This window comes from Shewanella sp. T24-MNA-CIBAN-0130 (assembly GCF_040310185.1).
Taxonomy (GTDB): Bacteria; Pseudomonadota; Gammaproteobacteria; order Enterobacterales; family Shewanellaceae; genus Shewanella; species Shewanella psychromarinicola.
The window spans coordinates 1-41,770 of sequence record NZ_JBEOPP010000044.1 but is presented as its reverse complement, the minus strand read 5'-3'; the positions used below and the strand labels follow the sequence as shown (position 1 = coordinate 41,770).

The window sequence follows — 41,770 nt, the reverse complement described above, 5'->3', positions numbered from 1 at the left end:
AAGCTTAGTTTATCGATTCATCCCCGCGACTTTCGCTACGCTCGGATCACGGGGTTTTCTCGACAGATTAGATAAATATATGTCTGGGTCAAAGGCTATTCCTAGGCCCCAATGACATACAGGACAGGACAACGTGAATATTATCTGAATGCTAGGGTAAATTAACAATCCCATTCAAACCTGTGAAGATTTAAATGGGATCCGTTAGGCTGTAGTGTTAATTTTTACTGCGCCAAAAAGTGTTTGTTAACGGCTTCTGCCATTAATTGTGGTGGGATCAAACCTTGTTTTAATACGAAATTATTAAACGCTAAACGATCAAATTTATCTCCTAAGGCAATTTCTACTCCGGCCCTAATCTCTAGTAGTCTTGATAAACCATAAAAGTAGCTACCAGCCTGACCAGGCATTCTCATGGTGTATCGATCAACTTCTTGTTTCACCGCCGCTTCTGAAAAAACAACGTCATTACGCAATAGTGTATAGGCGTGCTCTTTTGTCGTCAGGCCTAAGTTCAGCATTGGATCTAACATAGCGCGAGCGTTACGTAGTAATCGGTGCTGAAGTGCAATCAGCTGTGCTTCAATGGGAAGATACGGCAACATTTCTGCTTCAGCATAAAGGGCCCACCCCTCTACATTAACACTGTTAAATGCATAATAGACTCTTGCTAGTGAAACGCCTTGTTCTAACATGACCGAGAATTGTAATTCATGACCAGGTCGGCCTTCATGGGCACTTAATGTATAAGCAACCGCGTTAAAATTAAAATCATCATAAGCCGCATCACCGCTTAATGCAGGGTTACCCGTGGTAAGAATAAATTGGCCCTGTTCACCGGTATTGCCAATGAATGGTGGTGGAACCATATGAGGAGCGGGACTACCCGCGGCTTCTGCTTCGGTGGCAAGTCGCATAAGCATATCGCGTTTAGGTAAATCAACCACATGATGCTCAGTGATCATCTGCTCAAGTTTTTGATTAATGTCACGATAATAATCTTCAATTTTATCGTTGGCCAAAGACTGGTTTTTAAGTGCTTTAATAACATCGCGATAATCATCTGATGGAAAATCGAACTTTTTAGCCACCAAAGGTGCAAGAGCCTGCATATTGGCTTTGGTTATCATGTAACTTGTTTTTGCTTGCTCAATTAATAACTGCGGTTCGATGTCTATGCCCACGGTTTTGAGTTTTAAAGCATAAATTTCAGCGGGTAATCGAAAGTCGTCCCGTGAATGTGGAATAACGGTTTGTTCAGCCCATTGACGATAATCTTCAATTTGTTGTGTTAACAGCACCATATTGTCATTGGCTGTGGTGAAGTTATTTTTATCAAATAACTGCTGTAAACCTGTTATTAAGGTATCGAATCTTGCGAGCGCTTGGTTAACCTCCACTTTAGTGGGGCCCATTAAGCTTTTATTGGTTAAGGCTGTTTCAAATAACGTTTTGGCTTGTTCTGTGAGTGCCGGTTGTCCGGTTTTACCGACATAACAAGCAAGGCGCGACATGGCGGCCTGTTTACGGGCATCAGGCATTTGCTCATCTAATAATGCCGATACGCCACGAAATATAATCAAGGGGACATCAACCCAAGGTAACATGTATTTGTCGTCTAACTTACCCGTCGCTATGGTCTGATCGATATTGCCGATAATAATGTTAAGGTCTTGACGAACTGGCAATAATTTTTCAGTTTCAAGTGCCTGTTGCAAGCTTTTTTTGCTGCTTTCAAGGGTAAGAATAAACTTATCGTTTTGTGCCTTGGTAATATTGCTGCATTGACTATCGACTGCAGTTATTCCAATTGAGCTCGCTAATTCAGGTTGAAACTGACTGACAATTTTTATTTGTTTATTAGTGTATTGATTACTGATATCAACCCACGAACTTGCTGATGAAGTGAACGGAAGTAAAACAAGTAGTGGAATCACTGACGTGAATATTTTGCCTGGCATCGGCTTAATCCTTTTTTTATTTTTATAGAATGGCTATAAAATGACGATGAAGTAATCAGTATACCCGAATTTTACGGCCAAGCGACACGCCCTAAATCAAGCAGTTTGCTAACCAAGCGTTAGGATATAAATTTATATTAAACAGCAGCTTGCAGCGCCAATTGTCACATCAATGTCTATCGTATTATTGTCTCGTTACAAATAAAAAAGCCGCAACGCATAAGGTTACGGCTTTTAGACTCTGATTATAGGCCATCGACTTAAAAGACTTAGTCACTTTTGCAAGCCATCAACGGCTAAGCTAATGTAGACTCAATCCTAAAATCTAGCACTAATTTAAAAAGCAAAATCTTCGCTGCTTAATGCCATCATTGAATCGACACCGTTTTGAATACAGGCTGCGTGGCCTTTTGCTCTTGGTAACATACGTTGGATATAAAACTGGGCAGTTTTTATTTTCGCTTCATAAAACGCCGTTTCTGTTGTGCCGGCGGCAAGCTTATCTTGAGCAACCTTTGCCATTTTGGCCCAGAAAAACGCTAACGTAACGTAGCCCGCATACATTAAATAATCAACTGAAGCGCCACCGATTTCATCAGGGTTCTTCATCGCTTTAGCACCAATGGTGACGGTAAGTTCATGCCACTCTTTTGCATAAGCCATAATAGGTTGAATAAACTCTGCCATCGCAGGGTTATCCATATTTTGTTGGCAGAATACAGTGACATCTTTAGAGAATGGCTTTAACACTTCGCCCTGGGTACCAATAATTTTACGCGCCAGTAAATCTAATGCTTGAATACCGGTTGTGCCTTCATATAAACAGCTAATTTTGGTATCGCGCATTAACTGTTCCATGCCCCACTCTTTGATAAAGCCATGGCCACCAAGGATCTGCACTCCGTGGCTGGTACACTCAAAGCCTAATTCTGAAAGAAAAGCTTTTGCAATCGGTGTTAATAACGCGAGCTTTGTTTCGGCATCGGCTTTTACTGCTTCATCTTTTTCAGCATGACCGATATCAACCAGCTGGGCCAAATATGAAATTAACGCACGTCCACCTTCAGCGATAGACTTCTGAGTTAATAACATTCTGCGCACATCTGGGTGAACAATAATCGGATCAGCAGGACCATTAGGGTTTTTAACGCCACTGATAGAACGCATCTGTAGGCGGTCTTTTGCGTAAGCTAATGCACCTTGAAATGATGCTTCAGCAGCGGCAACGCCTTCACTGGCAACACCGATCCGAGCCGCATTCATAAAGGTGAACATGCATTTAAGGCCACGATTGGGTTCACCAATCAAATGTCCTTTAGCGCCATCAAAATTAATCACACAGGTGGCATTACCATTGATACCCATTTTGTGTTCAATTGAACCACAACTTACCCCATTTCTATCTGAAATAGTGCCGTCATCATTGACATTGAATTTAGGTACGATAAATAACGATATGCCTTTATTGCCTTCAGGCGCACCTGGTACACGGGCAATTACGATATGAACGATATTGTCAGACAGATCGTGCTCACCGGCTGAAATAAAGATTTTAGTCCCCGTTAACGAATAGCTGCCATCGTCATTGGGTTCTGCTTTTGTGCTTAACATGCCTAAATCTGTACCACAATGTGGTTCAGTTAAGCACATTGTTCCAGTCCATTTGCCTTCAACAAGCTTTGGCATAAATTGTTGTTTTTGCGATTCTGTGCCGTGAGCTTCAATTGTCGCTAATGCGCCATGACTTAATCCTGGATACATGGCAAAACTATGGTTGGCACTGGAAAATAGCTCAGCAATACTAATATTTAATGAATGAGGTAAACCTTGACCACCAAATTCTTCAGACTGAGATAACGTCGGCCAGCCACCTTCAACATACTTAGCGTACGCTTCTTTAAATCCGTCGGGTGTCGTCACTACACCATCATTCCACGTACACCCTTGTTGATCGCCGATTTGATTTAAAGGCGCAACGACCTGTTCTGTCAATTTTGCAGCTTCAGCGATTATCGCATCAACCATATCAAGGCTGGCATCTTGGTAACCCAAATGTTGATAGTGGGTCTCACATTCTAGTAGCTCTTGCATAACAAATTTAACATCACGAATAGGGGCTTTGTAATCAGGCATTGTGGCTCTCCAAAAAAATTTCTAAGAGTAAAAAAGGTTAACAGTCTATTTGTTGTATTTGTTCAAACACACAATATTTACTAGCTACAATGTTATGTGAACTGAAAGTATTATCCAAATGCATAATAATTATATGTATACATTCGTTTGAATCATACACTCGTTTGAATGGTTATTTATAAAGCATTATTAACCCGATGTCGATGCTTACCTTTTACATTAGCCAAGCCTAATGCGAAAAAGATAAATAAGGGAATGTGGTTATGACGCTAAAACAGTAATTATCACTGCATTATTCTTTATATGAATAGTTGCTTATTAAAACAATTGATTGGTTTAATTTTAAAACACCCCCTAGCATGATTTGGCGGTTAATTGTTCACTATAAGTGGTCGTTTTTATTTTCAGGAAAGATTTTCAAGATTGAAAATTAAATACTGATGATCCCCCTTGCTGTTATTGAATCACGCTGATTTTACAAAACTGTCAATTTACAGGTTAACAATAACAATGCTTAAGCATCATACATATTTAATGTAAATCAATGTATTGGCTAGATTATTTGATAACAATTAGTATTTATCTGGGGAAATAAATGAATAATAATAACTCAAAAATATTTAAACATTCTTTACTCGCATTTGCCGTTATGGGCGTGCTGGGTTCAACTGCTTACGCTGAAGAAGAAAAATCAACTAACGAAACATATGATGGCAGTATTGAAAGAATCGTTGTAACCGCGTCTAAACGCGCAAAAGGATTACAGGAATCTCCTGTGGCCATTACTGTGGTGAGTAGTAAAGCGATAGAACAAGCCAAAGTAATGGATATCACTGATTTACAAACTCTTGTACCTACTTTACGTGTGACACCGCTACAACGTTCTACTAACACTAACTTTGCTATCCGTGGTTTTGGTAATGGCACCAACAATACCGGTATTGAACCTTCCGTTGGCGTATTTATCGACGGAGTTTATCGCTCCCGCGCGGCATCTCAGATAGGTGATTTACCAAGACTGCAACAAATTGAAGTATTAAGTGGTCCACAAAGTACCTTGTTCGGTAAAAATGCTTCCGCAGGGGTTATCAGTGTCACGACCAGAGAGCCTTCATATGAGCAAGAAGGTAAGATTGAAGTCGGTGTTGGAAATTATAATCAACAAGAGATAAAAGGTTATTACACCAATGGCATAACCGATAATTTAGCGTTCAGTTTTTCTGGCGGAGTTAACACCCGAGATGGCTATACCGAAAGTGTGGTTGGATTAAATGACGTCAATGATCGTGACCGTTGGAATGTTCGAGGCCAAGCACTGTATCAACCAACAGAAGACATTAAATTTCGCTTTATTGCCGACTATAGCAAAATTCAAGAAGCGTGTTGTTCTGTAGAAGACGCCATAAACGGGCCTACAACTGCCGCGGTTCGTGCCTTAGGTGGGATTGTTATTGATGAAAATGATTCATTTTCTTATCAATCGGCACTCAACTCTGATCCAGATAATAATGTTAAAGATGGCGGCGTATCCTTGCAAATAGACATTGATTTTGATGGATACTCATTCACTTCTATCAGTGCGCTGCGTAAAAATGATTCTGATTTTATCAATGACGTAGATTACACCTCTTTAGATATTTTAAATGAAGGTGGTTATACAGATATTAAAACCATAACCCAAGAGTTTCGCTTAACGTCTACCGGTGAGCGTGATTTAGAATGGATGTTTGGCGCCTATGTTTTCAATGAAGAAGTCATCACGGGTGATACTTTATATTATGGAAATGATATTAGAAATTACTTCGATGTGCTTATGGCCGCGGGCGGCGCCCCCGGGTTATTAGGAGGTGTAGAAGGTGTTTATGGTCTTGAACCCGGTACCTTTTTCTCCAATGATTCAGCAGTAAGCTCAGAATTTGATCAACAAAATGATGCTTACTCGCTTTTTGCTAGCTTTGATTATCATATTACTGACGACTTCACTGCGATTTTTGGTGTCAGTTATACTAACGATAAGAAAGACGTCACCATTTCACAAAACCATACCGATGTGCTTTCTGCCCTTGATTTAGATACGGTACCCACATTATTTGGCGTGCCTATTGGTAGCATTCCACAGCTTGCCCCCGCAGTACCTGTTATCAAGAGCTTGCAGTTTTTACCGCCAATGCTGGGGTTGCCTAATGCGGTAGAGAACCATGAATCAGATGATAGCAAAACAACCTGGTCACTGCGCTTAGCCTACGAAATTAATGACAATATCAATGTATTTGCCACAGCAGCAACGGGGTTTAAAGCAACATCTTGGAATTTATCGCGTTATTCAAGCCCTTTTGCCTCGGATAAAGAGGCATTAGAAAGTGCGGGCTTAGCATTGCCAAATCAGGTTTATGGTGGACGCTATGCATCACCCGAAGAAGCGATGGTGTATGAAATTGGTATTAAAACCCAATTTGAAAATGGATCATTTAGCGCCACCTTGTTTGATCAAACTATTGAAGGGTTTCAATCATCTATCTTCATTGGCACCGGTTATGTACTGGCCAATGCCGGTCAACAAAGTACCCAAGGTCTTGAGTTCGACTCTATCTACAATTTAACTCAAGATTGGTCGTTTACCTTAGCCGGTACCTTCCTTGATCCTGTTTATGATTCATTTGAAGGGGCATCTGGCCTTGATGGTCCTGTCGATTTATCGGGCGAGAAACCGGCCGGTATTCATGAAGTCAGCATCACCGCCGGTATTGTTTATAACTTTGAAGTATTTAACGGCGCAGATGGCTATGTTCGTACCGATTATATTTACGAAAGTGATGTCAAATTAGCCGAAAACACCCCAGAGTCATTAACGCGTGAAGTGAATAGCTTCAATGCGAGTGCAGGATTAGCATTTGATAATGGCGTCAATCTACAACTTTGGGTACGTAACTTAACCAATGATGAGTACCTACTGTCGGCTTTCCCACCACCGATCCAAGCAGGTAGTTTCAATGGTTATCCGAACCAACCGCGTACATTTGGTGCAAACATTTCGTACCAGTTTTAACTAACTAAAGAGTTTGTAGTGACGGTAACTAACCCTTATTTTCACTACAGACTGTCGCTAAAGGTTGTCGCTATAAACTTTATTTTCAGCAGCGTTTACAACCAATAACTGATTTATATTGCGATTGAAGATATAAATTTAATCTCAGAGCCGAATTCACATAATAAGAGTTTTCAATATGACTATAGAATCAATATTACAAAACCGTGCTTCAGTGCGAGCATTTCTTGATAAACCCGTACCAAACGAAACCTTAAAGCACATTTTCTCCAGTGCACAACTCTCCCCTTCAAATTGCAATGTACAACCTTGGCAAACTTGTGTGGTGTCTGGGGCAACCAAAGATAAATTGAAACTACAGTTCATGGAAACCCTCATGAGTGGCGCATCACCAAATCCAGATTTCAATTGGTTACCTCAATATCAAGGCGTTCATCGTGAGCGCCAATTTGGCTCAGCTAATGCGTTATACAGCGCAATAGGCGTGGCACGAGAAGACAAAAAAGCCCGACAAATGGCGATGATACGTAACTGGCAATTTTTTGATGCGCCACATGCGGTATTTTTCACTATGGATAAATACCTAGACATTATGGGCGCAGTCGATTTAGGCATTTATGCCCAAACACTGTCACTACTCATGGCAGAACATGGACTTTCAAATTGCATGCAAGGCGCACTTGGGCAATTCCCCGATCCAGTAAGACAAATATTAAACCTGCCAGATGGTCGCGGAATTTTATTTGGTATGTCGTTTGGTTATGCCGATGAAAACGAGGCAGTAAATAGCACCAAAACCGATCGTGAACCGATAGATAATGCCGTAGCATTTTTTGATTAATCGATCACTAGAAACATAAAATAATAAGATTGAATATGGCACTAGCGCATAAATATACCTTAGTGGATGACGTCAAAATTCATTATGTTGAATCTGCTTATAAATCAGATGAAAAATCACTATCGACCATCGTTTTTCTACATGGTTTCCCTGAGTATTGGGGCGCATGGCATAAGCAATTAGACTATTTCTCAACCCATTATCGTGTTGTTGCGCCTGACTTACCCGGATATAACTTAAGTGATAAACCGACTGAGATTAGCTTTTATGCTGTGCCCAATTTGATTGCGTTTATGGCTAAATTTATTGCTGCTATTAGCCCTTGCCAATCCGTCATCCTCGTTGCCCATGATTGGGGCGGCGCTATCGCTTGGCCATTAGCGGCTTTTCATCCGCAGTTAATCAGCAAACTGATTATTCTCAATGCGGCGCATCCAAGTACCTTTACTCGGGAGATGATTAATAACCCTATTCAACGTCAAAAAAGTGCTTATATTCATCAGTTAATTAGTGTTTCTGGAGAATCACTGTTATCAAACAATGACTATCGCTACCTGATTGAGAAGATCATGGTCAGTTCAAAAGCCGATGTATTTACCGATGAACGACGAGCACAATATCGTCAAGTGTGGCGTCAACAAGGTGCCATAAATGGCATGTTGCAATACTATCGTGCCATGCCGCAATTAGCGTCTAGTCATTCAGACAATGGCAGCCCACAAGCGTTCGATGATAAATACTTAGTCAAATCGAATCAGGTAAAGAATACCTCCGACATAAAAATACCCAACATTCGAATTAATCACCCCACACTGGTGTTATGGGGAGAACAAGACCTAGCGTTCGTCAATGAGAACCTCGATAACATTACCCATTACGTGCCCAATTGCAGCCTGATCCGTTTCCCAAACACTAGCCACTGGCTACAACATGAACGACCCGATGAAGTGAATAGCGCCATCGACGCATTTATTAATCAACCACTGCTCAGTAACCAATAACCAATGTTCAGTATCCAATAAAGAAACATTAATCAGTAATCAATCAAAAACAATAACTAAAAAGGTTCTTTATGACGACATCTCAGGCTCCGCTCAACCAAGCACTTGTATTTGAAGTCGCTAAAAATAATTTACACAAAACTCGGTTTGTGGCACTCAACATAGAGCAGCCACTGGCAGAAAATGAAGTATTACTTCGCGTCGATAAGTTTGCCCTAACGGCAAATAATATCAGCTATGGCATTACCGGAGAGTCACTTGGCTATTGGCTATTCTTCCCTTCTGACAATGATCCACATCAATGGGGACGACTCCCGGTTATGGGATATGCAGATGTAGTATCGTCAAATAACGAGCATATAAAAGTAGGAGAAAGAGTGTGGGGCTTTATGCCTATGGCTACCCACCTAAAAATAACGGCCGGTAACATCTCTAAAGCGGGATTTTCAGATGTCAGTCCTTGCCGTGAAGGTTTATCACCTGTTTATTGCAGATTTGATCGCGTTAGTGAAAATCCCTTTTACCAACAAAAAAATGAAGACTATGACATCTTGTTGCGAGGGTTATTTACTACCTCTTGGCTGGTTGACGACTTCATGTTTGATAATCAATACTTTGGGGCTCAGCAATACCTGATCACCAGCGCCTCAAGTAAAACCAGTATCGCCCTCGCCTTTACGATTAAGCAACGAGGTGAGCGTCCTGCCATTGGTATAACGTCAACCGCTAACCGACACTTCGTCGAGTCCTTAGGCTGTTATACCAAGGTGATTAGTTACGAGGAAATAACCACCCTAGACCCCAATGTTAGTTCGATTTTGGTTGATATGGCTGGAGGTAAAACAACCTTATCAAGTATTCATCATCATTTTGCCAAGCAACTGTGTTACTCCTGCCGAATTGGCGCGACGCAACATGGCGATATTGATGTTAATGACACCATGAGTATCAACAACTTACCCGGTGCAACCCCGACGTTCTTTTTTGCCCCGACACAATTGAAAAAACGCAGTCTAGATTGGGGCGCAGGCGAAACAATGAAGCAAATGAGCGTGTCATTACTCCACTATATCGAGTTTTGTCGTTCAAGCATCACTATTGCCCATACCCATGATATTGACCACCTTAACGAGATTTACCAAGATGTATTGGCGGGGACTGCTGACGCGTCAGTGGGCCAAATCATCTCGTTGAACAAGTAGGCTCTACTGACCCTTGGAGATGAATTTTCCTCCAAAAGATAAACAGCCCCTTGATCCGCAATGGACTAAAAATGGACTTTATTGACCCAATAAACGGTCTTCTCTACATGAGGTTATTATGGATAATATTGAATTAGTGACATTTGTAAATACACAAGTCATCCCGGTGTGCATCTTTTTAATTATGATGGGCATGGGGTTATCGCTAGTCGTTGATGATTTTAAGCGCATTGTAAAATACCCAAAAGCCGTTGCGATTGGCTTAACCAATCAATTATTGCTATTGCCCATTATTGGGTTTGTATTGGCCAATATAATGCCATTAGAACCTGAATATGCTGTCGGGGTGATGTTGTTGGTACTGTGCCCTGGCGGCACGACGTCCAACATGTTTTCTCATTTGGCAAAAGCGGATGTTGCGCTTTCGGTCACCATGACCGCTGTGGCCAGTTTAATCACAGTATTTAGCATACCGATTGTGCTTAATTACTCCTTGGTTCACTTTATGGGACAAGGCAGTGAATTTCAGTTACCGATAATTCCAACCATGATAAGCCTAATGAAGTTAACCATAGTGCCTATCGCTATTGGTATGTTAATTAGACGATTTGCGCCTAAAATAGCGAAAAGCACCCAAGTTCATGTGTCACGATTTGGGATATTATTTCTAACCTTATTAATAATATTTTTGACTTATATTCAACAAGATATTGTTATTCCCGCCCTTATTGCCGCTGGGCCAGTTTCAGTAATATTAAATATTTCGACCATGTTACTTGGCTATTACTCAAGTAAATGGTTTGGATTAAACTTCGCTCAAAGAACATCGATTACCATTGAGGTAGGGCTGCAAAATAGTACCTTATCGATGTTTATGGCATTAACGCTACTCGCTAATTATAAGATGTCTTTTACGCCGGCTATTTACACCTTAACCATGTTGTTTACCGCAGGTATTTTAGTTGCTATGTTGAACTCAAAATATGTAAAAACGAGACGCTCAAAAGCGAATAATAACAACGAAACAATAACGAATTCTTAGGTGGAAAATGCAATTAATCAAGGTAGAAATTGAAAATAACATCCATGTTATTAGCTTAAATAATGGCAAGGTAAACGCGATATCACCTGAGGTCATTGTGCAAATCAATACCGCCCTAGACCTCGCTGAGCAACAAGGCGCTGTGGTGATATTAACCGGTCAAGCTGGAATATTCTCTGGTGGTTTTGATCTAAAAACCATGAAGCAAAGCTCTGAAGCGGCTATTGCACTTGTTACCGCAGGCTCAACATTAGCCCGCAGAATGCTGGCATTCCCAACGCCCATTATTGGCGCATGTACAGGCCATGCCATTGCAAAAGGCGCGTTTTTATTACTGAGTTGTGATTATCGTATTGGTTGTGCAGGTGACTTTAAAATCGGCTTAAATGAAGTCGCTATTGGCATGACAATGCACCAAGCTGGGATTGAGATTGCCCGTAATCGTATCCCGCAACATTACTTAACACGGGCAGTAATTAATGCCGAACTATTCAGCCCTGAATCAGCAGTCCTTGGCGGTTTTCTTGATCAGGTCGTTGAACCAGAACAACTGATGAGTACAGCACAAGCCGTGGCTGAACACATGCAAACTCTCAATATGAAAGCTCATCATGGCACCAAGCTAAAAGAGCGCGATTCAATACTCGCATTACTCGATGCCGCCATAAAACGTGATACACAAATTACGCTGAATTTATAAGGATATAACCATGACATCGCAAAAAAGCTATAAAACATTTACCGTCGAGATTACCAATAAAGTAGCCCATATTATTTTTAACCGACCCGATGCATTGAATTCAATGAATGTCGATTTTTGGCATGAGTTTCCAAGTGTAATTCACGATATTAATAATCAATCAGCTGCGCGTGCCATTGTTATCTCATCAAGGGGTAAACATTTTTGCTCGGGGATGGACTTAGCCGTGTTCAGTGAAAACAAGTCTGATACGAATATTGAGTTAGGCCGTAAACAAGACCAACTACGTCGCTTAGTATTGAAGTTACAAGACTGTTTTACCGTACTAGAAACCGCTCGAATGCCAGTTTTAATGGCGATTCAAGGTGGCTGTATTGGTGGCGCGGTGGATATGGTCAGCGCTGCCGATTGTCGATATTGCACTAGCGATGCTTTTTTTAGTATTGAAGAAACCAAACTCGGCATGACTGCAGACGTGGGTACGTTACAGCGTTTACCAAAATTAATTTCTATGGGGTTAGTCAAAGAGTTAGCCTACACAGGCCGAAGAATGCCCGCAGCAGAAGCTAAACAAGCGGGTTTAGTTAATCATGTGTATGACGATCAACAATCTATGATCACCGCAGTATTAGCCATTGCGGCAGAAATTGCTGCGCGGTCACCATTAGCCGTTACTGGTTGTAAAGAGATGATCAACTATGCACGCGATCATAGCGTATCTGATAGCTTAAATTATATGTCAGTCTGGCAAAGCGGCATGTTCCAGCCACAAAACGATATGATGGAAATATTCAAAGCTAAAGCGCAAAATCGTGCACCAGAATTTGAAGAATTAACCCAAATAGATACCACAAAAATATTCTAATCATTCTGGATTTATAGGGTTATTTGTTATTAATGCTTATTTGATTGAATTTATTTGAATCAACTTATGTTAACAAATAGCCCTAAAACCATTTAGAGACATTATGACAAAACCTTTGATTAACCTCGTCCATGCCAACGGTTTTCCCGCCGGAAGCTATCGGACATTTTTAGCTGAATTTGCTCCAAACTACAACACTATCGCACTTGATCAGTTCGGTCATAATGACATGTACCCGATACACAGCAACTGGCAGCACTTAGTCACTGAGTTAGTAGAATTCATTAAGAAACAAGATGATAAAGTAATATGTGTTGGCCATTCTTTTGGGGGGATTATTTCATTTATTGCTGCTTGCCAACATCCAGAACTCTTTCGGGGCTTAGTGATGCTAGACCCGCCAGTGGTCACAGGTGCGTTCTCACATTTACTCAGTTTTATTAAACGCACACCCTACATAGATAAACTATCACCCGCGGGTAAAGCCAAAACTCGCCAGCAACAATGGCCAGAAAAAACCAACTTGGTTGATTATTTTTCACAGAAGACTTTGTTCAAAAATTTCGATCCGCGCTGCTTGCAAGATTATGCTCACTCTGGGTTTATTCATCGCAACCAACGTGTCGAGTTAACCTTCTCTCCTACGGTTGAAGCTGATATTTTTAGGCACTTACCTACCAATTTAGCTCAATATAAAAACAAGCTTAAGGTGCCCGCTAAACTGATTTATGGTCAAAATACTAACATCTTCCCCATTAAACATTTTATCCGCTTTGCCAAATTAAACGACATCGACATAATGATGATGCCAAAAGGCGGTCACATGTTCCCACTAGAACAGCCAGAAAATACCGCTGCTATGGTGAAGGATCTAATTAAAGATTGGTAAGCTTACATTTAGGACGCTGCGCGACTATATGCTAGGAACTCGCAAGCTCGCCAGAGGGCGGGCTTCGATCCTTCTAGGTGCAAGGTTTTAGGATCTAGGTTTTAGGATCTAGGTTTTAGTCCTAGGATCTAGAAGCGTAGCGTCCTCGAAGACCGCAGGTCGTCCCAGCAGCCGCAGGCGCTTGTTCCTAGACCCTAGCAGGAGCCTTAGCAGCAAAGCGACTAGACAGCTCTATCCGTGAGCCCAGCGTTCGCTTGTTATCGTTTCTGAAGCTGTCCATAGGCGCCCGATTGTTACCCCCTTGGACTCTACTTCTCGACATGTTAGATCCTGCATGTCGAGAGCGTTTGGGTATACATGGCGATGGTTGTTGAGACTATGATAAAAAGTACTAATATATACGCTACTACGTAAACAATGCTAATCAAAAGAGGCCCTATTCATGATTAAGCCAATTGCTTTGTTATCTCTCCTAACCTTGGGGTTCGGTGTCTCTTATCCGTCATTGGCATTACCTTTAGATAAAATTGAATTACCGCAAGGTTTTACTATTGATGTATATGCCGAAAACATTGAGAATGCCCGCCAGATGGCCCTTGGTGACAATGGAACTGTATTTGTCGGCAGTCGTAAAGCGGGTAATGTTTATGCCCTTATTGACAGCAATAATGATTTTAAAGCGGACAAAAAAATCATTGTTGCGACCGATCTATTTATGCCATCAGGACTGGCATACCATCAAGGCAGTTTATATGTCGCTGATGTTGATAAAATCTGGCGTTACCCTAATATTGAAAAGTCTTTGCCTACTATCCCTAAACCAGAATTGGTGTACAACAAGCTTCCCAATAAAGCCCATCATGGTTGGAAATTCATCACCTTTGGGCCTGATGGAAAACTGTATATCCCAGTAGGAGCCCCTTGCAATGTCTGTTAAAGTGAACTGCCTTTTGCCAGCATTCTCAAATTAGACCTAGACACTAAACAAACCACCATAGTTGCTAAAGGCGTACGTAATAGCGTTGGATTTGATTTTCATCCGCAAACCGGTGAATTGTGGTTTACCGATAATGGCCGCGACATGATGGGTGATGACTTACCTGATGATGAGCTTAATCGTGTGAGCCAAACGGGCCAACACTTTGGTTTTCCTTATATACACAATAGCAAGATTGCAGACCCTGATTTTACTGATCCACAAATAGCTAAACTCAATACCCCTCCAGTATTAACCCTTGGCGCTCATGTTGCCGCACTAGGGATGGAGTTCTATCAAGGGAATCAATTTCCAGCAGCGTTTCACCATTCCATCTTAATTGCCCAGCATGGGTCTTGGAATCGAAGCAGTAAAGTGGGTTACCGTATCATGCAAGTTGAACTTCAAGATAACACGGTTATCGGCTATAAGCCTTTTGCAACAGGGTGGCTTGATGGCGAACAAAGCTGGGGACGTCCAGTAGATGTCATGACATTAGCCGATGGCTCACTACTGGTCTCTGACGATTTTGCTAACGCTATATATCGTATCAGTTACACAAAACCGTAAAATTTTAATTTAAAGTTTAATCCATAAAGTAAGCCAGTCTGATATGGGTTAGGCTTTAATTAAATCTAACTTAGCAGATGAATTAATAGTCAAGTCATGAATATTTGAGAGAATACCGTCCATGGCCGCTTGCTGGTGTCTGACCCATAGGGCTTTGGGAAATGTCATTATCATGTATGATACATCACTGTCTTTACCGCCACTGAATGAGTGAATTCTTATATATATTAGAGTGATGCTCGAGCCCTCATGGACGAGTTTACTGCGTGTCAATGAGTAAATGGCGATGAGGCTTGAAACGATTTATAGAGAACGACAGGGCCTCACATCAATCCTGCTGTATGCTTTATAACTTCCCCGCTTAACGGTACTACTTTCTTAACTGAATTTGCTCAGCAATAAGCTTGGCCCATGCAGTATAAATCTGTGGGCCTGGGTGGAAACCATCTGTGGCCATCACTTGACGCATAAAATCGACCATACTGCTGTCTTGCTGTGGGTTTTCTAATGGTAAATTAATCAATGTAAAACGAGTTTGTGCTTTGGATTGCTTATCGATTTGTTGCTGATCAAGTGCTTGTTGATCAAGCATAAGCAACAGTTGCTGCAATTTATGATTAAAGTGCTTGGCTCGTTGGCCTAGGCTCCAGCGCAGTGGATTTGGCAAAGCCGGAAATGACCCGAGTGGCGGTATGGCAGTCACCAAGATGAGTTTTGGGGTATATCGCTCAGTGATAAGTGTCAATAACTGGGCTTGTTGCTGCAGCCACTTATCGCAGCTCAGGGATGAAGTGATATCGTTGACCCCAAGTGAGGTAATGATGATATCAAAATGCCCTTGACCTAGTATGGGATGTGAACAATTGATGTGATCATTTAACGACTCAAGCGTAGTCGAAGTGGTCGCGCCAGTTTTGGCAAAAAGACCGTATTTTAGATGACCATGTGGACGTAAATAATGGACCACCTGCCCCAGCAACGCCTGATCCTGATTAGCGACCCCCACACCTGCTGCGGCTGAATCTCCTAATATAAGCACACTCAACTCAGGATTGGTGCCTGTTTGCCCTAAGCGTTCGCCCTCAGGCTCAGCAAGTTTTGGGGTGGTGCGACGAACGTTTAGCCCTTGCAGCAGTAAAACGGGGGCCAGCATGATAGATATTCCCTGATGTAGCATGTGAACTCCCTGTGACTCTGGGTCCGCGACTAATAGCCTAGTTAACCTAAAAAAGTTAATACCAAAGCCATAAAGCAAACCAATACCCATTAATAATGATCTTTTTAGTTTTAGTATGGAGCAACTGAAACCGCGGAAACTTAACGATTATCTGCAATAAATTGAACCACGACTTCAGCTAGCGCTTCGCCTTTGTCTTCTTGTAAAAAGTGACCGGCACTGACAATAGTGGTGTGTTTTTGCCCTTTTGTGCCTGGTATCAGTTTTTGCATTAGTTTGTCTCCGCCTGCAGTGATCGGATCTGAATCACTGAACGCAGTCAAAAAGGGCTTTTGCCATTGCGACAAGACCTTCCATGCTGAACGATTTTTTTCGGCGGCAGGATCATCCGGTGTGGTTGGCACTAACAACGGAAACTGACGCGCGCCCTCTTTATATTTTTCTTGTGGAAATGGTGCATCGTAAGCGGCAATGACATCAGCTGACAACGTCGACACACAAGCACTATTAATCAAGTTGCCAGTTGGAAAAAGTTCAACATCTTGTGAGAACGTTTGCCATTGTTTAAAAGCTTCACCTGGCTCATGGTCACCTGTTGGTAACATGGTATTGGCTGCAACAATGCCTCTATAACGCTGGGTATCTTCTGCGGCTAAACGTAAACCAATTAACCCACCCCAGTCTTGGCACACCAGCATTATGTTGGTTAGTTTGAGTTGTAACACCAATGACGTCATCCAATCAACATGGCGTTGATAAGTATAGTCGCTTCGTTTGCTGGGTTTATCTGAACGTCCGAAGCCAACAAGATCGGGCGCAATAACGCGATGACCGGCTTGCACAAGAATGGGGATCATCTTACGGTACAAAAAGCTCCATGTTGGCTCACCGTGTAGTAATAATATCGGTTCTGCATCTCTGGGGCCTTCATCCAGATAATGAACCCGTAATTGGCCGCCTTCACTATCGTCAACCATTAAGTAATGAGCGGCAAAGTTGTAGTCCGGTAGATTGGCAAAACAACCATCATCGGTGCGTAAACATTCCATATTGATTCCCTTCCAGTTCGTCTATAAATAACCACTCATCGACTTAATTAACCAACTCGGGTTGAGCGGTGAGATCAATAAGCCAAAATTAGAATATTTGACCTCGTTATTATCCCGAGCTGAGGCTAACTAATATCTTTAATCGCACGCCCGATACCATCAACCGTTAATGGGTACATTTTATGGTCAACTAGCTGTTGAATAATGGAGATTGAATGATGAATTGGCCAGTGGTTTTCAGGTTGCGGATTTAACCAAGCAACCTTACTAAAATGACTTAACAACTGATTCATATACTCGACAGCGGGTTTTTCATTCCAATGCTCAACACAGCCGCCTTTGGCGATAATTTCGTACGGCCCCATGGTCGCATCGCCGACAAAAATGACTTTATAATCGGCAGAAAAGGTTCTGATGATCTCTTCAAGAGCAATGGTTTTATCAAACCGTCTGCTATTATCCTGCCAAACTTGGTCGTATACACAATTATGAAAATAGAAAAATTTTAAATGCTTAAACTCACTATGTGCAGCGGAGAATAACTCTTCACAGGTATGAATATAATCATCCATTGAGCCGCCAATATCGAAAAACATCAGTACTTTAACGGCGTTATGACGTTCTGGCTCCATATGCACATCTAACATGCCACCATTCTTGGCGGTTGAGTTAATAGTGGTGTTAATATCAAGCTGTTCACTGGCACCGGTACGGGCAAATTTTCTGAGTTTTTTAAGGGCTAATTTGATATTGCGAGTGCCTAACTCACGGTCTTGGTCGAAATTTTTAAATTCTCGCTTATCCCACACTTTCACCGCACTGTTATTACGGTTTTTGTCTTGGCCGACTCGGATCCCTTCAGGATTATAGCCATAGGCACCAAACGGTGATGTGCCGCCAGTACCGACCCATTTATTGCCGCCGGCATGTCGTTTCTTCTGTTCTTCTAAACGCTCTTTTAACGCTTTCATCAATTGATCAAGTCCGCCTAATGACGTTAGTTGGTCTTTTTCTTCTTGAGAGAGGTGTTTTTCGAATTCTTTTCTAAGCCAATCTTCCGGCACAATGTGATCGAACACATCAATATTTTCTATCCCTTTAAAGTACTCAGCAAATGCGTTGTCGTATTTGTCATAGTGAATTTCATCTTTAACCATGACAATTTTGGCAAGGTTATAAAAGTCTTCTACATTGGCAAAAATCACCCCTTTTTTTAATACCGCGATAAGATCTAATAGCTCTCGTAAGCTACAAGGGACTTTATGCTTTTTTAGGGTGAGAAAAAAATCAATAAACACTGTGATATCACCTGTTTCTGCGGCTCATAAAGGCCAATTTTTCAATCAATGAAACGTCTTGTTCATTTTTTAACAGTGCGCCAAACAAAGGAATGATATCTGACTTTTTATCGAGTAATGTATCTTGCGATATGTCATCGGATATCAATAGTTTTAACCAATCAATTAACTCTGATGTTGACGGTTTTTTCTTGATGCCACTGACTTCGCGTAAATCAAAAAACACCTCTAATGCTTGTTTTAACAATGCTTGTTTAACATCAGGATGATGCACATCGATAATTTTTTCCATTTCAGCTTTAGTCGGAAACTTGATGTAATGGAAAAAACAGCGCCTTAAGAAAGCATCGGGTAATTCTTTTTCATTATTTGAGGTGATGATGATAATTGGTCGCTGTTTTGCTTTAATCACTTGTTGAGTTTCATAAACATAAAACTCCATTTTATCAAGCTCTTGCAACAAATCATTCGGAAATTCGATGTCTGCTTTATCGATTTCATCAATCAACAATATGGGTCTTTGCTCTTCTTCAAACGCCTGCCATAACTTGCCTTTAACGATATAGTTGCCAATATCATGAACCCGTGCATCACCTAACTGACTGTCGCGTAACCGAGATACTGCATCATATTCATAGAGGCCTTGTTGCGCTTTAGTGGTCGATTTAATATGCCATTGATACAATTTACAATTGAGTGAACTGGCTAGTTCTTCGGCTAACTGGGTTTTACCGGTACCGGGCTCGCCCTTAATTAATAACGGTTTTTCTAATGAGATCGCCGCATTTACCGCCAAGCTAAGTTCGTTTGATGCAATATAATTTTGTGTACTTTTAAACATGGTCTTACCTTTTTTATTCATGTCGCTTTGTCGCTATTAATAAGCACCAGCCTCAAAGCTATTTGTTTGTGTTAATCGTCGGTAATTGAAAATGAATAGATTAAAACTAAAAACGGACTACCCCATTTAATCAACATAAGCTCTATTATTAAACCACTTTCTTTAGGCAACTTCCTTTTAGGCTGCTTTGATGGAAACCGGCGTACCATTAAATGCCGCATTACCTGTCAGCATATCAACTCGATTGGCATCTGTTAAATCATTAATGCTCACCCCTGGCTGAGTTGCTGCAACCGACATGTTAGTACCTTTTTGATTGTGTCCCCAGCCTTGAGGCATACTGACCACACCTTGTTGGATATCATCAGTGATTGCGACTTCAATGACAATATCACCTACCGCTGAACTGACATTAACTAGCTGCCCTTGTTTGATCCCAAGCGCTTGTGCATCTTGTGAATGCACTTCTAAGGTACATAAATTTTTTCCTTTAATGAGTCGTTGTGAATTTTGTGTCCAGGTATTGTGACTTTTAACTAATCGTCGACCAATTAACTCAAACGGATAAGCTTGATCACGCGCGGGTTGTGCCATAACGGCATCCAAACGAGGTAAATCATCTCGATAGATTTGCGGAAATAAATTGACCTTGCCGTCTGCGGTTTTTATCCGCTCAGCAAGACACGGCATTAACGGGCCAATATCAATACCATGGGGATTATCAATCAGCTTTTGTAAGCTCATACCCTCTTCGCCATAGGGCCCTTTTTTCAGTTCCATATCTAACAGCATTTCTGGAGTGATTTTTTGCATCGGGTCGTCAGTCGCAATATTGAGCATCCGGGCAGAAATCTGTTTAAGTATTTGCCAGTCACTGCGTTGATCCGGTTGTTGATCAAATAATGGCGGTGAGTATTTAACTGTGTTTCTAACCGAAAATGAATTAAAGAAAATATCGAAATGAGAATTTTCAACGCCCGTAGTCCCCGGCAAAATAATGTTGGCGTATTGGGTGGTTTCATTTAAATAAATGTCAACCGAGACCATGTAATCTAAGCCTGCAAAAGCTTGGGCTAATTTATGCCCACTGGGGGCTGAAAGTACCGGATTGCCAGCAACCGTGATCACGCTTCTTATCTGCCCTTCTCCTGGCGTCTGTATTTCTTCCGCTAAGGTCGCAACCGGAAATTCACCATTGAAAAATGGCAGCTTACGTACTCGCGTTTGATGTTGGCCAAATGAACTTTTATGACCGGGTTGATGATTGCGCAGTAAATCAAAAGCAGGCTGTGGAAACATAGCGCCACCGGCACGGTCAAAGTTGCCGGTAATAATATTGAGTACATTGGTTAGCCATAGACATAAGCCACCAAATGTTTGCGTTGACGCCCCCATGCGGCTATAACAAACAGCAGAATCTGCTGCGAGCATGTCTGCGGCTAAGGTGCGAATACTCGTCGCATTAATGCCGACAAATTCAGCCACAAGCTCGGGCGAATAGTGTTTTGCTAGGCTTTCAACATCATCTAGCCCATCAACTTGGGTTTCTAAATGACGTAAATTAACCATATTTGAATCAAAAACGCAGTGGATCAACGCCAGCAGTAATAACGCATCTTTTTCTGGGCGAATAAACAGATGTTGATCAGCAATTTTGGCTGTGCGGGTTCTGCGGGGGTCAACAACGACAATTTTTCCACCACGTTTTTGGATGGCTTTCATCCGACCTATAACGTTAGGTGCCGTCATCATGCTACCGTTTGATACCACAGGATTACCACCAATGATCAGCATAAAATCAGTTCTATCAATATCGGGCACCGGAATTAACATGCCCGCGCCAAACATAAAGTTTGCAGCAACATGATGAGGTAATTGATCGGCAGAGGCAGAGCTGAAACGGTTTATGGTGCCAAGTGCCTTCATAAATGGTTTAAGGAACAGCGCATTACCAAGACTATGGGCATTGGGATTACCCAAATAAACCGCCAACGCATTGTTGCCATGCTGCTGTTGAATGCCTTTAAACTTTTCAGTTATTTCGCTAAAGGCTTCATCCCAGCTAATATCTTCCCAACCTGTTGCGGTTCGCCTAATAGGCGTTTTTAAGCGATCTTTGTCAGTATAAAAATCTTCTAAGGCTAAGGCTTTTGGGCAGTTATAACCTTGACTAAAGGGGTCTAGTTGATCGCCTTTAATTGATAAGATTTGGTTATCTTGATAGGTAATTTCCAAGCCACACATGGCTTCACAAATATTGCAATTTCGATAATGGGTGTTAATTTCGCTCATATTTATCGCCTGACTTGGAATAGTAAACCTGTCATAAACACAACCCAATTAACAACATTGATTAATTTAGTTGTGGCCGTTATAAATTATTGATAAACAATATTTTTATAAAATTATCATGATAAAAATTATAATTTAACGATTAACTTGCCTTTATTATCACCGGTAAAAAACAAGTTTAAGCCGGTGATAGCCGACTCAAGACCATTTAACACATGGGCGCGATGTTTAATTTGTCCTTTCATGACGTAAGGTGTCAGTTTTTCTAATAGCGCTGGCACGTCACCAAAATGATCAGGCATAGTGAAGCCTTGTATAATGAGGCGTTTTTTAATCACTTGGATCCAGCTTGGTGCTAAATCTGGCACGGCTTTCGGGTAATCGGCAATCATGCCACACACCACAATGCGGCCATGGGCATTCATTTTGGCAAACACATGGTGCTGGATCGGGCCGCCGGTATTTTCAAAATACACATCAACGCCGTCGGGGGTTAATTCGGCCAATTTTGCGGCTAAATCATCGGTCTTGTAATTAATCGCACCATCAAAACCTAATTCGTTAACAATCCAATCGGCTTTTTCATCACTACCGACAACACCGATAACCCTGAGGCCATCCGCTTTAGCCAACTGTCCCACAATAGAACCAACCGATCCTGCTGCGCCAGAAACTACGATGGTTTCGCCTTTTTGTGGTTTACCTACGTTAAAGAGTCCTTGCGTCGCCGTTAACCCCGGCAAAGCAAAAACCGATAAAATAGCTTCATCTGGTAATGGCGCAGTCACTTTATTTAACCCCGCGCCGTTACTTAAAAAATATTGTTGCCAACCCATCATGCCCATCACTCGGTCGCCGACCTTAAAGCCAGGATGGTTACTCTCTACAATTTCACCAATGCCAGAACTGCGCATCACCTCACCTAACGCAACTGGCGGAATGTAACTTTCGGTATCAGCGCTCATCCAACCAAACATCGCAGGATCAAGTGACATGCAGTTTTGTTTGACCAAAAATTGTCCGTCAGCCACTTTAGGCATTGGCTTTTCAACCACTTCAAATAATTCAGGGCCGATGGGGCCACCTTGAGGACGGGCGATTAAGTTAATGGCTTTATATGTGCTCATATTTTTGCTCTCTTTGTTGGTATATTAATGCTGCATGTGACTGCGCGATACTTTGGTTTATTGAGACCGTGGTTAATGGATATCGTCATCCTGGTGAGATACTTGTGTCATTTTGCTGTTATTACCTAATGAGTTGCTTAATACTTTTTATGCTGCTGATATTTTGGGTTTGATAAAAGTGTTTAAAGTGCTGGGCAAGCTTTTCACTTTCAACGAAAACCTGTTGCCAATACTGGATGCGCTGAGCGGGTTTCATGTCGATAAAATCACTACGGTCAGGAATTTTTTTATAGGGCAAAGATTCAACAAATTCAGCAGAAGGACAAAGCAATACGGTTTTATCGTAGTGTTCTAGCCTGACGTTGCGGGACAGCTTTTTATCGAACCAGCCCGCTTTTAATGTCGAGCTAAAATGAGGGTAAAGGATTAAGCCTTGATTTTGAATATTGAAATCAAAATGATAATCGATAATGCCGCCATCTCGATACATGCCGGGTGGACAATCAACAATATCTTTTATGCCTTGCATCACCATAGGAATAGAACCTGACGCCAGTAGCGCAGCTTTGATATTGTGTTGACTAAAAGCCACCGCGGTAGTTGGGATGTTATCCGGATCGTGGAGAACTAAATCACTTTGATTATGCTGAAATATATATCGTTCATATTGACTATTTAGTAACGAGCGACTCAAGGTATTTCTAATTACGCTGTTAACCAACCCAGCCCCTAGTGTGAACTTGTTTTCTGATGCTACGAAACCATTGCATTTAGCCACAATAAAATGGGCTTTAAAGACGTTATTATTAATAATTTCAGCTGCGCCGTTGTCACCAAAGAGCTCATCAAGCAATTCAATGGCTTTAGCGGTAATTTCTGCCGCTTTGGGTTTAGTATTATCCGAGTACACGGTTTCACTGTAGTGTTTAGCTAAACGCTCTATTGCCGCTACGGGGTCTTTTTGCGCAAAGCACGCGGCGCGAAACGCACCGGCACTTGAGCCAATGAGATTTAACGGCTGTTGTCTGCCTTTGAAAAACTCCCCAAAGATATATTTATCTAATCCCAGTAAGGTAAACCATTTGGGCCCACCGCTTGCACCAAGGAAAGCGCTAAATAACTCAGGGGAAAATCCATCTTGCTGGATCTTTTTTAAGGCCGTTTCACCAGCATATATTTCTAACATATGGCTCTTATTGTTAAACTGTCGGCAATAAATGCCGACAGTTAAGTTTCGAGACTAAAGCTTCGGGACTTAAAGTTTCGAGACTAAAGTTTCGAGACTAAAACTTCAATACTAAACTTCGACACTAAAGCATCTAGGTTAATGATTAGACAGTTGTTATTAAAACATTAGTCTCTAAAAAGTAGCATCGATGAAGCTTACGCCTTATTACGAAGATCTTTGCGTAACACTTTACCCACATTACTTTTGGGCAATTCATTCATAAATTCAACTACTTTAGGTCGCTTATAATTGGTGAGCATTTTATTACAATGATCGAGTATATCTTGCTCGGTAAGCGTTGGGTCTTTTCGAACAATGTACACTTTGACTCGCTCACCAGTGATATCGCACGACACCCCCACAGCGGCAGCTTCAAGTACCCCTTCATGCATCACCAGTACTTCTTCGATTTCGTTTGGAAATACATTAAAACCTGAAACATTGATCATATCTTTCTTTCGATCAACAATTTTGAAAAAACCATTTTCATCCATGGTGGCGATATCACCTGTCGCTAACCAACCATCGATTAAGACTTCATCGGTGGCTTTTTGGCGATTGTAATAGCCTTTCATCACTTGTGGACCTTTAACCCACATTTCGCCCGGCTCGCCCAATGCCACGTCTTCACCATCAGCCCCGACTAAACGAATATCCGTTGATGATGCAGGCAAACCAATAGAGCCATTGAAACTTTTTTGGTTATAAGGACTTAATGTCACTAAGGGCGCACATTCGGTTAATCCATATCCTTCTAAAAGTCGACTGTTAGTGACTTTTTCCCAAAGCTCTGCAACCGGACGTTGCACAGCCATTCCACCACCAAGCCCCATTTTTAAGGCACTAAAATCAAGTTTGTCGAATCCAGGGGTATTTAGTAGCCCATTAAATAAGGTATTTACCCCAGTAATAACGGTAAAGCGATATTTAGCCAGCTCTTTAACAAAACCTGCCATATCTCTTGGATTGGTGATTAATAGATTAGTGCCGCCAAATGGTAAAAAGGCCAAACAATTAGAAGTTAACGCATAGATATGATAAAGCGGCAAAGCGGTTATCATAATTTCTTTGTTTATTTCGAAGACATTTTTTGTAACCGCATTGGACTGTTCTATGTTGGCCACCATGTTGCGATGAGTCAGCATGGCGCCTTTTGATGGGCCTGTGGTACCACCGGTATATTGTAAAAAGGCCAAATCAGCACCCACAACCTCAACTGGCGTCAAATTAAGTTTACTGCCTTTGGCCATTGCGTCATTAAATTTAATGGCATTGGGCAAATCAAACGCTGGGACTAGTTTTTTTACATGCTTAATTGCGCCGTTGACGAGTGCGCCTTTAATCATACCTAACCTGTCACCTACGCCTGTGAGGATCACATGCTTTACATCGGTTTTATTAATAACAGACTGTAATACATGAGCAAAGTTTTCAAGAATAAGGATCCCTTTAGTGCCAGAGTCTTTTAATTGATGTTCTAACTCGCGGGCGGTATACAGTGGATTAACGTTAACCACCGTCAGACCCGCAATCAGTGCGCCAAATAGTGCAATGGGATATTGCAGTGTATTGGGGATCATGATGGCAAATTTATCACCCTTAACTAAGCCTAAATCTTGCTGTAAGTAAGCAGCAAAATCCGTCGCTTGTTGTTCAAGTTGCTGATAAGTAATGCTGACATCCATATTAATGAACGCAGTATTATTGGCATACAACTTGGTATAAATTAAGAATAAATCTGCCAAAGAATTATATTTATCAGGATCTATTTCAAACTCAACCCCTGGCGGATAACTCTTCTCAAGCCAAATCTTTTCCATAATATTTTTCCCCAAATGTTACGTTATTAGCGGCTAGCAAATACTCTAGCAGCCATGTTTATTATTATTTTGTATGATGCAAAAATTAACTTAACCAGACATTAACGTTTCATTAACTTTTTATCAACCTAACATTGAGCCAGACTTATAACACTTCAAATAAGCCCGCGGCTCCCTGACCACCGCCAATACACATACTGATCACCACGTATTTAACCCCACGACGTTTACCTTCAATTAGCGCATGCATTACCATGCGAGTGCCGCTCATGCCATAAGGATGGCCAATGGAGATTGCGCCGCCATCAACATTTAAACGATCGGCTGGAATACCGAGCTTTTCAGCACAATAAATCACTTGAACAGCAAACGCTTCATTGATTTCCCATAAACCAATATCGTCAATTGTGAGACCATGGCGCTCAAGTAATTTTGGAATCGCATAAATTGGGCCTATGCCCATTTCATCAGGTTCACAGCCCACAACTACCATGCCCCGATACGCCCCTAAAGGACTCAACCCACGTTGCTCTGCTAATTCACGCTCCATGACTACCACAGCCGCAGCACCATCAGAGAGTTGCGACGCATTACCGCCGGTAATCGAGCCGGATTCTTTGACCGCTTTTAAGCTCGCCAAACCTTGTAGATCGGTAGACGGGCGATTACCTTCATCCTTGGTTAAGGTGACTTGTTGCTTACTCATTTCACCGCTGGCTTTGTCCATTACCAGCTTAGTGCAAGTAACAGGCACAATTTCATCATCAAATCGGCCTTCAGTTTGCGCCGCTGCGGTGCGTAGTTGAGATGTTAAAGCGTAGGCATCTTGTGCTTCACGAGAAATACCATATCGTTCAGCAACCACTTCGGCAGTATCAAGCATCGGCATATAAATGGCTGGTTGGTAAGCTTTTATGCTGGGATCAACCGCACGATGCATATTCATTTTATCGTTTTGTACTAAGCTGATTGAGTCACAACCACCGGCGACAACAATTTGGGCACCATCAACAACGATATGGTTGGCTGCGATAGCAATAGACATTAACCCTGAAGAACATTGACGATCGACAGTCATGCCCGGCACAGATACCGGTAATTGTGCCGCCATGGCCACTTGACGACCAAAGTTCATTCCTTGGTTGCCTTGAGTTAACGCAGCACCAAAAATACAATCTTCAATGTCATGAGGGTCAATACCCGCTCTCTCTATTGCGGCGTTTACCGCAACGGCCGCTAACGTCGGGGCGGATAAATCGTTAAATGCACCGCGATAGGCTTTACCTATAGGTGTTCGGGCGGCTGATACAATGACGGCTTCTCTCATGATAATTCCTGTCTTTTTATAGTTGTTGTTTATCGTTCGAACGGACTTGGTGCTGTTATTTGCCATGATTATTCAAGTCATGACTCGCGTAATGATTGCCGCACTAGGCTATTGCTGTTGAGACTGCTGTTGAGACTTCATGAACGCCATTGCCTTCATTACAAACTTCTCACCTTGCTTGGCACCCGACAGTAACGATTGTTGATTCTCTTGAGCCGTGAGTAACGCCCAGTTTTGACGCACGGTTTCTGGGTTTTGCGATGTTTTAGGAATAAAACAGCCTTCTGTTTCAAAGATAGAGGCACTTGAATAGCCACCGGCTCCGGCACATAAAATAAACCGATTTGGCGCGTCTTCATCGCACAAGGTCAGCATGCCTGCCGTTACCGCTTCGGGGGAAAACGCCTTAACTATTTCTTCTGGCATTAAATCTTCAGTCATCCGTGTACCAGCCGTTGGCGCAAGTGCATTGATGTTGATATTATTTTTTGCACCTTCAAGCACTAAGGTATTCATGAGCCCAATGACGGCCATTTTAGCGGCTCCGTAATTTGCCTGACCAAAGTTACCGTACATGCCACTCGATGACGTTGTCATCACGATACGGCCGTAGTTTTGTTGTTTCATGATTTCCCACACCGCTTTGGTGCAGTTAACAGACCCCATAACATGCACGTCCATGACCAATTTAAAGTCATCTAAAGTCATTTTTGAAAAAGACTTATCCCGCAAAATACCGGCGTTGTTAATCAGAATGTCGACTCGACCCCATTTATCCATGGTTTGTTGCACCATGTCTTGTACTTCGTCAAAATTGGCTACGTTAGCACCATGGCTAATCGCTTCGCCGCCCATCTCTTCAATTAACTGCACCACTTCTTGTGACGCCGCTGAAGATGCGCCGCTGCCATCACGAGCACCGCCTAAGTCGTTAACCACTACTTTGGCACCGCGTCTGGCCAATTCCAATGCATGTGAGCGGCCTAAACCGTTACCGGCACCCGTTACAATAGCCACTTTTCCTGCAAAACTAATTGTCATTTTTTTACCTTAACTGTTTATTATTATTGTTTATTTTATGCGTCAGACTTTTACTTAACCATCATTTTAGAAGCATCATTTTTAAAGCATCATTTTTAAAGCATCACTTCTAAAGCATCACTATTTAACCATTTGCACCGATATCCACTCGGCAACCAATGCCGGTGTATCGCAGCCTTCTATTTCAATGGTCACTTCGGTCGATAGTCTAAATTGCCCTGGTTTTTTTTCTGCTATTGAAAGGGTTTTAGCATGCGCTCTAATGCGGCTATTGACGGTAACAGGTTGCAAAAATCGTACTTTATCGAAACCGGCATTTAGCCCCATATAGAAGCCATCGATAATGACGCTAAAATTTTCAGCAAAATGCGACAGCATAGATAACGATAAAAAACCGTGGGCGATGGTTGAACCAAAAGGGGTTGCTTTGGCTTTCTCAACATCTACGTGAATAAATTGATGATCCAGAGTGCAGTCAGCAAATTGATTAATTTGCTCTTGGGTAATTTGGTGCCAACCTGTTGGCTCAGCTTGATAGCCAATATAGTTGGCAATGTCATTTCGATTAATTACTGTCGGCATTATTCCCTTTCCTTTTGTACTTTCGCGGTACAATCCATGAATAAAATTTAAGCGATATCTCATGCTAGTTGGGGTAGGTAAATTAAACAAATGAATAGTTTTAATACCAAGCTATTCACAGGATGAATAGCTTGGTGATGTAGAGGATGCAAACGTGACAAAATAAAATGAGCAAGTCACAAACAAAAAAACATTACCCATGGCGCGGTAATGTTTTTTGTAAACTCGATTTTATAAAACGCCACTGCGCATTAATGGCATAAATCTGCAGTCGTATCGCATTAATTAGACATCAAATTAAAACCTAAATTAAAACCTAAATTAAAACCAGTCAGGCTGCATATCAAAGCTGGTGCTGTCAGTATTGATCAGTAAATTTGACCATACGCTAATTTCAGGCAATTCAAATCGATAAAAATACTGACAAGCCTGCAATTTGCCTTGATAAAAATGCATATCGGCTTGGTGCGGTTGTTCGGCTATCGCTTTAGTCGCAACAATACTTTGCTTAAGCCATAACCAAGCAATAATCACGTGACCAAATAACTCTAAGTATTTGACTGAATTTGCTAAGGCTAAATCAATATTTTTAGTCGACATCGCGCTTAACACCGCTTGCGTTGTCACACTTAACGTATCAAGCGCTTGGCTTAATTGTGAAGAAAACTCGTTTAAGCTTGGGTATTGTTTTGCGTATTCAATCGTTTTAACCATTTCAGCTAACGTAGCCTTATAGCCTTGCATGTTATTCATCGGCACTTTACGAGTGATCAAATCTAATGATTGGATCCCGGTAGTGCCTTCATGAATAGGGTTTAAGCGATTATCACGATAGAACATTTCAACCGGATGCTCGTTTATATAACCATGGCCGCCCATGACTTGAATCGCAAGGGAGTTCGCTTTGGGGCCATATTCTGATGGCCATGTTTTAATGATGGGCGTTAAAAAGTCCAACAATGTATGTGCATATTGGCGTTGCTCGGCTGTGGCTGAGGTATGTGAATCATCACTTAATTGAGTACCGTACAGCACTAGAGCCATTGCCCCTTCTGCATAGGATTTTTGGGCTAATAGCATACGTTTTACATCCGCATGTTCAATGATGTTTACCATAGGAGATTGTGGATCTTTACACGATGGTAATCGACCTTGAGGACGGTTTTTAGCGTAGTCCACTGAATATTGATATCCGGCAACCGCGAGCACTGCGCCACTGGTGCCGACCATAATGCGGGCTTCGTTCATCATGTGGAACATGTATTTTAAACCACAGTGTTCTTCACCGACTAAATAGCCAATTGCTCCATTTTTCTCACCAAAACTCAGTGCTGTAGACGTTTGTGCTCGGCCACCCATTTTATGAAACAAGCCTGCCAGCGCCACTTCATTGTCATCGCCCAGCGACCCATCATCATTAAGCAAAAACTTAGGCACAACAAATAACGAAATCCCTTTAACACCTTTGGGAGCACCCTGAATTCTGGCAAGGACTAAATGGACAATGTTCTCGCTTAAATCATGATCGCCGCCTGAAATATAGATTTTACTGCCGCTAATGCGATAGGTGCCATTCTCAGCTTTTACCGCTTTTGTGGTTAAATCGCCTAAAGCGGAACCACTGCCAGGTTCAGTCATGGCCATGGTGCCCATAAACCGACCTTCTCGCATCGGTTTCACCCAGGTTTCAATCAGCTCAGCACTGCCGTGGGCTTGGAGTAAATTGGCATTAGCCGTGGTCAACATGTTATAGCCCATGCCTACGCCACCGGCGACGCTAAGATACGAACCCGCGGCACTGGCAATAATAGGTGGCAGTTGCATGCCTCCTAAATCATAATCTGCAGTTGCAGCACCAATCCCAGACTCGTTTACCGCGTCGATGGCTGTTTTAAGCTCAGGGATGATATGCACTTTTTTACCATCAAAAGTGGGTTGTTCAATATCCAATTTGCGACGGATCGGAAGAAAATATTTTTCTGCAATCGTTTTGGCGGTATTAACCACTTCATTAAAGGTTTGGCGGTCATGATCTTGATAACGCTCTCTGCTGGTTAATGCTTCACTATCAAACAGTTCGTAAAGCATAAATTCAAGATCACGTTGATTCATTAACGTTGCAGGCATAATTTTCTCTTCTTATCTTGTTTTATAACTAAGTAACTGAGCAAATCACTGAGCAGGTTACTTTGATGGCAGTATGATGCCCGCAGGCAAGGTTAAAACGCTGACACGCCACCATCTACCGCAATACATTGGCCCGTCATATAGGTATTTGCAGGTGACAACATCATCAGCATCACAGCAACGATTTCTTTAGGTTCACCCAGGCGGTTCATTGGAGCTCCACGGGCCATTTTCTTTTGTTTTTCTTCGTCAGCAAAATTGGTGACCATAGGGGTAAGAGTAAAAAATGGGCAAATTGCATTAATACGAATATTGTCGCGACCGTACTCCACAGCGCCTGTTTTGGTTAAGCCAATCACAGCGTGTTTAGCCATAGAATAAGCGCTGCCTCGAGCTGCGCCACCTAGACCCGCCATCGAACTAACATTGAGAATGGCTCCCTGGCCTTGTTTGAGCATTTGCTGTATTTGATGACGCATGCCAAATTGGACACCTTTCACATTGACAGCAAACTGGCTGTCCATAATAGATTCATCAATCTCATGAAACGGCTTAAACTCATGGGCAATACCGGCATTGTTAACCCCAATATCAACTCGACCAAAATGTTTAATCGCAGTCTCAACCATGGCTTTGCATGACGCATCTTTAGACACATCACATTTCATCGCGATCACGTCGGCACCACTAGAGGCAATATCGTCCGCTACCTTGTTTACACCCGCTTCGTTAATGTCGCTAATCACTAATTTAGCGCCACGTTTGGCTAACTCTTCAGCCAGTAACTTACCAAAACCTTGAGCCGCGCCAGTAATAACGGCAACCTTACCGGTAAAGTCTAATAATGGATCCATGCGAGTAACTCCTGTAATTGATGGTCTTTTCTATGTTGATTTTTGTTTTGTTTTGTTTATTGAGTAACTCTCTTTATCTCTTTAGCAATGACCTCTAAGGCCATTTTTGCCAGTGGTTCGACAAACGAGCCCACTTTATTGGCATGTTCATTAGACGCGTTGCCTTCGGTGGCACGTTTAGCCACTCCTTGGGCGATAGCCGCTAAACGGAAGAAACTAAAAGCCAAATAAAACACCCAGTTTTCAATGTGCACTATTCCCATTCGTTGGCAATACAGAGCGACATATTCCGCTTCTGTTGGGATGCCTAAGCTGGCGCGGTCAATATCTTGTAAACCGTCAATACTGCCCATACCTGCTGGCATACGTAACTGCATACATTGATACGCTAAATCAGCAAATGGATGACCTAGTGTCGATAGTTCCCAATCCAGTAATGCGATAATATCGGGGCTATCTTTAGCAAACATCATATTGTCTAAGCGAAAATCGCCATGGACTAAACAAACACGGCCATCATCTTCCGGTACATGTTGTTCAAGCCATTGGCTCAGTTCATCCATCGCGGCAATTTTTTTCAGTTCTGTCACACGGTATTGTGATGTCCAGCGCGTGAGTTGACGCTCAAAGTAGTTACCTGCTTTGCCGTAATCGGATAATCCAACCGCATCTACATCAACACTGTGCAAAGCAACCAGTACTTTATTCATTGCGTCATACATGGCTGAGCGTTGCTCATTGGTGTCAATCTCAGCTAATGATGCGCTCCAATAAACTGTGCCATCACAAAATTGCATCAGATAAAACATTGAACCGATAATGCTGCTGTCTTCACACAGGTGAAATACTTTTGCAACCGGCACGTTGCTGTCTTTTAAGGCATTTAATACACGATATTCACGATCTACAGCATGAGCTGACTTTAATAATTTCCCCGACGGTTGGCGGCGAAGCACATACACACCCGATGCTGAGGTGACTTTAAACGTTGGGTTTGATTGACCACCGGCAAATTTCTCAAGGGTGATTGGCCCTCTAAAGCCATCAACATGGGCTTCTAGATAAGCAGTAAGCTGTTCATTATTAACGGGAGATTCTTGTGCCATTTAGCAATACTCTTTTTTGTGTAATTTAAGTGGCCAGTATGAGCTATCAACATTATAAACAGCAGGTTGAAATAAGTTCCAACCTGCTGCAAAACTGATCCTGAAAGATCAACAGGCCTTAATACTAGTTAGCTATTTTTTTAACTAAATCACGCCCAAGTTGCATCATATGCACTTGATCAGGACCATCGGCTAAACGCAAAGTACGCTGCCCAGCCCATGCATGCGCTAAGAAGGTATCTTGACTCACGCCCACTGCGCCATGGCATTGAATGGCGCGGTCTATCACATCAAGTGACATACTTGGGGCGACAATTTTAATCATCGCAATTAACTCTTTGGCGGCTTTATTACCTTCGGTGTCCATTTTTTGCGCCGCTTTTAATGTCATTAAACGCGCTTGTTCAATTTGGCAAGCCGACTTAGCAATATCTTCACGTACCGATTGTTGTTTGATCATCGGCTGACCAAACACAATGCGCTGGCTAACCCGTTGACACATTAAATCTAGCGCACGTTGCGCGACTCCGACTGAACGCATGCAGTGATGTATACGCCCAGGCCCAAGACGACCTTGAGCAATTTCAAAGCCTTTACCTTCACCCGCAATAATGTTTTCAACAGGTACCCGCACATTGTCAAAAATAACATCGCCGTGCCCTTCTGGAGAATCGTCATAACCGAACACTTTCATCGGTCTAACCAAGGTCACACCAGGGGCGTTCATCGGCACAAGCACTTGTGATTGCTGTATATAACGGTTGCTGTTTCCAGGATCCGTTTTGCCCATCACAATCATAATTTCGCATTGTTTGCGACACGCACCACTAATGTAAAATTTGCGACCATTAATGACATATTCATCACCATCACGTTCAATGCGTAATTCGATATTAGTGGCATCACTTGAGGCGACGTCAGGTTCGGTCATTGCAAACGCTGAACGTATTTTGCCGTCAAGCAACGGCTCTAACCATTGCTTTTTCTGCGCCTCGTTACCGTATTTAGCTAATACTTCCATATTGCCCGTATCAGGTGCCGCGCAGTTAAACACTTCTGGCGCCCACATCACTTTACCCATAATTTCAGCAAGGGGGGCATATTCTAAATTAGTTAAACCAGCACTGTATTTGCCGTACGCGACCGGTAAAAATAAATTCCATAAGCCTTCTGCTTTCGCTTTGGCTTTAAGTTGTTCCATTAACGGTGGCGTTGACCATGGCTCGAGTTGTACTTGTTTATGCATTTCTTCCTCTACAGGAAATACATGCAAATCCATAAAGTCGTTGACTCGTTTGATTAACGCTTGAACTTTTTCACTGTATTCAAAATTCATTTTCTATCCTTATAAGATGTCATTACGGCGTTAACTCGTGCTGGAGTTTGACTGACACTTTGTGTTTAAGACATTAAGTCAACTGACTCTAACTAAGAGACATTAATGACTTTTTATTAAAAGGTTTGATCTCATTAATGGCATGGTTCTTAATTTTATTAACCCACTGCGGATCAACTAATAACGCACGGCCAATACCCACTAAATCAAATTCGTCATTGTTTAAACGGACTAATAACTCGTCAATACCGGTAGGATTCGACGTGCCTGATAAATCAGCATTACCCTCTCCAATAAAATCAGCATCTAAGCCCACATTACCGACAGTGATCACCGGCTTGTTGGTGAGTTTTTTAGTCCAACCGGCAAGACCAAGGTCAGAACCTTCAAATTCGGCTATCCAAAAACGACGCGTGCTGGCGTGAAAAACGTCAACGCCAGCATCACTTAATAAGCCTAAGAAAGTACATAACTCTGCAGGTGTTTGACAAAGCTTGGCGCTGTAATCTTGTTGTTTCCACTGTGAAAAACGGAAGATAATGGTAAAGTCGTCACCCACGGCTGCGCGGATTGCTTTGACAATTTCAACCCCAAAGCGGGTACGATTCTCTAACGAGCCACCATAGTGATCTTCTCGTTGATTTGTCCCTTCCCAAAAAAACTGATCGACCAAATAACCATGGGCGCCGTGAACTTCAATGGCGTCAAAACCAATATTTTTGGCATCAAGTGCAGCTTGGGCAAATGAAGCGACAACCTCATTAATATCGTATTGCGTCATCGCGACACCATTTTTAGCACCAGGCTTGTACAAACCTGAAGGGCTATACGCTGGCGCTTCTTTGTCTGGGCCGATGCCGACTTTCCTCACTGAACCCACATGCCAAAGTTGTGGTGCAATTTTGCCACCGGCTGCATGCACTTCATCAACAACATGTTTCCAACCCGCTAAGGCTTGGTCACCATAAATAGCAGGCACATTCTCGTAACCATTAGCACCTTTATGGGAAATAAAGGTCCCTTCAGTGATAATTAATCCAACATCACCTTCAGCGCGTCGACGGTAATAGGCCGCAACCTCATCATTGGGGATATAATTTGGCGAAAATGCCCGCGTCATCGGTGCCATTACGGTTTTATTTTTTAATGACAACGATTTAGTGATAAAGGGTTCAAATAATTTATTAACACTGGTGTTTTTATCGCTATTCATGATGCTTCCCTAGCTTTTGATTCATTCTTTTGTTGTTGTTATTATTAGATTAGCTATTATTTTATTCTGCTTATTAACTATTGATTTAGTTAGCTTTAATTAGCTTTAGTTAGCTTTATCCGTTGACCGATTAACCAATCAAATAACCACCATCAACATTAATGGCGGTACCCGTGGTATAGCTGGATGCATTTGACGCTAAATATAATACTGTGCCGGCCATTTCATCAGGTTGTGCAACACGTTTCATTGGCACGTGGTACATCATTTGTTTAAGAATTGCCGGGTTATCAACTAAGGCTGATGCAAACTTGGTGTCTGTTCCACCGGGCAATAATGCATTTACACGGATGTTAAATTGGGCACATTCTTTAGCAAAAGCTTGAGTCATCGAAATCACAGCAGCTTTAGTGATGGAATAAATACCTTGAAAATCGCCAGGGATAACACCATTAACAGAAGCCACATTAATGATTGAGCCGCCGCCACTATCTTTCATTAATTTTGCGCCTCTGGTCGACATGAAGAAATAACCACGAATATTAACGTCGACGGTTTTTTGAAAGGCGATTAAATCGGTATCGATGATATGACCAAAATACGGATTGGCGGCGGCGTTATTAACTAAAATATCCAGCTTGCCATGTTGTTCAGTTATGGCATCAAAAATGGCATCAATTTGTTCTAATTCGCCAATATGACACGCTATGGCCTGTGCACTGCCGCCTGCTTTTACAATTTCATCAACGACAGCTTGGCAGGCTTCAACTTTTCGACTTGATACAATCACATGCGCACCATACTGAGCTAATACTTTGGCAACACTTTCCCCAATACCACGACTTGCCCCAGTGACTAAAGCGACTTTCCCTGTTAAATCAAATAGATTGCCATTATTCATGTTATTTCCTTATTATTATTGGGTTAATTGTTGTACTAAGTTAATTAGTTAAGTCGCATATTTTCAGACCGCAACTGGATATGACCCTAATCTGTATTCAACATTACTTAAAGGTTATCCAATCATCGCCCGCCTGCTCTAAATGACTATAGTTATTGAAATAATCCACACTCAGCATGTTTTCTGAAAACAACAGTTTAGTCACACTGGTATTTCTGGTCTGTTGATTAATCGCTAATGTTTGTTGATCGGTTAATTTCAATATGTGTTGAATGATGACTGAAATCGTACCGCCTGAAGTAAACACTAAAATGTCTTTTGATTTTTTAGTGCCACTTACTACGGCACTAAACTCACGTTTTCTGGCGAGTTCTTGTTCAATGATATTTTGCAGTGCTCGGATACAGCGCGCCTGAAACTGTGGCCAACTTTCTTTATATTCATCATCTTTGTCGCCCGATATCCAGCGATGGAGTGCTTGATAAAACTCTTTTTGCAGCGCTTTGTTTGGCTGGTTTTGTTGATTAATTTCTTGACTCATTTGGGCGAAGTTTTGCCACTGAACATTGTATTTCTGCAAAATGTCGACATGATCAAATTCGTTGAAACCCGAGTGGATAACCATCGGTGTTGTTGGCCCTTGATAGCTATTGACAAAGTTGGTTAATGTTTGGCCGTGACGCAATAAATCACCACAATAAAACTTGCTGGGGGCCACTCTTGAACGCCAATATTCACCTAGTAAGGTCGCTTGTTGGCTACCTTTGTCTGATAATTGATCGTAATCAGTACTACCAAAAGAGGCTTGCCCGTGTCGAATCAAATAAATTGCTGCCATATGGCGCCTCTAACGTAATAAAAATGATGATTCAATTCTAAATAAAGATAACTCACTGTTTAAATGAGTTTTAAATTTAACACTTACAAGCTAAGTAGCCACATCCGCACATGTATTGAATGCATATAACTCTCTTCTCAACATAATTTTGCCCTATGTCGAATCTACTTGACTATGCTAATGCCAACATCTAAATTGAACAAATGAATAGTTCTAATACCCTACTATTTATAATTTTAATAGTGCGAATGGATTGAGGTGGTCTCAACATTCATCATGAGATCACAGGAGTGAGCATGAAAATTGATTTGAATTTGTTTGTGGTTTTCGATGCAATATATTGCGAAGGAAATATCACTAAAGCGGCTTCGGTATTAAATTTATCGCAACCTGCGGTGAGCCATTCATTAGGAAAATTGCGTACCCATTTTGACGATGCATTGTTCATCAGACAAGGCAATGAAATGAGGCCAACCCCTGTGGCTAAAAACGTCATTGATGATGTTCGAGAAGCATTACATCAATTGCAAGTTTGCTTAGTACAATCAAGACAATTTGAACCATTAACCTCACGAAAAAGCTTTTCACTGTCATTACATGGTTCTTTAGAACCCTACTATTTACCGATACTGCAACAAAGCTTATCGCTAGAATCACCGGCAATAAATTTACGCAGTAATAAAAGGGTAAGACGAACGGAACTGGAAAATAAATTAGCCAGTGGTGACATTGATTTGGCCATTGATACCTTGATCCCTGTCAGCAATAATATTTTACATACGCAATTAGAAGTAGACCAACTGGTTGTTATTTCACGTAAGAACCACCCCGCTATTGCTGAAAAACTCGATTTAAAAACATACTTGCACCTCGAACATATATTAGTGTCGTCTAGATCGATCGGCCCGGGATTGGAAGACTTTGAGCTCTCTCGCATAGGCTTACACCGTAAAATATCATTACGCTGTCAGCATGCCCTATCTGCGTGTAGAGTGATCTTAAATAACGATATGTTACTGACGTTGCCGAAAACTGCCGCCGCAATGTACAGTCAGATGCTCGATATTGCCATTCACCCAATGCCGGTGGCATTACCCGATATTGGGGTCCATTTATATTGGCATGTTAATGTCGACAAAGAACCCGCGAATAAATGGCTTAGAAACAAAATGATTATTGCAGCATCAAACACCAAAATTACCATTACATAATAGACAATAATAAATGTTTATATTTACCACTAAAGCCTTGATAATTAAACGTTATTTATTATATACAGATAAGAAATCCTATCATCAAGGTCAATAAAACAATAATAGTCTTTTGACCTTTATGACCTTATCTGCAATGAGGCATTAACTGATGTGTTGATTAAAAAAAGCTAACGTCCGTTGCCACGCAAGCTCAGCGTTAACTTCATCATATCGGCCAGTAGAATCATTATGAAATCCATGATTAGCATTTTTATACATGTGCATTTGATACGGCACATTAAAGGCTATTAAATCTTGTTCATATTCAGGCCAAGTATTGTTGACTCTTTCATCTAACTCAGCAAGTTGAATTAACAAGGGTGCCTTAATATTGTGTCTTAATGCTTTCGCCGCTGGCGTGCCGTAAAAAGGAACCCCAGCTTGGATCAAGTTAGCGTCAACCGCTGCTAAAAAATTTACGATATAACCGCCAAAGCAAAAACCAACCGCACCGAGCTTGCCATTACTTTGTTTATGCGCCTTTAAAAATTGTCCTGCGGCAACAAAGTCTTGCTCGATCTTACTTCTGTCTAACGAGCTTTGCATCTGACGCCCTTCATCATCGTTACCAGGGTATCCACCCAGTGAAAACAAAGCATCGGGCGCAAAAGCGATAAAGCCCGCTTTTGCTAAACGTCTGGCAACATCTTTAATGTATGGGTTTAAGCCGCGGTTTTCATGGATCACTAACACAACCGGCAATAAACCGCTTTTATGTGTTGGTTCGACTAAATACCCTTGGCCTTTGCCATGCCCTAATGGTGAATCAAATTGGGCGTAAGTGGCTTTAATGTCGGCATCGTTAAATGAAATTTGTTCAGCTTGAGCGTAATTGGGCAGTAAAGCAGATGTTAGCACCGTCATCGAATAACCCAGTGCGACAAGTGACCCCAACTTAGTGATAAACGTGCGACGATCCATTTCGCCATGAGCATATGAGTCATACCAATCAAAGGCTTGTTGTGGAATGGCATTGTTTAATTTTTGCTGCATGTGAGTTCCCTCTTCGGTTAATGTTTTGTCAATAATGTATCTTAGTCGATGATGATCCATTCATCACCTTAGTAAGCGCTATACGCCTCACTAACCGATTAGGTTCATATGCAACGTTTAAGGGTATGCGACGGATTTTCACCAAATAGTTGGGTGTAATCTTTGGTGAATTGCCCTGGGTGCCAAAAGCCCCAATTAGCCGCAATCACCGCAATGGGAGTCTCTTGCCCTGGTTGTTTCAGCTCTCGGCGCACATTATTTAAACGGGTTAAGCGTAAAAAACGCAATGGATTAATGCCTAAAATACTCTCAAAACTGTACTGTAAGGTGCGGCGGCTGACAAAAGTGAGCTCACAGAGCTGGGTTATGGTCACCGCTTGTTGCGGATGGTCATCAATAAAGGCTTTGACTTTTTCAACCACGGCCAGACGATGTTGATAACTCGGCGCCACGGTTTGTGTTGACGATTGTTGGCTTAATAAGTTAAGAGTTAATGTGCTTAACATGTCTTGCTGTAACTCAATGGGTAAACCTAGTTCGCTGTAATTCATAATTTTTTCAATCATCAAACGAGTTTGATTAAGTAATATTGGGTTACAAGCAATTCGTTCTGCCCCACGCGTCGACATGTTTTTCAACGACAGCCCTTGTATATCCGCCATGGTGTATAAAGTGTGTTGATTAATCACCACGCCATAAATCGTAAACTGCTCTGGGGTGATGAGCTCAAAATCACAATCACTATTTCGACACATCAACTGATGAGTCTCCACTTGTAAGCCATTTATTTTACTTTGTGCTGAACTACGCGGAATGCCCAACCAAATAGAATTGGGGGCTATATGACACTGCTGCCTTAATGCCCGCTGAGTAAATTCTTTGAATAAATGCGCGTCTGGATAATCAAGGCCCTCAATACAACCGTAAAAACTGCCATTACTGATCTGATCATATACTTGCTGCCATTGGGTTAAATTATGCGCTTGCTCATCGATGTCATTAGTGTGCACTACGCTCTTTTGTGGTGCGCGCTGATTAATATGGTGCTTCATCTGTCGCCCCTTTTCGCAATGAATTCGCTATCCCCACACAAGATCTGCAATAAAAAATATTTTACCTTGCTGATATAGTTAGTAAAAAATGACTTTGCCAAAACTTGATAGTCACTTGGTACAAATTAAGCTTTGTTAACGATATATGAAATTAATTTATCACTTAGCAAACAGCAAAACCTGTACCAAGGTTTTTACTTCGGTGATGTATGAGGTCAATTCATGAGTCAATCGTATCGCTACATTTTAGGTAGCCAAACATACCAATTTAAAAGTCTGGCCGAGTTAATGGCGAAAGCGACGCCACAACGTTCGGGCGATCGCTTAGCGGGAGTCATTGCACAATCAGCGCGCGAGCGGGCCGTAGCTCAAATGACACTTGCAGATGTGCCATTGAAAACCTTCCTCAATGAAGCGCTTATTCCCTATGAAACAGATGAAGTGACTCGGTTAATTTTCGACGAACATGATACTCAGGCATTTGCTTATATTAGCCATTTAACCGTAGGGGATTTTCGTAATTGGCTGTTAAGTGACTACGCAACACCACAGGTATTAGCCGCAGTAAAAATGGGCATAACCCCAGAAATGGCTGCCGCTGTCAGTAAAATAATGCGCAATCAAGATCTTATTCTTGTGGCTAAAAAATGCCATGTTACCACCGCGTTCAGAAATACCATTGGCTTACCCGGCCACTTATCGACCCGATTACAACCTAACCACCCTACCGACGATGTTAACGGTATCGCAGCTTCGATACTTGACGGTTTGTTGTATGGCAATGGCGACGCCGTTATTGGCATCAACCCTGCTACAGACAACGTTGCACAAGCCATTAAACTGATGAAATTAATGGATGACGTGATCCAAAAATATCAAATACCAACCCAAAGCTGTGTGCTAACTCATGTGACCAACACCATTGAATGTATTGAAGCAGGTGCACCGGTCGATTTGGTGTTTCAATCTATTGGTGGAACAGAAGCCACCAATAGCAGTTTCGGTTTTAATTTAACATGCCTATGCACTTGGCTCAGTAAGAATGTATTGGCGTGTGAATTATTGCCAAATTTAACAATCTGTTAGGTA

The 41,770-nt window shown here is 41.9% G+C and carries 31 protein-coding genes and 2 pseudogenes; 11 read left to right on the top strand and 22 right to left on the bottom strand.

All coding sequences use genetic code 11. The features are described from left to right. Window positions 1-224 precede the first annotated feature (224 nt). The gene (locus tag AAEZ02_RS16045) at window positions 225-1,961 is read right to left on the bottom strand and encodes a DUF885 domain-containing protein (protein WP_351123975.1); all 1,737 of its coding nucleotides are present in this window, start codon (window positions 1,959-1,961) and stop codon (window positions 225-227) included. A 336-nt stretch (window positions 1,962-2,297) separates the two neighbouring features. Further along, window positions 2,298-4,094: an acyl-CoA dehydrogenase C-terminal domain-containing protein gene (locus AAEZ02_RS16040; RefSeq protein WP_124013154.1), complete on the bottom strand. Its 1,797-nt coding sequence runs from the start codon at window positions 4,092-4,094 to the stop codon at window positions 2,298-2,300. Between the two features lie 595 nt (window positions 4,095-4,689). Here AAEZ02_RS16040 and AAEZ02_RS16035 point away from each other — a divergent pair. The 9 genes and pseudogenes from AAEZ02_RS16035 (at window position 4,690) to AAEZ02_RS15995 (ending at window position 15,226) form a co-directional block, all read left to right on the top strand. Beyond that, window positions 4,690-7,140 (top strand): TonB-dependent receptor, encoded by a 2,451-nt coding sequence (locus tag AAEZ02_RS16035; RefSeq protein WP_124013153.1) that lies wholly within the window; start codon window positions 4,690-4,692, stop codon window positions 7,138-7,140. 178 nt (window positions 7,141-7,318) lie between these two features. Continuing rightward, complete coding sequence (locus AAEZ02_RS16030) at window positions 7,319-7,981, top strand: nitroreductase (RefSeq protein ID WP_124013152.1); 663 nt, start codon at window positions 7,319-7,321, stop codon at window positions 7,979-7,981. Between the two features lie 35 nt (window positions 7,982-8,016). Then, window positions 8,017-8,982 (top strand): alpha/beta fold hydrolase, encoded by a 966-nt coding sequence (locus AAEZ02_RS16025; protein WP_351074909.1) that lies wholly within the window; start codon window positions 8,017-8,019, stop codon window positions 8,980-8,982. Between the two features lie 71 nt (window positions 8,983-9,053). Next, window positions 9,054-10,184 carry a DUF2855 family protein gene (locus AAEZ02_RS16020; RefSeq protein ID WP_351123971.1) on the top strand — a complete coding sequence of 377 codons (1,131 nt, stop codon included), beginning with the start codon at window positions 9,054-9,056 and terminating at the stop codon, window positions 10,182-10,184. A 118-nt stretch (window positions 10,185-10,302) separates the two neighbouring features. Then, on the top strand, window positions 10,303-11,226 hold the full coding sequence (locus AAEZ02_RS16015) for a bile acid:sodium symporter family protein (RefSeq protein ID WP_101031372.1): 924 nt from the start codon (window positions 10,303-10,305) through the stop codon (window positions 11,224-11,226). 7 nt (window positions 11,227-11,233) lie between these two features. Further along, complete coding sequence (locus AAEZ02_RS16010) at window positions 11,234-11,926, top strand: crotonase/enoyl-CoA hydratase family protein (protein WP_124013149.1); 693 nt, start codon at window positions 11,234-11,236, stop codon at window positions 11,924-11,926. A gap of 10 nt (window positions 11,927-11,936) precedes the next feature. Further along, window positions 11,937-12,791: a crotonase/enoyl-CoA hydratase family protein gene (locus AAEZ02_RS16005; RefSeq protein WP_351123968.1), complete on the top strand. Its 855-nt coding sequence runs from the start codon at window positions 11,937-11,939 to the stop codon at window positions 12,789-12,791. Between the two features lie 103 nt (window positions 12,792-12,894). Continuing rightward, window positions 12,895-13,680: an alpha/beta fold hydrolase gene (locus AAEZ02_RS16000; RefSeq protein WP_351123965.1), complete on the top strand. Its 786-nt coding sequence runs from the start codon at window positions 12,895-12,897 to the stop codon at window positions 13,678-13,680. Between the two features lie 442 nt (window positions 13,681-14,122). Next, window positions 14,123-15,226: pseudogene (locus tag AAEZ02_RS15995) on the top strand (PQQ-dependent sugar dehydrogenase). 370 nt (window positions 15,227-15,596) lie between these two features. Here AAEZ02_RS15995 and AAEZ02_RS15990 read toward each other — a convergent pair. From AAEZ02_RS15990 to AAEZ02_RS15905, 18 genes are all read right to left on the bottom strand, one after another. After that, window positions 15,597-16,379 carry an SGNH/GDSL hydrolase family protein gene (locus tag AAEZ02_RS15990; RefSeq protein ID WP_351074913.1) on the bottom strand — a complete coding sequence of 261 codons (783 nt, stop codon included), beginning with the start codon at window positions 16,377-16,379 and terminating at the stop codon, window positions 15,597-15,599. Between the two features lie 164 nt (window positions 16,380-16,543). Next, the gene (locus AAEZ02_RS15985) at window positions 16,544-17,452 is read right to left on the bottom strand and encodes a haloalkane dehalogenase (protein ID WP_101031357.1); all 909 of its coding nucleotides are present in this window, start codon (window positions 17,450-17,452) and stop codon (window positions 16,544-16,546) included. A gap of 125 nt (window positions 17,453-17,577) precedes the next feature. Continuing rightward, window positions 17,578-18,750 carry a vWA domain-containing protein gene (locus AAEZ02_RS15980; protein WP_351123962.1) on the bottom strand — a complete coding sequence of 391 codons (1,173 nt, stop codon included), beginning with the start codon at window positions 18,748-18,750 and terminating at the stop codon, window positions 17,578-17,580. A 7-nt stretch (window positions 18,751-18,757) separates the two neighbouring features. Next, window positions 18,758-19,591, bottom strand: a complete 834-nt coding sequence (locus AAEZ02_RS15975; RefSeq protein ID WP_101031353.1) for an AAA family ATPase — start codon at window positions 19,589-19,591, stop codon at window positions 18,758-18,760. Between the two features lie 177 nt (window positions 19,592-19,768). Then, window positions 19,769-21,883: a molybdopterin-dependent oxidoreductase gene (locus AAEZ02_RS15970; protein ID WP_351123959.1), complete on the bottom strand. Its 2,115-nt coding sequence runs from the start codon at window positions 21,881-21,883 to the stop codon at window positions 19,769-19,771. A gap of 128 nt (window positions 21,884-22,011) precedes the next feature. Further along, window positions 22,012-23,010: an NADP-dependent oxidoreductase gene (locus tag AAEZ02_RS15965; RefSeq protein ID WP_351123956.1), complete on the bottom strand. Its 999-nt coding sequence runs from the start codon at window positions 23,008-23,010 to the stop codon at window positions 22,012-22,014. Window positions 23,011-23,131: 121 nt separating this feature from the next. After that, window positions 23,132-24,196, bottom strand: coding sequence for a patatin-like phospholipase family protein (locus AAEZ02_RS15960; protein ID WP_351123953.1), 1,065 nt, complete (start codon window positions 24,194-24,196; stop codon window positions 23,132-23,134). 197 nt (window positions 24,197-24,393) lie between these two features. After that, complete coding sequence (locus tag AAEZ02_RS15955; protein WP_101031345.1) at window positions 24,394-26,058, bottom strand: AMP-binding protein; 1,665 nt, start codon at window positions 26,056-26,058, stop codon at window positions 24,394-24,396. A 145-nt stretch (window positions 26,059-26,203) separates the two neighbouring features. Then, entirely contained in the window at window positions 26,204-27,385 is a 1,182-nt protein-coding gene (locus AAEZ02_RS15950) for an acetyl-CoA C-acyltransferase (RefSeq protein ID WP_124013139.1), read from the bottom strand. 108 nt (window positions 27,386-27,493) lie between these two features. After that, a complete protein-coding gene (locus tag AAEZ02_RS15945) occupies window positions 27,494-28,426 on the bottom strand; it encodes an SDR family NAD(P)-dependent oxidoreductase (RefSeq protein WP_101031341.1) in 933 nt (310 codons plus the stop codon). 120 nt (window positions 28,427-28,546) lie between these two features. Further along, window positions 28,547-29,008, bottom strand: a complete 462-nt coding sequence (locus AAEZ02_RS15940) for a MaoC family dehydratase (protein WP_101031340.1) — start codon at window positions 29,006-29,008, stop codon at window positions 28,547-28,549. Window positions 29,009-29,329: 321 nt separating this feature from the next. After that, window positions 29,330-31,135, bottom strand: a complete 1,806-nt coding sequence (locus AAEZ02_RS15935; protein WP_101031338.1) for an acyl-CoA dehydrogenase — start codon at window positions 31,133-31,135, stop codon at window positions 29,330-29,332. Window positions 31,136-31,227: 92 nt separating this feature from the next. Then, entirely contained in the window at window positions 31,228-31,989 is a 762-nt protein-coding gene (locus AAEZ02_RS15930; RefSeq protein WP_101031336.1) for an SDR family NAD(P)-dependent oxidoreductase, read from the bottom strand. Between the two features lie 56 nt (window positions 31,990-32,045). Next, window positions 32,046-33,095, bottom strand: a complete 1,050-nt coding sequence (locus AAEZ02_RS15925) for a phosphotransferase family protein (protein WP_124013137.1) — start codon at window positions 33,093-33,095, stop codon at window positions 32,046-32,048. A 124-nt stretch (window positions 33,096-33,219) separates the two neighbouring features. After that, on the bottom strand, window positions 33,220-34,431 hold the full coding sequence (locus tag AAEZ02_RS15920; protein WP_101031332.1) for an acyl-CoA dehydrogenase family protein: 1,212 nt from the start codon (window positions 34,429-34,431) through the stop codon (window positions 33,220-33,222). An 88-nt stretch (window positions 34,432-34,519) separates the two neighbouring features. After that, complete coding sequence (locus AAEZ02_RS15915; protein WP_351123946.1) at window positions 34,520-35,644, bottom strand: NADH:flavin oxidoreductase; 1,125 nt, start codon at window positions 35,642-35,644, stop codon at window positions 34,520-34,522. A gap of 130 nt (window positions 35,645-35,774) precedes the next feature. Beyond that, window positions 35,775-36,545, bottom strand: a complete 771-nt coding sequence (locus AAEZ02_RS15910) for an SDR family oxidoreductase (protein WP_101031328.1) — start codon at window positions 36,543-36,545, stop codon at window positions 35,775-35,777. 103 nt (window positions 36,546-36,648) lie between these two features. Next, window positions 36,649-37,383 carry a histidine phosphatase family protein gene (locus tag AAEZ02_RS15905; protein WP_124013135.1) on the bottom strand — a complete coding sequence of 245 codons (735 nt, stop codon included), beginning with the start codon at window positions 37,381-37,383 and terminating at the stop codon, window positions 36,649-36,651. Window positions 37,384-37,679: 296 nt separating this feature from the next. Between AAEZ02_RS15905 and AAEZ02_RS15900 the strand changes: the two genes are divergently transcribed. Further along, entirely contained in the window at window positions 37,680-38,594 is a 915-nt protein-coding gene (locus tag AAEZ02_RS15900) for a LysR family transcriptional regulator (RefSeq protein ID WP_101031324.1), read from the top strand. Window positions 38,595-38,738: 144 nt separating this feature from the next. Here AAEZ02_RS15900 and AAEZ02_RS15895 read toward each other — a convergent pair whose 3' ends face one another. Both AAEZ02_RS15895 and AAEZ02_RS15890 read right to left on the bottom strand, forming a co-directional pair. Further along, window positions 38,739-39,629 (bottom strand): dienelactone hydrolase family protein, encoded by an 891-nt coding sequence (locus AAEZ02_RS15895; RefSeq protein WP_124013134.1) that lies wholly within the window; start codon window positions 39,627-39,629, stop codon window positions 38,739-38,741. A gap of 104 nt (window positions 39,630-39,733) precedes the next feature. After that, window positions 39,734-40,681, bottom strand: coding sequence for a helix-turn-helix domain-containing protein (locus AAEZ02_RS15890; RefSeq protein WP_351088093.1), 948 nt, complete (start codon window positions 40,679-40,681; stop codon window positions 39,734-39,736). Window positions 40,682-40,903: 222 nt separating this feature from the next. Between AAEZ02_RS15890 and eutB the strand changes: the two are divergent. Continuing rightward, window positions 40,904-41,704 (top strand): annotated as a pseudogene (gene eutB, locus AAEZ02_RS15885) (ethanolamine ammonia-lyase subunit EutB); the annotation flags it as partial. Window positions 41,705-41,770 lie beyond the last annotated feature (66 nt).

What these genes read in the sequence shown, in the direction of transcription:
- AAEZ02_RS16045 (WP_351123975.1), bottom strand. Translation starts at nt 1,961, where the DNA reads ATGCCAGGCAAAATATTCACGTCAGTGATTCCACTACTTGTTTTACTT.
- AAEZ02_RS16040 (WP_124013154.1), bottom strand. Translation starts at nt 4,094, where the DNA reads ATGCCTGATTACAAAGCCCCTATTCGTGATGTTAAATTTGTTATGCAA.
- AAEZ02_RS16035 (WP_124013153.1), top strand. Translation starts at nt 4,690, where the DNA reads ATGAATAATAATAACTCAAAAATATTTAAACATTCTTTACTCGCATTT.
- AAEZ02_RS16030 (WP_124013152.1), top strand. Translation starts at nt 7,319, where the DNA reads ATGACTATAGAATCAATATTACAAAACCGTGCTTCAGTGCGAGCATTT.
- AAEZ02_RS16025 (WP_351074909.1), top strand. Translation starts at nt 8,017, where the DNA reads ATGGCACTAGCGCATAAATATACCTTAGTGGATGACGTCAAAATTCAT.
- AAEZ02_RS16020 (WP_351123971.1), top strand. Translation starts at nt 9,054, where the DNA reads ATGACGACATCTCAGGCTCCGCTCAACCAAGCACTTGTATTTGAAGTC.
- AAEZ02_RS16015 (WP_101031372.1), top strand. Translation starts at nt 10,303, where the DNA reads ATGGATAATATTGAATTAGTGACATTTGTAAATACACAAGTCATCCCG.
- AAEZ02_RS16010 (WP_124013149.1), top strand. Translation starts at nt 11,234, where the DNA reads ATGCAATTAATCAAGGTAGAAATTGAAAATAACATCCATGTTATTAGC.
- AAEZ02_RS16005 (WP_351123968.1), top strand. Translation starts at nt 11,937, where the DNA reads ATGACATCGCAAAAAAGCTATAAAACATTTACCGTCGAGATTACCAAT.
- AAEZ02_RS16000 (WP_351123965.1), top strand. Translation starts at nt 12,895, where the DNA reads ATGACAAAACCTTTGATTAACCTCGTCCATGCCAACGGTTTTCCCGCC.
- AAEZ02_RS15990 (WP_351074913.1), bottom strand. Translation starts at nt 16,379, where the DNA reads ATGCTGGCCCCCGTTTTACTGCTGCAAGGGCTAAACGTTCGTCGCACC.
- AAEZ02_RS15985 (WP_101031357.1), bottom strand. Translation starts at nt 17,452, where the DNA reads ATGGAATGTTTACGCACCGATGATGGTTGTTTTGCCAATCTACCGGAC.
- AAEZ02_RS15975 (WP_101031353.1), bottom strand. Translation starts at nt 19,591, where the DNA reads ATGTTTAAAAGTACACAAAATTATATTGCATCAAACGAACTTAGCTTG.
- AAEZ02_RS15970 (WP_351123959.1), bottom strand. Translation starts at nt 21,883, where the DNA reads ATGAGCGAAATTAACACCCATTATCGAAATTGCAATATTTGTGAAGCC.
- AAEZ02_RS15965 (WP_351123956.1), bottom strand. Translation starts at nt 23,010, where the DNA reads ATGAGCACATATAAAGCCATTAACTTAATCGCCCGTCCTCAAGGTGGC.
- AAEZ02_RS15960 (WP_351123953.1), bottom strand. Translation starts at nt 24,196, where the DNA reads ATGTTAGAAATATATGCTGGTGAAACGGCCTTAAAAAAGATCCAGCAA.
- AAEZ02_RS15955 (WP_101031345.1), bottom strand. Translation starts at nt 26,058, where the DNA reads ATGGAAAAGATTTGGCTTGAGAAGAGTTATCCGCCAGGGGTTGAGTTT.
- AAEZ02_RS15950 (WP_124013139.1), bottom strand. Translation starts at nt 27,385, where the DNA reads ATGAGAGAAGCCGTCATTGTATCAGCCGCCCGAACACCTATAGGTAAA.
- AAEZ02_RS15945 (WP_101031341.1), bottom strand. Translation starts at nt 28,426, where the DNA reads ATGACAATTAGTTTTGCAGGAAAAGTGGCTATTGTAACGGGTGCCGGT.
- AAEZ02_RS15940 (WP_101031340.1), bottom strand. Translation starts at nt 29,008, where the DNA reads ATGCCGACAGTAATTAATCGAAATGACATTGCCAACTATATTGGCTAT.
- AAEZ02_RS15935 (WP_101031338.1), bottom strand. Translation starts at nt 31,135, where the DNA reads ATGCCTGCAACGTTAATGAATCAACGTGATCTTGAATTTATGCTTTAC.
- AAEZ02_RS15930 (WP_101031336.1), bottom strand. Translation starts at nt 31,989, where the DNA reads ATGGATCCATTATTAGACTTTACCGGTAAGGTTGCCGTTATTACTGGC.
- AAEZ02_RS15925 (WP_124013137.1), bottom strand. Translation starts at nt 33,095, where the DNA reads ATGGCACAAGAATCTCCCGTTAATAATGAACAGCTTACTGCTTATCTA.
- AAEZ02_RS15920 (WP_101031332.1), bottom strand. Translation starts at nt 34,431, where the DNA reads ATGAATTTTGAATACAGTGAAAAAGTTCAAGCGTTAATCAAACGAGTC.
- AAEZ02_RS15915 (WP_351123946.1), bottom strand. Translation starts at nt 35,644, where the DNA reads ATGAATAGCGATAAAAACACCAGTGTTAATAAATTATTTGAACCCTTT.
- AAEZ02_RS15910 (WP_101031328.1), bottom strand. Translation starts at nt 36,545, where the DNA reads ATGAATAATGGCAATCTATTTGATTTAACAGGGAAAGTCGCTTTAGTC.
- AAEZ02_RS15905 (WP_124013135.1), bottom strand. Translation starts at nt 37,383, where the DNA reads ATGGCAGCAATTTATTTGATTCGACACGGGCAAGCCTCTTTTGGTAGT.
- AAEZ02_RS15900 (WP_101031324.1), top strand. Translation starts at nt 37,680, where the DNA reads ATGAAAATTGATTTGAATTTGTTTGTGGTTTTCGATGCAATATATTGC.
- AAEZ02_RS15895 (WP_124013134.1), bottom strand. Translation starts at nt 39,629, where the DNA reads ATGCAGCAAAAATTAAACAATGCCATTCCACAACAAGCCTTTGATTGG.
- AAEZ02_RS15890 (WP_351088093.1), bottom strand. Translation starts at nt 40,681, where the DNA reads ATGAAGCACCATATTAATCAGCGCGCACCACAAAAGAGCGTAGTGCAC.